At 40.1% G+C, this 56,810-nt stretch carries 62 protein-coding genes, 1 tRNA gene and 1 pseudogene (2 of these 64 cut by a window edge); 50 read left to right on the top strand and 14 right to left on the bottom strand.

Annotated elements, in window-relative coordinates; all coding sequences use genetic code 11:
- From GO593_RS00635 to GO593_RS00520, 23 genes are all read left to right on the top strand, one after another.
- Positions 1-175: the 3' portion of a hypothetical protein gene (locus tag GO593_RS00635; RefSeq protein WP_001984758.1), read on the top strand. 29 nt of this gene lie to the left of the window's left edge; the window shows 175 of its 204 coding nt (coding positions 30-204); the start codon falls outside the window, past its left edge; the stop codon is at positions 173-175.
- Entirely contained in the window at positions 126-401 is a 276-nt protein-coding gene (locus GO593_RS00630) for a DUF968 domain-containing protein (protein WP_001257964.1), read from the top strand. Before GO593_RS00635 ends, GO593_RS00630 begins: the two co-directional genes overlap by 50 nt.
- A gap of 1 nt (position 402) precedes the next feature.
- Positions 403-873 (top strand): recombination protein NinB, encoded by a 471-nt coding sequence (locus GO593_RS00625; protein WP_000433700.1) that lies wholly within the window; start codon positions 403-405, stop codon positions 871-873.
- A gap of 12 nt (positions 874-885) precedes the next feature.
- On the top strand, positions 886-1,503 hold the full coding sequence (locus tag GO593_RS00620; RefSeq protein WP_000828567.1) for a putative metallopeptidase: 618 nt from the start codon (positions 886-888) through the stop codon (positions 1,501-1,503).
- A 43-nt stretch (positions 1,504-1,546) separates the two neighbouring features.
- Positions 1,547-2,065, top strand: coding sequence for a DUF2280 domain-containing protein (locus tag GO593_RS00615; RefSeq protein ID WP_000212562.1), 519 nt, complete (start codon positions 1,547-1,549; stop codon positions 2,063-2,065).
- Complete coding sequence (locus tag GO593_RS00610) at positions 2,049-3,362, top strand: phage terminase large subunit family protein (protein ID WP_001053886.1); 1,314 nt, start codon at positions 2,049-2,051, stop codon at positions 3,360-3,362. Before GO593_RS00615 ends, GO593_RS00610 begins: the two co-directional genes overlap by 17 nt.
- A gap of 7 nt (positions 3,363-3,369) precedes the next feature.
- On the top strand, positions 3,370-4,773 hold the full coding sequence (locus GO593_RS00605) for a DUF4055 domain-containing protein (protein WP_000218941.1): 1,404 nt from the start codon (positions 3,370-3,372) through the stop codon (positions 4,771-4,773).
- Positions 4,739-5,824 (top strand): minor capsid protein, encoded by a 1,086-nt coding sequence (locus GO593_RS00600; RefSeq protein WP_000235338.1) that lies wholly within the window; start codon positions 4,739-4,741, stop codon positions 5,822-5,824. Before GO593_RS00605 ends, GO593_RS00600 begins: the two co-directional genes overlap by 35 nt.
- A 318-nt stretch (positions 5,825-6,142) precedes the next feature.
- Positions 6,143-6,949 (top strand): hypothetical protein, encoded by an 807-nt coding sequence (locus GO593_RS00590; protein ID WP_001288712.1) that lies wholly within the window; start codon positions 6,143-6,145, stop codon positions 6,947-6,949.
- Between the two features lie 12 nt (positions 6,950-6,961).
- Positions 6,962-8,116 (top strand): hypothetical protein, encoded by a 1,155-nt coding sequence (locus GO593_RS00585; protein ID WP_000024161.1) that lies wholly within the window; start codon positions 6,962-6,964, stop codon positions 8,114-8,116.
- 39 nt (positions 8,117-8,155) lie between these two features.
- The gene (locus GO593_RS00580; protein WP_000048012.1) at positions 8,156-8,569 is read left to right on the top strand and encodes a hypothetical protein; all 414 of its coding nucleotides are present in this window, start codon (positions 8,156-8,158) and stop codon (positions 8,567-8,569) included.
- Positions 8,570-8,572: 3 nt separating this feature from the next.
- Positions 8,573-8,965 (top strand): hypothetical protein, encoded by a 393-nt coding sequence (locus GO593_RS00575; RefSeq protein ID WP_000575197.1) that lies wholly within the window; start codon positions 8,573-8,575, stop codon positions 8,963-8,965.
- Between the two features lie 2 nt (positions 8,966-8,967).
- Positions 8,968-9,348, top strand: coding sequence for a hypothetical protein (locus tag GO593_RS00570; protein WP_001201764.1), 381 nt, complete (start codon positions 8,968-8,970; stop codon positions 9,346-9,348).
- Positions 9,348-9,629: a hypothetical protein gene (locus GO593_RS00565; protein ID WP_000609012.1), complete on the top strand. Its 282-nt coding sequence runs from the start codon at positions 9,348-9,350 to the stop codon at positions 9,627-9,629. Before GO593_RS00570 ends, GO593_RS00565 begins: the two co-directional genes overlap by 1 nt.
- Positions 9,604-10,026, top strand: a complete 423-nt coding sequence (locus GO593_RS00560; protein ID WP_000539829.1) for a hypothetical protein — start codon at positions 9,604-9,606, stop codon at positions 10,024-10,026. The genes GO593_RS00565 and GO593_RS00560 overlap by 26 nt, the downstream gene beginning before the upstream one ends.
- Position 10,027: 1 nt before the next feature.
- Positions 10,028-10,426, top strand: a complete 399-nt coding sequence (locus GO593_RS00555; protein WP_001251827.1) for a hypothetical protein — start codon at positions 10,028-10,030, stop codon at positions 10,424-10,426.
- 166 nt (positions 10,427-10,592) lie between these two features.
- A complete protein-coding gene (locus GO593_RS00550; RefSeq protein ID WP_000991781.1) occupies positions 10,593-11,075 on the top strand; it encodes a GIY-YIG nuclease family protein in 483 nt (160 codons plus the stop codon).
- Entirely contained in the window at positions 11,072-11,317 is a 246-nt protein-coding gene (locus tag GO593_RS00545; protein ID WP_001025903.1) for a hypothetical protein, read from the top strand. The genes GO593_RS00550 and GO593_RS00545 overlap by 4 nt, the downstream gene beginning before the upstream one ends.
- Entirely contained in the window at positions 11,310-11,582 is a 273-nt protein-coding gene (locus tag GO593_RS00540) for a hypothetical protein (RefSeq protein ID WP_001043655.1), read from the top strand. The genes GO593_RS00545 and GO593_RS00540 overlap by 8 nt, the downstream gene beginning before the upstream one ends.
- A 106-nt stretch (positions 11,583-11,688) precedes the next feature.
- On the top strand, positions 11,689-12,042 hold the full coding sequence (locus GO593_RS00535; protein WP_002134788.1) for a hypothetical protein: 354 nt from the start codon (positions 11,689-11,691) through the stop codon (positions 12,040-12,042).
- Positions 12,042-13,220, top strand: a complete 1,179-nt coding sequence (locus GO593_RS00530) for a phage tail fiber protein (protein WP_000002408.1) — start codon at positions 12,042-12,044, stop codon at positions 13,218-13,220. The genes GO593_RS00535 and GO593_RS00530 overlap by 1 nt, the downstream gene beginning before the upstream one ends.
- Before the next feature lie 52 nt (positions 13,221-13,272).
- Complete coding sequence (locus GO593_RS00525) at positions 13,273-14,190, top strand: phage tail tube protein (protein ID WP_002055478.1); 918 nt, start codon at positions 13,273-13,275, stop codon at positions 14,188-14,190.
- 70 nt (positions 14,191-14,260) lie between these two features.
- Complete coding sequence (locus tag GO593_RS00520) at positions 14,261-14,770, top strand: hypothetical protein (protein WP_025079739.1); 510 nt, start codon at positions 14,261-14,263, stop codon at positions 14,768-14,770.
- Positions 14,771-15,316: 546 nt separating this feature from the next.
- On the opposite strand, the gene GO593_RS00515 is transcribed toward GO593_RS00520, so the two are convergent.
- Positions 15,317-15,583 (bottom strand): Arc family DNA-binding protein, encoded by a 267-nt coding sequence (locus GO593_RS00515; RefSeq protein WP_001040173.1) that lies wholly within the window; start codon positions 15,581-15,583, stop codon positions 15,317-15,319.
- A gap of 122 nt (positions 15,584-15,705) precedes the next feature.
- Here GO593_RS00515 and GO593_RS00510 point away from each other — a divergent pair, with 122 nt between their 5' ends.
- The 14 genes and pseudogenes from GO593_RS00510 to GO593_RS19210 all read left to right on the top strand — a co-directional run bounded on the left by GO593_RS00510 (position 15,706) and on the right by GO593_RS19210 (position 29,818).
- Positions 15,706-15,867 carry a plasmid partition protein ParG gene (locus GO593_RS00510; RefSeq protein WP_031945361.1) on the top strand — a complete coding sequence of 54 codons (162 nt, stop codon included), beginning with the start codon at positions 15,706-15,708 and terminating at the stop codon, positions 15,865-15,867.
- Positions 15,868-15,946: 79 nt separating this feature from the next.
- Positions 15,947-16,333: a hypothetical protein gene (locus GO593_RS00505; protein ID WP_000932189.1), complete on the top strand. Its 387-nt coding sequence runs from the start codon at positions 15,947-15,949 to the stop codon at positions 16,331-16,333.
- Positions 16,330-16,869: pseudogene (locus GO593_RS19355) on the top strand (antA/AntB antirepressor family protein). The gene GO593_RS00505 and the pseudogene GO593_RS19355 overlap by 4 nt, the downstream one beginning before the upstream one ends.
- A 96-nt stretch (positions 16,870-16,965) precedes the next feature.
- The gene (locus GO593_RS00495) at positions 16,966-17,472 is read left to right on the top strand and encodes a DUF4468 domain-containing protein (protein WP_000720037.1); all 507 of its coding nucleotides are present in this window, start codon (positions 16,966-16,968) and stop codon (positions 17,470-17,472) included.
- 105 nt (positions 17,473-17,577) lie between these two features.
- Positions 17,578-22,491 carry a tape measure protein gene (locus GO593_RS00490; protein WP_000046539.1) on the top strand — a complete coding sequence of 1,638 codons (4,914 nt, stop codon included), beginning with the start codon at positions 17,578-17,580 and terminating at the stop codon, positions 22,489-22,491.
- 74 nt (positions 22,492-22,565) lie between these two features.
- Positions 22,566-23,318, top strand: coding sequence for a hypothetical protein (locus GO593_RS00485; RefSeq protein ID WP_000937383.1), 753 nt, complete (start codon positions 22,566-22,568; stop codon positions 23,316-23,318).
- Between the two features lie 3 nt (positions 23,319-23,321).
- Positions 23,322-23,714, top strand: coding sequence for a hypothetical protein (locus GO593_RS00480; RefSeq protein WP_000246069.1), 393 nt, complete (start codon positions 23,322-23,324; stop codon positions 23,712-23,714).
- A 64-nt stretch (positions 23,715-23,778) separates the two neighbouring features.
- A complete protein-coding gene (locus tag GO593_RS00475; protein ID WP_000277454.1) occupies positions 23,779-24,177 on the top strand; it encodes a hypothetical protein in 399 nt (132 codons plus the stop codon).
- A complete protein-coding gene (locus tag GO593_RS00470) occupies positions 24,177-24,683 on the top strand; it encodes a DUF1833 family protein (protein WP_000368364.1) in 507 nt (168 codons plus the stop codon). The genes GO593_RS00475 and GO593_RS00470 overlap by 1 nt, the downstream gene beginning before the upstream one ends.
- Complete coding sequence (locus GO593_RS00465; RefSeq protein WP_000835166.1) at positions 24,680-25,042, top strand: hypothetical protein; 363 nt, start codon at positions 24,680-24,682, stop codon at positions 25,040-25,042. The genes GO593_RS00470 and GO593_RS00465 overlap by 4 nt, the downstream gene beginning before the upstream one ends.
- Positions 25,035-28,481, top strand: coding sequence for a host specificity factor TipJ family phage tail protein (locus GO593_RS00460; protein ID WP_005143863.1), 3,447 nt, complete (start codon positions 25,035-25,037; stop codon positions 28,479-28,481). The genes GO593_RS00465 and GO593_RS00460 overlap by 8 nt, the downstream gene beginning before the upstream one ends.
- A 68-nt stretch (positions 28,482-28,549) precedes the next feature.
- Positions 28,550-28,945, top strand: coding sequence for a hypothetical protein (locus tag GO593_RS00455; RefSeq protein WP_000433915.1), 396 nt, complete (start codon positions 28,550-28,552; stop codon positions 28,943-28,945).
- Positions 28,942-29,496 (top strand): lysozyme, encoded by a 555-nt coding sequence (locus tag GO593_RS00450; RefSeq protein WP_000216716.1) that lies wholly within the window; start codon positions 28,942-28,944, stop codon positions 29,494-29,496. Before GO593_RS00455 ends, GO593_RS00450 begins: the two co-directional genes overlap by 4 nt.
- 124 nt (positions 29,497-29,620) lie before the next feature.
- Positions 29,621-29,818, top strand: coding sequence for a hypothetical protein (locus GO593_RS19210; protein WP_000084544.1), 198 nt, complete (start codon positions 29,621-29,623; stop codon positions 29,816-29,818).
- 74 nt (positions 29,819-29,892) lie between these two features.
- Here GO593_RS19210 and GO593_RS00445 read toward each other — a convergent pair.
- The 3 genes from GO593_RS00445 to GO593_RS00435 form a co-directional block, all read right to left on the bottom strand.
- Positions 29,893-29,969: transfer RNA gene (locus GO593_RS00445), tRNA-Arg, on the bottom strand.
- Positions 29,970-30,068: 99 nt separating this feature from the next.
- On the bottom strand, positions 30,069-30,704 hold the full coding sequence (locus GO593_RS00440) for a hypothetical protein (RefSeq protein WP_162622444.1): 636 nt from the start codon (positions 30,702-30,704) through the stop codon (positions 30,069-30,071).
- A 144-nt stretch (positions 30,705-30,848) separates the two neighbouring features.
- The gene (locus GO593_RS00435; RefSeq protein WP_001147934.1) at positions 30,849-31,535 is read right to left on the bottom strand and encodes a putative quorum-sensing-regulated virulence factor; all 687 of its coding nucleotides are present in this window, start codon (positions 31,533-31,535) and stop codon (positions 30,849-30,851) included.
- Positions 31,536-31,784: 249 nt separating this feature from the next.
- Here GO593_RS00435 and GO593_RS00430 point away from each other — a divergent pair, with 249 nt between their 5' ends.
- Entirely contained in the window at positions 31,785-33,014 is a 1,230-nt protein-coding gene (locus tag GO593_RS00430) for an alpha/beta hydrolase (RefSeq protein ID WP_000782594.1), read from the top strand.
- A 23-nt stretch (positions 33,015-33,037) separates the two neighbouring features.
- Here the strand turns inward: GO593_RS00430 and GO593_RS00425 are convergent, their stop codons facing one another.
- Complete coding sequence (locus GO593_RS00425; protein WP_001009255.1) at positions 33,038-33,199, bottom strand: hypothetical protein; 162 nt, start codon at positions 33,197-33,199, stop codon at positions 33,038-33,040.
- Between the two features lie 60 nt (positions 33,200-33,259).
- On the opposite strand from GO593_RS00425, the gene glyA reads away from it, so the two are divergent.
- Positions 33,260-34,513, top strand: a complete 1,254-nt coding sequence (gene glyA, locus GO593_RS00420) for a serine hydroxymethyltransferase (protein ID WP_000457893.1) — start codon at positions 33,260-33,262, stop codon at positions 34,511-34,513.
- A gap of 40 nt (positions 34,514-34,553) precedes the next feature.
- Here glyA and adeH read toward each other — a convergent pair whose 3' ends face one another.
- The 3 genes from adeH to adeF are packed head-to-tail and all read right to left on the bottom strand — an operon-like array spanning position 34,554 to position 40,421.
- Entirely contained in the window at positions 34,554-36,002 is a 1,449-nt protein-coding gene (gene adeH / locus GO593_RS00415) for a multidrug efflux RND transporter outer membrane subunit AdeH (RefSeq protein ID WP_000633123.1), read from the bottom strand.
- 12 nt (positions 36,003-36,014) lie between these two features.
- On the bottom strand, positions 36,015-39,194 hold the full coding sequence (adeG, locus tag GO593_RS00410; RefSeq protein ID WP_001027059.1) for a multidrug efflux RND transporter permease subunit AdeG: 3,180 nt from the start codon (positions 39,192-39,194) through the stop codon (positions 36,015-36,017).
- A gap of 6 nt (positions 39,195-39,200) precedes the next feature.
- Positions 39,201-40,421 carry a multidrug efflux RND transporter periplasmic adaptor subunit AdeF gene (adeF, locus tag GO593_RS00405; protein WP_000010647.1) on the bottom strand — a complete coding sequence of 407 codons (1,221 nt, stop codon included), beginning with the start codon at positions 40,419-40,421 and terminating at the stop codon, positions 39,201-39,203.
- 197 nt (positions 40,422-40,618) lie between these two features.
- On the opposite strand from adeF, the gene adeL reads away from it, so the two are divergent.
- The 5 genes from adeL (at position 40,619) to GO593_RS00380 (ending at position 44,887) form a co-directional block, all read left to right on the top strand.
- On the top strand, positions 40,619-41,650 hold the full coding sequence (adeL, locus tag GO593_RS00400) for a multidrug efflux transcriptional repressor AdeL (RefSeq protein ID WP_002000718.1): 1,032 nt from the start codon (positions 40,619-40,621) through the stop codon (positions 41,648-41,650).
- 174 nt (positions 41,651-41,824) lie between these two features.
- On the top strand, positions 41,825-42,610 hold the full coding sequence (locus GO593_RS00395) for an ABC transporter substrate-binding protein (RefSeq protein ID WP_000135838.1): 786 nt from the start codon (positions 41,825-41,827) through the stop codon (positions 42,608-42,610).
- 91 nt (positions 42,611-42,701) lie between these two features.
- Positions 42,702-43,391 carry an ABC transporter permease gene (locus GO593_RS00390; protein ID WP_000010368.1) on the top strand — a complete coding sequence of 230 codons (690 nt, stop codon included), beginning with the start codon at positions 42,702-42,704 and terminating at the stop codon, positions 43,389-43,391.
- A complete protein-coding gene (locus GO593_RS00385) occupies positions 43,388-44,101 on the top strand; it encodes an ABC transporter permease (RefSeq protein ID WP_000569995.1) in 714 nt (237 codons plus the stop codon). The genes GO593_RS00390 and GO593_RS00385 overlap by 4 nt, the downstream gene beginning before the upstream one ends.
- Positions 44,102-44,110: 9 nt before the next feature.
- Positions 44,111-44,887 (top strand): ABC transporter ATP-binding protein, encoded by a 777-nt coding sequence (locus GO593_RS00380; protein ID WP_000438622.1) that lies wholly within the window; start codon positions 44,111-44,113, stop codon positions 44,885-44,887.
- A gap of 71 nt (positions 44,888-44,958) precedes the next feature.
- Here GO593_RS00380 and abeS read toward each other — a convergent pair whose 3' ends face one another.
- From abeS to GO593_RS00360, 4 genes are all read right to left on the bottom strand, one after another.
- Positions 44,959-45,288, bottom strand: a complete 330-nt coding sequence (abeS, locus tag GO593_RS00375) for a multidrug efflux SMR transporter AbeS (RefSeq protein WP_000121132.1) — start codon at positions 45,286-45,288, stop codon at positions 44,959-44,961.
- Between the two features lie 236 nt (positions 45,289-45,524).
- Positions 45,525-45,788, bottom strand: coding sequence for a YfhL family 4Fe-4S dicluster ferredoxin (locus tag GO593_RS00370; protein WP_001196303.1), 264 nt, complete (start codon positions 45,786-45,788; stop codon positions 45,525-45,527).
- Positions 45,789-45,790: 2 nt separating this feature from the next.
- Positions 45,791-47,161: a prephenate-dependent tRNA uridine(34) hydroxylase TrhP gene (trhP, locus tag GO593_RS00365; RefSeq protein ID WP_000845854.1), complete on the bottom strand. Its 1,371-nt coding sequence runs from the start codon at positions 47,159-47,161 to the stop codon at positions 45,791-45,793.
- Positions 47,162-47,217: 56 nt separating this feature from the next.
- A complete protein-coding gene (locus GO593_RS00360; RefSeq protein ID WP_094081303.1) occupies positions 47,218-48,684 on the bottom strand; it encodes an aminotransferase-like domain-containing protein in 1,467 nt (488 codons plus the stop codon).
- Positions 48,685-48,913: 229 nt separating this feature from the next.
- Here GO593_RS00360 and GO593_RS00355 point away from each other — a divergent pair, with 229 nt between their 5' ends.
- The gene (locus GO593_RS00355) at positions 48,914-49,783 is read left to right on the top strand and encodes a PhzF family phenazine biosynthesis protein (protein WP_000117601.1); all 870 of its coding nucleotides are present in this window, start codon (positions 48,914-48,916) and stop codon (positions 49,781-49,783) included.
- Positions 49,784-49,837: 54 nt separating this feature from the next.
- Here the strand turns inward: GO593_RS00355 and GO593_RS00350 are convergent, their stop codons facing one another.
- Positions 49,838-50,617 carry a ferredoxin--NADP reductase gene (locus GO593_RS00350; protein WP_000718711.1) on the bottom strand — a complete coding sequence of 260 codons (780 nt, stop codon included), beginning with the start codon at positions 50,615-50,617 and terminating at the stop codon, positions 49,838-49,840.
- 104 nt (positions 50,618-50,721) lie between these two features.
- On the opposite strand from GO593_RS00350, the gene tsaA reads away from it, so the two are divergent.
- Positions 50,722-51,450, top strand: a complete 729-nt coding sequence (gene tsaA, locus GO593_RS00345; protein ID WP_001985377.1) for a tRNA (N6-threonylcarbamoyladenosine(37)-N6)-methyltransferase TrmO — start codon at positions 50,722-50,724, stop codon at positions 51,448-51,450.
- A 9-nt stretch (positions 51,451-51,459) separates the two neighbouring features.
- Here tsaA and GO593_RS00340 read toward each other — a convergent pair whose 3' ends face one another.
- Complete coding sequence (locus tag GO593_RS00340) at positions 51,460-52,728, bottom strand: MgtC/SapB family protein (protein WP_001052941.1); 1,269 nt, start codon at positions 52,726-52,728, stop codon at positions 51,460-51,462.
- Positions 52,729-53,015: 287 nt separating this feature from the next.
- Between GO593_RS00340 and GO593_RS00335 the strand changes: the two genes are divergently transcribed.
- The 4 genes from GO593_RS00335 to GO593_RS00320 all read left to right on the top strand — a co-directional run.
- Complete coding sequence (locus GO593_RS00335) at positions 53,016-54,773, top strand: GspE/PulE family protein (RefSeq protein WP_001020904.1); 1,758 nt, start codon at positions 53,016-53,018, stop codon at positions 54,771-54,773.
- Between the two features lie 81 nt (positions 54,774-54,854).
- Positions 54,855-55,214, top strand: a complete 360-nt coding sequence (locus GO593_RS00330; protein ID WP_000783088.1) for a NirD/YgiW/YdeI family stress tolerance protein — start codon at positions 54,855-54,857, stop codon at positions 55,212-55,214.
- Between the two features lie 107 nt (positions 55,215-55,321).
- The gene (locus GO593_RS00325; RefSeq protein WP_001221450.1) at positions 55,322-55,984 is read left to right on the top strand and encodes a response regulator transcription factor; all 663 of its coding nucleotides are present in this window, start codon (positions 55,322-55,324) and stop codon (positions 55,982-55,984) included.
- Positions 55,981-56,810 carry the 5' portion of a sensor histidine kinase gene (locus tag GO593_RS00320; protein WP_001257358.1) on the top strand. The gene runs 529 nt beyond the window's last position, so 830 of the gene's 1,359 nt are visible here — the first part of the coding sequence; its start codon is at positions 55,981-55,983; its stop codon lies beyond the right edge, outside the window. Before GO593_RS00325 ends, GO593_RS00320 begins: the two co-directional genes overlap by 4 nt.

Here is a 56,810-nt window from a genome sequence, read left to right as displayed (position 1 = left end):
AGAAATCTATAAACGTAATCTTAGCCGATTAGAAAACTATAACCATTTATTCAGCAGCCATACGTTTAAGACTGAATGCCAGCGTGAAGTAAATACTCTCAGAACCAGAATAGAGAATCTAGAAAATGCGTTCGACAAAGAGGCTAAACGAAATAAGAGCGTTACCATGCGTTAGATGCGGATATCCTCACTCACAAGCGGCTCATTCTAATTTCAGTGAACATGGTAAAGGCAAGGGGATTAAAGCAGATGATAAATACACAATACCTTTGTGCCATTCCTGCCATCAATGGTTTGACCAGTATCGAGGGATGGGACTTGTAGAATCTAAAGAATGGTTCGACAAGATGTTAGAAAAAACAGAGCGGATGCTTAATCTTAAAGATGATAAGGTGTTTTGAAATGGAACCTAGATTCGTCATCAAAAACCATTCTGACATCAACTATGTAATTGGCTATCTCAATACTAATCATGCAAAGGCAGCGAGTGAAGGGAAGCCTCTGGTTGTTACCATTAAGCCTCAAAGCACAAAGCGTTCTTTAAACCAAAATGCGTTGTATTGGGAATGGATGCAGGAAATCCAGAATAAGACAGGGCAGGATAAAGAAGACTGTCATTTTGAGTTTAAGAAGAAGTTCTTAATTCATATTTTAAGGCGTGATGATGAAGAATATGCCGAGATGTGCCATGCAATCACAATGCTTAAACAATCAGAATCAGAACAATATGAAGCAGTTGCTAATGGTGTAATTAGAGAAACTTCTACAACAAGATTAAGTACAAAACAGTTCTCTGAGTACATGGGGTTAATACAAGCGTATGCATCAAAAGAGTTGGGTGTTTTCCTTAGATCGCCTGATGATCCATATTAAAGGGTGGTAATTATGAAAAGACCTTATCCGCCTGAATGGGTATTAGAACTCAGTGAAGATATGTCCATGAACTTCTGCCCAGCTCCTGAAATTACTGATTGGCTTCATCAAGGGATATTAAATCCAGAAAGTAACCTATTTAATGAAGATCATGAGCACTTAATTGAGCACACAGGAGTTAAGTTTCTATGGGCTGAGTGCGGATTTGCTAAGCAAGGTAGAGATATTCATGGGCAAGCAGAGATAGTGGCATTTAGAGCTAGTGGCTGGCAAAAAGACCGACAAGAGGCTCAAATGATTAAATGGTTTGGTGAATTGCCAAAAGCACTAATTACTCTTGATGCTCGATATTGCACTGACTGTTCAGATGAAGACTTTATGGCGTTGGTTGAGCATGAGTTATATCACTTAGCTCACAAATATAGCTCAATGGGGCCTTGTTATGACGCAGACAATAATGCAGTCCTGCAAATGCGTGGGCACGACGTTGAAGAGTTTCACGGGGTTGTTAAGCGTTATGGTATGTCTCGAGATGTACAAACTATGGTGGAGCTTGCAAATGATGGTCCGACTATATCAAGGGCTAGTATTGCTCATGCATGTGGAACGTGTCTTTTGAAGTTGGCTTAATTAATCAACCACTTCTGATACGTAATGATACAAAGAGGTGGTTATGGCAACACTAAAAGAGCCTGTAAAAATCTTTATTGTCCAGTCTCTTGCTTGTCGTGACACCCCTCAAGAAGTAGCAGATGCCGTAAAACAAGAATTCGGCATTGAAATTGGACGACAACAAGTAGCTGCTTATGACCCTACAAAGGTTAGGGGGAAGGATCTAAGTCAAAAGTTTGTAGACCTTTTTAATAAAACTAGAGAAGAATTTGACAAGGGCGCTTTTGATATCCCTATCGTTAATAAATTTTATCGCCTTCGTGAAATCCAGAAGATGTACGAGAAGGCTGGTAAAAACGTTCAGCTAAGGCAGAGCTTAATTAAATTAGCAAGAGAAGAAAGCAAGTCAGATCAAAAAGATTCAATGTCTGAAAAAGCACAAATTGAACTTGAAATTAAGAAGCTTGAACTTGAAGAAATTAAACGCCGAGTTAATCCGCCTAAGGAAAAACCACCAGAAGAAGATTACCGCCTTGATCTAAAACCAGACGAGGAATTGCCGAATGAACCTATCCTTTAGTCCTGAAGGTGCAGTAGAACTTACACCAAAACAGGCAAATATTTATGTATGGGGCTGGCAACCTGAAGCACGTTTTAGAGATGCAGTGTGTGGGCGTCGATTTGGCAAAACATTCTTAGCAAAAGCGGAGATGCGAAGAGCTGCAAGACTGGCTCAAAAGTGGAATGTATCTGTAGAGGATGAAATCTGGTACGCAGCACCAACCTTTAAACAGGCTAAGCGCGTATTCTGGAAAAGATTAAAACAAGCAATTCCGCCTTCTTGGCGCTTTGGCAAGCCTAACGAAACTGAATGTACTATCACTTTAAAAACTGGTCATGTAATTCGTGTTGTGGGCTTGGACAACTATGATGACCTTCGTGGCTCTGGTTTATTTTTCTTAATTATTGATGAATGGGCTGACTGTAAATGGGCTGCATGGGAAGAAGTGCTTCGCCCAATGCTTTCAACTTGCAAATATACCGTTAATGGCGTGCAGCGGGTTGGTGGCAATGTTCTAAGGATTGGGACTCCAAAGGGGTATAACCACTGCTATGACACTTGGATGGATGGTCAAAATGGACGAGAGCCTGATCATAAGAGTTGGATCTATACATCATTGCAAGGTGGGAACATTCCAGAAAGCGAAATTGACGTAGCTCGTCGCAAGATGGACCCAAAGACCTTTCGCCAAGAATACGAAGCAAGCTTTGAGACTTATCAAGGTGTTATTTATTACTGCTTTGAGCGCACCTTTAACTGCACTGAAAAGGTTGTAAAAGAAGGTGACGTACTTCATATCGGCATGGACTTTAACGTGCAGAAAATGGCGGCAGTTGTCTACGTTCGAGATGGTGAAGAGCTTTATGCAGTAGGTGAGTTTAAGGACCTATTCGACACACCAGCGATGATTGAAGCAATTAAAGCTAAATATCAGGACCACGAAATTATCGTTTATCCAGATGCTTCTGGTGATAACCGCAAATCAAGTAATGCTAGTGAAACTGATATTGCACTACTTAAGAAAGCTGGGTTCAAGGTTCAAGTTAATAGTAGAAACCCTGCCGTGAAAGATCGTATCAACTCAATGAATAGCCGCTTATGCAACACAATGGGCGAAAGACGCCTATATGTGAACCTTAAGCAGTGTCCTGAGTTTGCAAGAAGTCTTGAACGACAAATCTATGATGATCACGGTCAGCCAGATAAAAAAGCAGGCTTTGACCATCTTAATGATGCTGGTACTTATCCAGTTGCTTATATGTTCCCATTAAACAAAAAGACAGTGGGAGAAACTTCAATTATTGGACTACTGTAGGTGAATTATGACAGTTAGTACTGTTCATCCGGATTATGCAAAGGCAATGCCGGATTGGGAATTTATGGATTATGCCTTGGGTGGGGAACGTTGTGTAAAAGAGCAGGGTGAAAAGCTTTTACCAAAGTCCCAAGGCATGATAATGGCTGAAGAAGTAGATCCAAAAAATAAATGCATCTATGAAGCATTCAAACAACGCGCAGAATATCCTGAGTGGGTGCGTGATTCTAAAAGAGCAATGATTGGTCTAGTGTCAAAACTTGAGCCAGATATCAATATTGTAGATTCACGGTTAAAACCATTGATTGAGCAGGCCACAACAGATGGGTTTGGCTTAAAGCAATTATTCCTTCGAGTAGTAGAGGCTCAGTTGTCTTATGCACGTTGCGCTTTGATGCTTGATTTCGACGATTCAGGTAAGCCATACATTGCGTTGTATTGGGCAAAAGACGGCATTAACTGGAAAGAAAAGACTGTTGCAGGGCGAACAGACTTGACGCTTTCAGTATTTAAAGAAGCTCACGATAATTCTGAAGATGAATTTGCTCACAATAAAGAGTGCTTTTACCGAGCTCTTGATATTATTGACGGCAAATACAGATCAAGATTATTTACTGATGATAATACAGTAATTGAAGAAACATATCCGGGCTTAGGTAATAAGACACTTTCGTTTATTCCTGTTGTTTACGTTGGCAGTATGAATAATACGCCTTCAATTGACGAAATGCCTTTAATGACAATGGCTAAGGCGGCTATTAAGTATTACCAGTTAAGTGCTGAATATTTCCAAGAGTTGCATTTAACTAGTCATCCTCAACCTTGGGTTTCAGGTGTTGATGAAGATAAGCCTTTGCGTGTGACGGGTCCAATGGCTGCATGGCAATTACCACAAGGTGGGCAATGCGGATATCTCGAAATTCAAGGTGTAGGAATAGAAGCTAAACGCACTGCAATGCGTGACCAAAAGAATGCAGCTTTAGAAGCTGGTGCTCGTGTAATGGACATTGGTGGTGCTGAATCAGGCGAAGCACGCAAAGCTCGTCAAGATGACCAGTATTCGACATTGTATGGAATGGTTATTACTGCTGCTGAAGCAATTGAGCAGGTCATTAAGTATGGCGCATTGTGGTTAGGGCTTAGTGATAAAGATTACCGTTTTAATGTTAAGCCTGACTTTGGCTCATTAGGTTTTGATGTAAATCTTGCTAAACAGCTCTATGAGGCTGTATTGGGGAATAAAATCTCAATGGAAACCTATTGGGATTATATTCGAACAGGAAAAATCCCGGATATTGAATATTCCCAAGAGTTAGAGCGCATTGAAACCGAAATGACTAACAGTCCAATGACTGGATATGTTGCAGGGGTGACTAATGGCAACTCAGATGTCACAACAGGCGCTACTTGATGCTCTAGTATCACATCAAGCTTATCTTTACCGACTGTCTTCAACTGAAATCAATAATCTCTTAACGCAATTCGATTCTCTCTCGAATGAGATGATCTCGAAGTTAAGAGACTTGTTGGATGACTTGAGCGATGCTGAAAAGACAGCATTAATGTCAGGACAATACACAACGCCTGCTTTGAAAGAAGTTAGGACATTAGTTCAGACTTGGCAGGCAAGTGTTGCATCAGGGTTGCTTGAGAGCTTCACAGTAAGCGCTACAACCTTAGCAGTATATGAAGCTACATATCAGGCTAAAACTCTCACTAATCGCAAAATAGAGCCAAACGGAAAGACGCTATTCAACAAGGCAAAGAAAACACCTTTAAGTGGTGGTGTACTGCTTGATTCTATTTTTGCGCGAATTGCTGATGAGACTCGTGTGAGAGTTGAGCAAACTATTCGAGATGGTTTATCTAAAGGCCAGACTAATCAGCAGATTGTTCAGCGAATTAAAGGCAAGAAAGCACTTAACTATCAAGACGGTTTGCTTGATCAGAGCAGAAACCAGATTTCTACCATGGTTCGCACTGCTCGAAGTCATGTGTCCAATGTGGCTTTGAATGAAACATATCAGTCCATTGGTGTTAAGTACGTAAAGTTCATTGCAACACTGGATAGCCGTACTTCTAAAATCTGTATGGGTTATTCAGACAGGGTTTACAAGAAGGATGAGCCTCATCCAGTGCCGCCACTTCACCCAAACTGTAGATCAATCCTGATTCCCGTTTCTGATGACTCAGGAAAAACCATTGGTATGCGGCCATTCAACAATAAAGTGAATGGTGAGGGTGAAATAGGCGTTGTGGATTCAAATACAACTTTCAAAGGTTGGTTTGATAAACAAGATGCAGCTTTTCAAAAGTCTTGGCTTGGGCCGACAAGATACAAACTATTCAAAGAGGGCAAATATTCTCTGGATAAGTTTATTGATCCGCTTACAGGTCAGCCATTCACACTTGCTGAACTCAAAAAGCTTGATGAAGAAATGTTTAAGAGGTTGGGATTATGAAAGTAATTAGTCGAGGTGTGCTGCCCGAGTTGCAGACCTATAGAGACTCATGTGGCAAGTGTTATTCAGTTATCGAATTTTAAAAGAATGAGTTGCGAGTCATGAGCGATAGAAACGAAACTATCTATGTGTTGAATTGCCCTGTATGTCGTAACGATATTTGGATTGCATCTCAAGCATTAAAGCCAGTTATTTATAGAAATATGTAAAACAACTTAATTCAAACCTTAGCAGCTTCGGCTGCTTTTTTATTGCCTGAAGCAAAGCCAAAGGCTCAAACAATTAAATCCGCAAGGCGGTATCTCTAGGAGATTTTAGATGTCTGAATTTTTAAAACGCCAATTAATGTCTTTACAAAATCAAGCTGGTGCAGATGGGGGTGAGGGTGGTTCTGGTGGGCAAGGCTCAACAACCATTAATTTTGAAGATCCTGCAATCAAAGCACAGTTAGACCAATACGTTGAACAACATGTTTCTGGACTTAAAGCTAAAAACAATGAGCTTCTTGGTAAGAATAGATCCTTATCTGATGAGTTGACCAATTTTAAAAGCCAATTTGAAGGTCTGGACATTGATGCAGTTAAAGGCTTGCTTCAAAAAGCTGGACAAGACGAAGAAACGAAATTGCTTGCTGAGGGCAAGATTGACGAAGTATTCGGAAAACGTACTGAGCGATTGAAAGCCGAACATCAAAAGTTATTTGATGCGGAAAAGGCGAGAGCTGACAAAGCGGAAGCATATGCAAATAAATTTAAGCAATCTGTAGTCAAAGGTCAAATTGCACAAGCATTTAGTGCTGCACAAGGACTACCAGAAGCGACAGACGACATTACAGCACTCGCTTTATCTAAGTTTTCCTTGGATGAAAACGGCAATGCTGTAGCGATCGATGCAAATGGTGACGTAATTATTGGTAAAGATGGCAAAACCCCACTTACTCCTAAAGAGTGGATTGAAGATATTCGTGAATCAAAACCTTACTTCTTTCCAAAACCTAATGGTGCAGGTGGTCAAGGCGGGAACAATTCAGGCAGCAAAAACACAATTAAACGTAGTGAGTTCGATGCAATGACCCCTACAGAAAAAGCTAACTATATCCGCAAAGGCGGCAATGTAATTGATTAATGGAGCTAATAAATGGCTAACACTTTAACTGGCCTTACGGTCACTATTTTTAATGCGCTTGATGTTGTTTCTCGTGAATTAACTGGTTTTATTCCAGCAGTTTCATCTGACATGACATATAACCGCGCTGCTAAAGGACAAACTGTAACTTCACCGGTGGCACCTGCGGCAACTGCAACAGATATTAATCCTGGTGTAACACCTCCTAATGATGGCGATCAAAACATTGGTAAGGTTGATATGACCATTACTAAAGCTCGTCGAGTTCCAGTTCGCTGGAATGGTGAAGAAAAGCTTGCACTTGATAATAACGGGGCATCTTACAACACAATTCTTCGCGATCAATTCGCTCAAGCTATGCGTACATTGGCAAATGAAGTTGAAGCGGATGTTGCAGGTTTAGCAATTGGCGCTTCTCGAGCAGTCGGTACAGCAGGCACTACGCCTTTTGCAACCAACTTGAAGGACAGTGCTCTAGCACTTAAAGCTCTTCAAGATAACGGTGCACCAAAAGGTGATTTGCAGTTAGTAATTGATACTACTGCGGGTGCTAACATGCGAACTCTTACGCAATTAACCAAAGCAAATGAAGCTAATGACGATTCGTTGTTACGTCGTGGTGTGCTTTTAGATGTGCATGGTTTTGCTATCCGTGAATCTGCACAGGTGGTAACTCCTGCATCTGGAACTGGTGCTAGTGCAACAACTAATGCCGCTGGTTATGCAATTGGAGCAACTTCAATCACACTTGCAAGTGCTGGTACTGGAACAATCGTTGCAGGTGATGTGATTACCTTCGCTGGTGACACTAATCAATATGTAGTTGTTGGTGGTGATACTGATGTTTCTAATGGTGGAACTATCACACTTGCAAAGCCGGGCTTGCGTAAAGCAATTCCAGCAGCTGCAACTGCAATTACTGTAGCGCCCACTTCAACTCGCAACTTGGCGTTTGCTCGATCTGCAATTGCCTTAGCGACTCGTATTCCTGCACTTCCAGAAGGTGGTGACTCTGCAGATGACCGTATGATCGTAACTGATCCTGTTAGTGGGTTATCTTTTGAAATCGCCATTTACCGCCAATACCGCCAAGTGCAATACGAAGTATCGCTTGCTTGGGGTTGTGCAATGGTTAAACCAGAGCATTCAATCATCTTGCTTGGTTAATGACTTGGGGCTTCGGCCCCATTCTTTTTGGAGAATAAAATGTCTAAGACAGTAAAAATTAAACCAAGCCATGAATCACAAGGCGAGTTCGTAATTATCTCTGTAGATCAATTCAATCCATCGGAACATGAGTTGATTGAAGGTGAATCACTACCAATTGATGAGAGTGAAGTTACTAATGATGCGCTTGTCCCTGTAGAGCAATTTGATGAATTGGCTAACAAACTGGTTATCTCAGAAGAACAGCTTTTGACTGCAAAAGAAGAATTAATGGCTTTCAAAAATGATGTGCCAGCTATGAAAGCACGAATTGCAGAGTTGCAAGGCGATGACACTCCAGTTGGCGCAACAAATGAAAATCAGAATCCATCAACAGAAAATACTGGCGATGCACAGGCAAGCGGTCCAAAAGCGCCTGCTAAAAACAACAAGCAATCAAAAGATCAGGAATAAGTCATGATTGAATACATTACCGTGGCAGATATCGATGCAAAACTTGGTAACGATTGGGCAGGCAGCGATAGTGCAAAAGCTCGCGCGGTAATGATTACCAATGTTTGGCTAACAAATCTTAAGTTACCAGATACAACAGATAATCAGCCCTTAAAAGATGCAATTCTATTGGCAGCAGTAGAGCTGATACCTGATACTGTGAATGGAAACCTTTATACAGAAGTTGAAACTGGTGTGTTGAGCGAGACAGTATCAGCACAATCGGGAACAAGCGTTTCTAACACATATTCAGCTACTCATAAAACATATACAGCGAGTGAAAACCTAGCCTTATCCATTTTAAAACCATGGCTAGATAAAGGATTCGGTAATGTAATTCTATTAGTGAAGATCTAATTATGAGAGCTAAAATTCAATCTAAATTAGGAAAGGCTTTTAGTACAAAGCTTGCGGATGCAGTAGATACTTTCACTTGTACCCGCAAACAATTAGTCAGCTCCAATCCTGCTACTGGTGAGGATACTTACACAGAATATGTATATAGCGGTCGTGGTGTCTTATTTGGAAGCTGGGCAAAAGATTTGGTCAAGCCTATAGATTACCGAGCAACAGACTCTAAAGCCGTGCTACTGCAAAATGAAGTGAAGGATTCAGCAGGAACTTTAGTTAAGCCAGATGTTAATGATATTTGGGTGATTGAAGGTGGCAATTATCGAGTTGTGAGTTATGGAAAAGATGCGGCAGATGCGACATGGGTTGCACAATTGAGGAAAGTCTAATGATTAACTTAGATGATGGGAACTTAATAAGTCAGGCTGTAAACCAAGAGGGCGTTTATCACGCTGAGGTTCGCAAATCCACTAATGGCCCAAAGAAGGTGCTGTTAGATGGAGAAGAATGCAAGTATGTGATCTTTGCTGATACTAACAAGGGCTATCTTATTCGACATAAGACAACCATTGACGGTCGAGCTGTTACAGTAGGGAATGAACCAGTATTTGAAATACTGTTTGGCAAAGTTGAGGTAACTTTTGATGGGATGGCAAACAAAACCAAGTGAATTTATCCAGACCGTTGAAGCCGACCTTACTAAAAAACAGAAAGATATTGTCATTGATGCATTGCAAGGTGTAGTTCTTCAAAGCCCAGTCGATACTGGAGCTTTTAGAGCATCCCACAGAGTCAGTATTAACCAGACCGACCAATCATTTAATGAAGCTGAGAAAGATAAAGGTGGTGGCTCAACCGTTAGTAAAGGCACAAGCGCCTTATCTCGCCTAGTTCCTTATTCAGTTGTCTACATTCAAACGAATGCGCCTTATGCAACTAAGATCGAGTATGGCGACTTTACAGACAAGCCTGAAACACCAAAGACAACAGGTGGCTATTCAAGACAAGCGCCACAAGGTGTTTACGGTTTAACCTTTAACTATATTGCTCAGAAATACGGTGGTTAAAATGGCAATGACTTTAGATCAAGCACGACAAGCCATTATCACTAGAGCAATGGCATTTACTGGAATTGAGCAAAATCGTATTCAATACCCTAATGGCCCATTGATTAGTATTCCTGTAGATGGACTTTGGTGTGACTTAAATATTCTATGGGGCAGTTCTATCATTGCTGGTGTAGGTGATACTCCTTGCACCAGAAGAACAGGGGTTATTTCAATTAATTGCCTTGCAAGACCTCAAACTAATGAGGCTGATATAACAAAGCTCGCTGATGCTTGGTTAGCTCATTTTGAATACTTTACGAGCGGACAGTTAGAAGTCTTACAAGGTCAAGTGCAGAACCTCGGCAGTAATGGGGATTTCATTCAGTACAACATTTCAATAAATTATCGCGTCAATTAACGAATTTAACTTTTAAACGAACCTGTCCTTAGTGGCAGGTTTTTTTATGCCTGAAATTCAGGCGAACACTGGCTAGAGCGACGGTTCGAAAGGAAGATGGTCATTCGACTACTCATTGCATCTTCTTGCCAGTGTCTTTTCTTAAATGGGTAGTCGGAGCATAACAATGAATGCGATTGTAAAGATTGAAACACCAGAGCAAGCTTATCAAGTGATAGAGCAGATGAAAGAGCAACTAAAAGATGTGAAGTGCTCATTGCTTGAAATGACATCAATGATTGGGGATATTGAAAAGCACGAGGGGGAATTCTTCTTTAATTTCTTAAAGTCATTGAGTGCGCAAGGCAAGAAGCAGGATGCTTGCATGATGAATACGTACGTTATGCAAGATGTGGATGCTGGAATTGTGAAAATCGGAAAATCAAAAAATGTCCAAGCCAGACTTTCTGCAATCACAAATATAAGTGGAAGAAGTTTAAAGATTATTGCAACCTTCCCTAAAGATATTGAGAAGCAACTGCACATCAAATACGCGGAATTTAGAGAAGTAGGTGAGTGGTTTTCTTTGCCACAATCTGAATTGGATGATCTAATCAATGAGGCACAACCAAGTCTTGATCTAAAAATTAAAGATGAGGATAACTCATGAATATCCAATACATTGTTGCTGAATGTCGCCCAAGTACAGATGAAGATGGTTATGCAGATGTAGTTATTAATGATGAAACTTATATTTTTACTAGCATAGAGCCTGTAGAAAGTATCAAGGAGGCAATATTGCTAACCATTGATATTAGCCGAATTAACCCAGATCACAAGCATATTGTTCTTCATCATGAAAGTCTGCAAAAGTTGCTAAATGGCATTCATGGTCAAGAGTTAAATGAATAAATCTTCCCCAAATCCAACGCCCTCAATTCGAGGGCTTTTTAATGTCAAAGAAAAAGGAAATCCAATGATCACAAGAATATTTGAAACTACTGAAGGTCATAGCGTTTCTATTGATGTTATGGAAGATGGCAAATGTAGTCATGATGAAGTTGAGTACTTAAAGATTGAAAGTTTGGGTGGGCCGCCTGTTTGGTTGTGTTCGAAATGTGGAAAGAAACTTAATGAAAAAGAGTTCTTAGAATTGCAACAAAAACACCTGAATTAACTGATACCAACCATATAAAGCTAAACCGCCGAAAGGCGGTTTTTTATGCCTAAATAATTTATGTACCACCTCATCGGTGGTTTTTTTATGTCTATAGGAATCACTTATGAGCAATTTTGTTTTTAAGCGTGGTGACACTTTCAACTTGAACTTGCAGCTGGTTGATATGGATGAAGCCCTGCAATATCCACCGGATGACGTGCGCCGTGCAATTGATCTAACAGGCTACACATTCACATCGCAAGTTAAATCGTTGGCGGATGGAGCAGTGGTAGCTACATTGACTTGTGCAGCATTAAGCCAGAGCACACAAAAGGGTTGGCTTAATGTGAAATCTGGAGCAAGCACAGCTGCTTGGCCTTTAGGTCTGTGCCAGATGGATATTAAGGCTGTCGTGAATGGAGTTACCCAGCATACAGATACTTTGATTTTCCAAGTGATTGATGGGGTAACAGCATAATGGCAAATCTTGTTTTTAAATTTAGTTGGGATCATCGGCCATTCCCATATAACGCCTCACAGGGCAAGCGGCAGTTTATGTTGCCATTTGCGTCAGGTATTCCCAATCTGGCACCCAACTTTTCTCAAGTAGTTGGTACTGCAGCTATCTCTCAAGGTGGAACGGGGGCAACTACAGCGGCTGGTGCACGAGCTAACCTAGGCGCAGCTGCAAGTGGGGTAAATAGTGATATTAGTGAGCTTAAGGGACTTACAACCCCTTTATCAATTTCTCAGGGAGGATTAGGAGCTGATAATGCACAGACAGCTAGAATGAATTTGGGGTTAGGAACTGCTGCTGTACTAGCGTCAACAACAAGTCAATATGATCCTACGCCGGGACGAGCACTAAGAGTCGGTGATTGGGGGATAGGGGCTGAAGGTTCTCGTGTATCTGATATGGTTGCTCCTCTTAATAATGGTTTTTTTCGAACAGATGACACTTTAACAAATGATACTGGTAATAGTATTGGTCCTTATGGTTTCTTTTTACACTGTACCCGACGCTCAATGGGTTTATATACAAATGGAAGTCATTCATTTCAGCTTGGGAAAGCTGCCTCATATTCTGCCCTGAAGTATCGATTTAATAATAGTGGTACTTGGTCTAATTGGTTTAATTTATTGACTGCACAAAATACTACAACTGATGGAAATGGTTTTATTAAAGCCGCTTCACCAGTCGTTAAGCTTTTCCAAAGTCATATTGAGCTAAATAACGATGCTGCCAAGCAACCGATCACTTTTGACAAATTAGGCACTGGTGACTATCTGATTAAGGGCTCTTTAGGCTTTGCACAGGAAGGTTGGTATATCGAAGTACCTAAGGATGCCAACGGTAATACGGTAGTAGCAGTTGAATATTCAACCTTAGAAAATGGTGATCTTTCTATTAAAACTTATAAACGTAAGTTTGATGTGGAAAAGGCAGCCATTGTAGCTGATCTCGAAAATCCACTTGATATTCCAGAAGGCCGCTGGATTGATATCCGTCTGCATGAAGAACCTGAACCAGAGCCTGAAGAGCCGTTGAGTGAAACACCAGTGGATTTCCAGCCGACTAACTTATCTCAGGCAGTTGCTGCAGCCATGAATGGCGTGGAACCGCCAGAAATCTCAGAAACAGACGAAACACTTTAATAACCCGCTTAAACAGCGGGTTTTTTATTGCCTAAATTTTGGAGAACCATAAATGAGTTCAGGCGCAAAAATTCGATTATATGCTTGTGAGGAAGCAGTTTTAGGAACAACTCCTGCAAATCCAGTCTGGTACACCGTTCGCCGTGTTACTGATAGTTTGACTGAAAATGTTACTACTGAAGATAGCAGTGAAGTAGTTGATTCACGTTTTCGCCAAGGCGCTGTTGTAACGGAAGCCGAAGTAACTGGTCAACTAGAGTTTGAATTATCACTAGGTACCTTTGACTTATTCTTAAATGTTCTCGCTTTCAATAACTGGGCTGCAAATGCTTTAAGTTTTGGTGGTGGAGTACGTAAGTCTCTTACCTTGGTAAAAGTCTTTGAAGATATTGGTCAAGTCTTTATTTATCGTGGTATTCAAGTGAATACAGGTGAAATGACGATCCAGACCACAGGCAAAATCACTGGTAACTTTGGTTTAGTAGGTAGCTCATTTACGCGACAGCAGGTTAATCCTGTTACAAATCCTATTCCAGCATCGACTCGCCCTCTGGTGAGTATGCCAAATGTTGAAAAGCTACTTATTAATGGTCAATCAATTCAGGGTAAAGCTTGTCTGCAGACACTTACCATCAACTTTAGTAATAATCTGGAAGCGATCCGTTGTATCGGTTCTGGTAAGTACACGCCTGAGTTTTACTTAGAGAAAATGATGGATATTGGCGTAAATGCTAATTTCATGTTTTCAGCAACATCTGCTTCTTGGATTGATGCTATTAAAACCCGTGATGTATTTACATTGACCTTCGATATTACAGATACCAAAGGCAGTAAGTACTCGTTTAACTTCCCGCAACTTGAAGTTAAGGAAGCAAATCACCCGGATGGTGGTGGCGATGACATCATTACAATAGATATCAATTTTGCCCAAGTGCGTACTAGTCCAACGATTATACGTGCTCTTGTGTAATCAACTTATTCAGTAACAAAGCTTATGGAATCCCATGGGCTTTTTTATTTCAAAAATTTCAGAGGTTGCTATGGCTTTAAAAGTCGGAATTATTAAAAGCTCAGATGTTGCTCAGTGGTGCACATTTGAAACTGAAGGTGGACAGGCAGAGTTTAAAATCCGGGGAATTGGTTATAAGCCCTTTCAAGTTGCACTAGAGAAGGCAGGAAACCAAATCACATCCAAAGGCTATGATGTGATGGTAAAAGATGAAAACGCCAAGCTCTACCATGAATTATTACTGGATGCATGTGCTGCTCACCTGATTGAAGATTGGAAAGGGATAGTTTTTTCTGAGGTTGTGGACGGCCAGCCAGTTGAATCGGAAAAGCCTTATACCCCTGAGAATGCCTCAAAGCTTCTCAATCAAGGTGACATTGGTATTTCAATCTGGTTATTCATTAAAGAGCAGGCCCAGAAGATTCAGGAAGAAGCCGACAAGGACAAGGCTTTAATTCTGGGAAAGTCATCGAGCTCTACAAATACCAAAAAACGTATGCGTCGAAAACGCCGCACGAAATCGAACAAATCAAGTTCTTAGGTGGTCGTATTCCTGATCCGCCAGAATATTCTTATGCGGCTGATTCCATTCTTTCGGCATTTAGCACTATTTGCAGATCCCGACGATATGAGCAGGGTATCCCTTTATCTTTAGATCAGCAGGCAATAAATGTCTATGCTGAGCATAATGAATTGCCAGTGGCTGCTCATATTTTTAATGACTGTATCTTTACACTCGACGATATGTTCTTGGATGAGGCACATAAGAAAGCGAGTAAAAAATAGAAATCTATATTGCATTTGGCAAAAATCAAAGATAAATTGATGTCTCATACTTCTCACTCTTTGAGTAAGGGCCGCCGGTCGAATGTCGGGCTTTTTTTGTTAAGTGGTAATTCACCTACAAAGGAAAGCATGATGAAGAACCTTACTCATGCAGAACCCTATTTCATCATGCGTGAAAAAAAGGAACTGCAAAAGAGACTTTTAGATAAGAACAATGAACTATTGGAATTGATGCAAAGAGTTGAAAAATACTTGATGAGGATAGAAAAATAGAGAGTTGTCTTTCTACAAAAAAGCCCGCCTAATCAGCGGGTTTATTTGTTTCTAGCTCTTCAATTCGTGCCATTAGTTTTTCAATTAAAACAGTTGCGCGATCTAAATTCTTATTGCTCATATCTATAAGCTTCATAACTTCAGTTGGGATTTTCTCATTTATATCAAGGCTTTCTTCAAGTCTTGCAACTATTTCAGCAGTTAAAGATCTTTCATTGTCTTTAGCCTTCTCTTCTAATAATTCTTTGAGCTTGCTAGGCATTCTAAAATTCACTTGAGAATAATCTTTAGCCATGGACCATATACCGCAAATTGACAATTAACTAATCATATATAGCAAAAGTGCTTTACACAATGAAGCAAGAGTGCTATAAAGTAAAAATGCTATATAGCAAAGGTGCTTTATTGGAGGTAAAAATGACAAGGCATGATAAGCAAATGAACGTTCGTATGGCACATGAAACAGTAAGTGAATTAAAGGAGGTAGCAAAGAAAAATCGTCGATCGGTAACGGCTCAGTTAAATCAAATCATAGAAGACTGGCTAAAAGAACAGAAACAACAGGATGCGAAAGCATGAAATTAACAGACAACAAAAAAGCCCCTGAATCTTGGCGGATGCGGAGCTTGATTGAAGTCATAACAGTGAGATATGAACTATGTTAAATATACCATTCGAATTTGATAAAGACAAGGTTCTAGATATTACCGATCTACTGCCAACCATTCCTATTGAGATTCTTGAGAAAGTAACAGATCAAAACGGTTCTGTTTCGGCAGATGAAGAAAATTTTCTAAAATCTGTAGGCCGTGCTGCGGAAAATGCAAACCTTCCAGTTTTAAAGGGATTAAGTGCTATTGGTGTGTTGCTTGCCAACGCAAATGAAGAAATACCGTTAGGAACATTTAATGATGTTGGCTGGTTAATACAATCGCTTAGCGAACAAGTTTTAGCTATAAGCCATATGCAAGGGTTCGCTGACTTACTTCTTGATGCAAGTAATAAGAACAAAATCTCTAAGGGCAATGGAGGGCTAATGTCATGAATATGCTTATTAACCAAGAAACTTTAATTCCAGTTGTTGATAGAGATATTGGCGGAGAGGTTCAGCCTTCTGTTGATGCACGTGAATTGCATAAGTGGCTTAAATCTGGGGAAATGTTTGCCACATGGATAAAAAAACGGATTAAGACCTATAAATTTATTGAAAATGAAGACTATATTAGTTTTTTGGTAAACCCCAAAAAACCTAATGGTGGGCGTTCTTCAAGAGAATACATATTAACTATTGATATGGCTAAAGAGCTGTCAATGGTTGAAAACAATGAACAAGGTCGGGTTGCAAGACGTTATTTTATTAACTGTGAAAAAGCATTGCGATAAACAGCATTTGGATTAATGAACCAATTCAACAGAGCTGTATTAGAGTTTGAGAAGTTTACTGAAATTGCTTCAAATGCTGGAAGAACATTATGTTTGGTTGGTAAGCAGTACAAACCTCAAGCATTAAGTAAGGTTGAGGAGCTGAAGCAAAAGATTACGCCTTTGCTCCCATTCGAAGAAGACGAGATGCAAGCTTAAAAGAATTAAGAACCCGCCAAGTGCGGGTTTTCTTCATGTGACATTTAGTAACCAGTTTGTTAAAGTTAGTACACTTTATAACAAACGGTGAAATTCATGAAAAAGATTATTTTTATTCTAGCTGCACTAGGAATTATTACAAGTCATGGGTGTATTACTATTCCTTCTCCAGAAGAAGTCCAAAGAAATGCTTATAAAGGATATTCTGAAGTGGTAGAACTGAATAGTATTCCTAAAGATCAAATATTTGAACTTTCAAAAATCTGGATTGCTAAATCTTTTAATTCTGCAAACAATGTCATTCAGTATGCGGATAAAAATACTGGAATAATCATAGGGAAAGGTAACTTTTCTCTTAAATGCCCTGACAATGTAAAAGGTATGAATTGCTTAGCTTATACATCAACTAAAGCAGAATTTACTTTGAAAATAGAGATAAAAGATGGCAAATCCAGATTGACCTTTAGTGATGTACACCAAGCTGTAAATAACTACCCATTTTATGACAATATTTCTAAACCTATTATTGATTCCCAGATTAAAGGGATAGTTAAGAACTATGGTCTTGATATCATAAATCAAAAGAATGATTCAAATTGGTAGTAATTTGCTAATAAATAAAAGGTTAAATACTCATACTTAATAGTTTTTAAATACCAAATAGCCCACTCATCGAGTGGGTTTTTTAATGCCTAGAGGAAAGTAAAGATGGCACAAGAATCCCGTTTGGTCATTGTTATTGATTCGCAAAATGCTGAACGTAATGCGCGTAATCTAGGCAATGAACTGGATAGCATTGAGCGTAAAGGTGATTATGCTTCTAAGTCTATGGATGGCTTATCTGTAGCTACGCGAGCACTAGCTGGGTATATGGCTGGGCTAGTAACAGTAAGTTCTGCCATTTCAAAGATGGATACATATACTGGACTACAAAATCGCCTTAAGCTGGTCACTAAAAATCAAGTTGAACTAAATAAAGCAACGGAAGACACTTTCCGAATTGCTCAAAAAACCTATTCAGCTTGGGATTCTGTATTACAGGTATATCAACGCTTTAGTGACAATGCTAAAACACTGAATTTAACTATGGATGACACTGCTCGACTAACTGAAACAGTATCAAAAGCAGTTGCGATCAGTGGTGCAAGTGCAGAAGCAGCTGATGCAGCTTTAGTTCAATTCGGGCAGGCTTTGGCAAGCGGTACATTACGTGGTGAAGAACTCAACTCAGTTATGGAACAAACACCAGCTCTAGCAAAGGCTATTGCTAAAGGTATGGGTATTACTGTAGGTGAATTACGTTCAGTAGCAGCTGAAGGAAAAATTACTTCACAGGAAATCGTGAAAGCACTTAGAAATGTCCAAGATGAAGTTGATGCTCTTTTTGCTAAAACTGACATTACAATTGGTCAATCATTAACTCTACTTAATAATGAAATTACTAAATTTGTAGGAGAGGCTGGTAAAGGAAGCGGAGCAGCACAGGCTTTATCAGGATCGATTCAGTTATTAGCAAATAATTTGAATTTAATTGCAGACAGTGCATTTGCCATAGGTATTGGCTTAATGACAAAAGCCGTTTTAACAAAAACGGTTGCTGTACAAGCGAGTATTGCTGCGTCAACCAAACAAGTGTTTGCCACAATTGCTGAACGTAATGCAAATATTGCAGCAGCAAAAGCTGAAGTGGAATCTGCGCTTGCCGAAGCACAAAGTACGCAGGTGACACTAACGAACATCAAAGCTACTCATGCTCAGATCATGGCAGAAATAGAACTCGAAAAAGTTCGTTTAAAAGCCCAAATCACTGAACAAGGTCGCACGGCTACCATCACACGAATGGCTCAGCTTGGACGATTACAAGCTCAAGTTGCGTTAGAGGTTGCTGCCGCAGAAACAGCTCAATCAGCATCATCTGCAAGATTATCAGCAGCCTTAACAGCGCAATCTGTTGCTACAAGTCGTTTAGCTTTGGCAAAGTCAGCGCTTATGGCGATTTTTAGCCCAATGGGTTTAGCAATTGCAGCAACAGCCGCATCTTTCTATTTACTAAGCAGCAGTTCGGATGAAGTCAAAGAGTCCCTTGCAACACAATCTGACTCGGTTAGTGATTTAACAGATAAGTACATAAAGTTAAATACTGTGCAAGCATTAACAGAGGGTGTGCGGTTACGCAAAGAGATTGAGCAGCAAAATGATGCAATTGATGATGCTAGTGGAGCTATCAAACGTTTTGCTTATATCCAAAAGGAATTATTTAAATTATCTGGCAATGATTATGAGGATTATCAAAATGCCATTAAGTCTATTGCTACAGGTGCAAGCGATGCAGGTGATCTCTTAAAAAAGATGATTTCATCTGGTCGTTTTAGTCAGAATCAAATTGATAAACTCATTGAGTTCTCTAGTGCAGTAGCAGAATCAAAAAATAAGATTGAGCAGGGTAATACTGCTCTAAAACTCTTAAATGCTACTTCTGGACAACATGTTGATGTAACGGCCGAATCAATTAAGCAATTAACAATTCAAACAAATTTAACAAAAGTAGCTACTCAAAACTTCACTGACATGAAAACACAAATGCTTGATTCATTACGGGCACAAGTAGAATTCATTCGGTTAAATGGTGGTAGCGAAGAACAAGTTAAATCGTTGAATAAGGTAATTCAGGCATATTCTTTAAATCAAATTTCAGCAACTGATGCTGTGAGTAAGTTCAACAGTACTGCCAAAGTTCCTGCTGAAAATATCAAGGGGTTACAGGATTATGCTACTAAAACGGATCAGTCTAAAATTGCGTTGAATCAGGCTAATGCTGAGCTGAAGAAACAAAACGACTTACGTAATGAGTACCTAAAACAACATCAAACTGTACTTGGTGCTCAACAAGGAGAAACAAATGAATTAAATAACCAAGTCGCTGCACAAGAAAAGTTAAATAAGTTACGAGACAACGCCAACAAAGATATTCTGAAAAATGATTTTCTTATAAAAAACACTAAGGCATTTGGTGGTGGCGAAAAGGGTCTTGATAAGGCGCGTGCGGCATCAGAGTTTTATACCGACAATAAAATTCCGATGACTAGAAGTTTAACTAGTCAGGAAGCTGCAATTTTTGAGGCTTGGTATAAGAAGCAGAAGGAAGCCAAGGACTTACAAGAAAGTATTACCGAATCTAGCAGAAAGCAAACAAAAGAGGTTGAAAAACAAACCAAAGAGTCTGCCAAACAAGCTGTTCTACTTGCTGGAAATGATGAGCGAGTGAGAAATATGCTACGAGTGTATCTGGCATTTCGAAATGCAGGTTTAGGCGATAAACAAGCTCGTGTAATGACAGCTCAAGTTGGGCGCGAGAATGATTTTAGAAATGAGGCAATGTTTGGTAGCCATAAGGATGAAAATAATGGTTATACAAATACTGGATTTATTTCTTGGCAAAAGACTCGCTCAACTAAACTCATGCAGTCCTTACAGGGACAAGGTGTTTTAGATAAAAATGGAAAAATCCAGCAAACCCAAGATGCTTTAGATGCGCAAGCTAAGTTTTTATTGCAAGAGGTTATGACTAATAAAAGTTATAGCAAGACTAAAAACGCCCTCCTCAATGACGATTTGGACTATCGAAGTTTAGAAAAAATCGTGGGGAAAAATTTTATCGGGTGGGATTATGAAGGGAAAAAGCTTGGCAAAGATAAAGCTTCACAGCATTTAGCCAAACAAGACTCTTATTACAATCAGCTCAATAAGATTTTAGGAGCTAGCCCTGATGCAGCATCAAAAGCGATTGGTGATCTTTCGAAATTCGAAGATGAAGCATATAAGGCACGTGCAAAAACTCTTGAGGAAATTAAGCAGCTCCAAGCAACATATGACTCAGAAACAGTTGCTAGAAGCAAAAAACGTGAGGAGGAAATCAACAAAGCAACCATTTTAGGTCAATCAAATTTAATCCCAAAAATTAATGAGCGTTATGATGCTGAAGATAAGTTAGCTCAGAAGCAATTTGATTTTGAAGTAAATGGTTATAAGTGGACTGAAGAACAAAAGCTTGATTACACATATGAAACTAATTCTTTGCGATTAGTTGCTGAAGGCAAACTCTCTGAAGATCAAAGAAAGGTTGCTTTAGATGGCCTGAAATTGCAAAAACAGCAAGAACTTGAGCTTATAGAGTTGGCTCGTAAAAAACAGTTACTTGAGGCGAAAAGCTCATACATGGGCGAGACTGAGCTAGCAGTAAGGCGGTATCAAGCCGAGTTAAAAGAGATTGAAAAAGTTAGAGATGCTAAACTAAAAGCTGGGTTGCTTAGCGCTAATAATATGGGGCAATTTCAGACTTTAGATAGCGCATCGGATAAGGTTTTTCAGAGCGGTTTTAATGCTTCACAACAAGTATTTCAACAAAATGACCCGCGAGGGTATGCTCAATGGGATTTGCAAAATCGGTATTCAACTGATGCAGGAGGGCTATTAAATACATATATAGACCAAATTAATGGTATTAATCTAATTGCTGATGAGGAACAGAGGAACTCGCAATTATTGGCAGCGCGAGAGCAATATTTACAATCCAGAAAAGCACTGGATGAAAAATATGCTCAAGATGAACGGGACCTGAATAGCTCACTTTTTGAAACCCAATTGGGGCAACTTGGTAGCTTAACAAGTCAGCTTAGTGGCTACTGGTCAAATATGACTGGAATTGTTAAAAATGCAGCAGGCGAGCAATCTGGTATATACAAGGGCATGTATATAGCACAGCAAGCATTCGCAATTGGCTCAGCCACAATTAGCGCGTTACAGGCGTATAACCAGATTCTAGCAAGTCCGTGGTATTTGGATGTAATTAGCAAATCAACAGCAGCCAACCTTGTGCTTGGGATGGGGATGGCGAATGTTGGTCTAATCGCTGGACAAACTATAGCCGGCTTCTCTGATGGCGGCTATACAGGAAATGGGCTTAAACATACTCCAGCAGGCATTGTGCACAAAGGAGAGGTGGTCTGGTCCCAAGAAGATATTAAACGCTGGGGCGGAGTTGGTTTAGTTGAGAAAATGCGTAAGAGTGCAAACCCTGAAGCTTTTCTCAATAACAATGCTTCAGCTGATAGTGTGATGCGCCGTGCAATGATGAGCTCCAGTGCCTTTATAGAAAGCCAAAAGCAATCGGACATCTTTAATCAACCGGTTCAAGATACTCAGATTATCTATAAAGGTAATAGAGACACACCTAAGTTAGCGTCTTTGGCAAGTTCTGACCTATTCCATGATGGTAAGGTCTACTTTTCATCAAATGGTTTAGTTCAGAATCGATCAAATCTTGAGGATGTTCAGGACTTTACTTTAGGAAGTACTTCACGCCCTCAAGCTGAGATTATGCCTTCAATTGAGCCAGCTTCACCGATAATCAATTTCAAAATTGAAGTGATTAATCAGGTGAGTGGGGCAACAGTTGAAGCTGAACAACTGGATGAGCAAACAGTCCGGATCATTGTTACAGATGAACTGGATAAGCAGCTTCCAAGAAAGGTACCGAAACTTGTAAGTGACCAAATCGCAAATCCAAACTCAACCATTAGTCGGTCTTTGACTGAGAATACGACAGCAAGACGGAATCGTTAATTTAAAAGCTACCTTTAGAGGTAGCTTTTTTAAATAAATTAGGACAAAATTTCAAAAAATTGGTGAATATTCTTATGCTTCCTCCAGTTCCTAAAACTAAGTCATCAGAAGTAACCGATATTATTAACTCTGCTGTTCTTACTGGATCGATAAGTGAATTTCAGTATTTTAGATGCAAACGGTTGCTTAATGATATTAAAGAAACTGAGCCACTAGATTGGTTTTTATTAAGCAACAGTATTATTGAAATGTATTTTGATAATCCTATTCTTGCGCATCAATACGCTCGAGAAGTACTGAAAATTAGCAATAGTGTATCAATTTTATCGAATCTTTATTTTGTTTTTCTTAGCTCAGTAGATTTTTCTAGTGCTAATGAAAATATTGATAAAATTATAAGTTTGTGTAGTAAACAAAATTTACCCTTAGAAAGTTTTATTCCTATTGACTTCAAACCTATAACTTATTTTCTAGATGGAATTTTAAATGATGATTTAAATTATTATAAAAGATTTAAAAAGGAAGACTTTAATGAATTTATTCAGTTTTTTGAAATTAAAAATAAACTAGAAATTGATTCTAGAGTCTTGAAACATATCGGTTCAATTCTTTTTAAATGTTTTAACTCAAGGAATGTTCGGTGTCGAAAATATGAATATAGTTTTATTGATGATGAATTTTTAATATTGCTTTATGTCGATAGAAGTTTTGATGAGATTGACGCTATGAATTCAGAAATATTTAGTAAATGCTATGATGAGGGTTTAATTGATGAACTGAATAAACTTTCATATTTTATTATTCCTTATGAAGTGGGCGTGGATTGAAAAATGGCTACTACAGATACACTAAATTACTGTTATGAGCTGTTAGGTAATTCTACAAAATATGATGAATGTCACAAAAGGAATATTATAGGGCGTGCTTATTACCATGCTTTTTATGAAGTCCGACATCATTTAGAACAACGACTATTATGGCCAGTAACAAAGACAAAATGTGGAGCTCATGAAAAAGTCTATAGCAGACTTAGTGGGTACCCTGCGGGTTCAACGTCTGAAATGATTCAGAAAAGAGCTGCGGAAATCAAAAATCGAATACAAAAATTAAAGAGGTTTAGAACAACAGCTGACTATCATCTTCATCTAACGATTTCAAATCAATTAATAAACTATATTTTACATGAATCTAGTCAGATATCTGAAGAAATATCAAGACTTTAGTTGTTAAAGATACTTTTATACCGACCCATTATGAGGTCGGTTTTTTATTACCTGAAGGAAAGTTATGTACAAGTTAAAGCTAAATCCTCAGACCAGCGGCTATGGCGTAACACCAGGTGATGATGTGAAACGTCAGCAGATGGAGGGAGGACGAGGACGCTATTACATCGATGTAAAACGGAATAGCCACATTGTTGATGTGAACTGGAATTTAAGTAAAACCGATTTCAATAAAATGATGGCGTTCTGGCGGGTCTACCAGAATAAACCAGCCTCATTTTATGCGGATCTGGTGATTGATCAGGGAACACGTCAGCAATACCTGTGTAACTTCATTCCGAACTCGTTCAAGACCAATGAGGTGAACGGCAACCTTTACCGGGTAAATGCACAACTCGAAGTTGTTCAAAACCAGCCTAACCTTGCTGCAGATATAGCATTAATTAAAGATTGGGAGGTCTGATGGATAACGAATACGCCGAATTCTTTTTCAATCGAAAAGTTGATATTTATCAACTGGAATGTATTGAACTCTCACACCCTTCTTTTATGAATACTTACCGGGTAGTCCGTAATGATGACCGAGGGGTGTATGTTCAGCACAATGAAGGTGAAGGGCAGGTGCTTTATGAATACCTGCCTATGACAATTCAAAGATCCGGAATGCTGGGCGATCTAGACCAGACTTTAACAGTCTCTATTTCAGGTCTTGGTGATATTTTGCCGGATGAGTTTGAACGGGTAATAGAAGGTCAATTTCCGGATGTAAAACCAACAGTTAATTATCGGCTTTATAGTTCAGATAATTTAAATACACCGATGCATTATCTGCTTGGCTTACAACTCGCCGGTGTTTCAATGAACCATAAAGCTGTGACGTTCAAAGCTGAATCTCCACGATTAAATACCGCTAAAACTGGAGATATCTTTGCACTAGACCGCTTTACTGGTCTCAAGGGGGCTATATGAAAAGTCATGATCATTTGCTTGATAGACAATATGACGAGGAAAACTACAACTGTGTTCATTTTGCTCATGAAGCTGCATTGGATCTATATGGAATAGACCGGGCGGAAGCACTTGAATTTTTTATGAAGCCTATTAAAGAAAAGGTATTTCTACCATCAAGGTTAAAACTTTTAAATCCACTGCCCATGCCCAAGGAAGGCTGCATAGTCGCCTTTCACTCGAGATACCGAAACAAGCCCCCACATGTGGGGCTTTTTCGTTTGGGCCGTGTTCTACATTTGATGGAAGGCGGAGTTACTTTTTTATCCGAAGAAGTGATCAAGGCAATGGGTTTTAGTCGGGTCAGTTACTATGATTAAGATTATTTATAAAAAAGATGCTTTGTCTGAAGAAAAGACGATTGAGCAGGCTCAAACCATCGGACAATGGCTTACTTCAAAATATGATTATATGCCTGAACATGTCCGTATTTTCCATACAACAAGTAATATGGATCATGCCGAAATTTCATTTGCGAATGAAGTCACGCCGAAAAATGCATATGAGTTAAAGCAGCTTGATTTCTTACCAGGTACTTTTATCGTAATTGAGAATCCTAAAGGTATTGAGCTTGGTGCAGCTGCATGGGCTGCTATTATCTCATTGGTTGTGGGGGTGGCAGTTGCATTATTAATGCCAGTACCTTCAATTACACAAACAAACCAAAATAACAACCAGTCTTCATCTGCAAATAACGAATTATCCAATCGTGAAAATAAAACTCGTGTAAATGGCCGGATTGCTGATAACTATGGAGCCGGGTGGAACACACCCGACCTAATCGCAGTGCCTTACAAAGTTTATGAAAATAACGTTGAAGTTGAACACGTTGTCGGTTGTATTGGTCGTGGTCACTATAAAATTAACGGTGCATATGACGGTGAAACCAATATTGTCGATATTGCCGGTGCATCGGTAGAAGTCTATCGACCAGGCGTTGATATTGTCTCGGGTGAGCCATATTTCTCGCTTGGTACCGAAATTACCACGCCGCCACTAACGGTTCAGCATCAAACTTCTGTTAATGGCCAAGTTTTACGTCCTGCTGATACACAATCTTTAGAAGGTACGAACTACCTTCATTTTGCATATCCAAACGAGATTCTTCGGGCAACGGCAAACAACACAGATTTAACCACTAAGTTTGTAAGTAATGACCGCGTAGAAATCACCAATGCCTCATTCACGTTTAATGGCCAGACTTTTGATTTAAATGGTACTTATAGCGTTCTATCGGTAGCTGATGACCGTATGACGTTATCAAATCCGGCGGCCGTTAATGCTAACTGGTTAAAGCTTAAAGAGTTAAATAACCAACAAACTGCAGCTTTGTCACCAAAGATCAGTTCAATAGGTGAAAAATGGATTGGTCCATTCATTCTGGACAATGTTGAACGTAGCCGGGTGCTGTGTAATTTTGTGGCCACCAATGGACTTTATACCGTTTCTTCAGGTGGGTATCAGGCCGCTGTTAATGTCACGATTGAAGTTGAAGTAACACCGGTAAATGAATCTGGTGCAGCGATTGGTAATCCGATGCTGAAGCAGATCATTTTGAAAGGTTCGGCAAAGTCACGTCAGACCGTTGGTGCAACACTTGATATGGTCACGTTTCAGGGGCGTTGTAGTGTCCGTGCACGCCGTTTAACTCCGACTCCGACAGTCACAACAGTTGTTGATGAAGTAAAGTGGCAGGCGCTTTACGGTGCTTATCCTTTACAAAGCACAGTGTATGAACATGAAACGGTTTTTCGTGCGCGTACTTATGCAACCACTGGAGCTTTATCTGTTAAGTCCCGCAAGATCAATTTTGATCTTCAGCGAATGTTGCCGACTTATAAAAACGGGGCAATGACAACAGAGCTATATCCAACGTCTAGCTTTGCTGATGCTTTGGTATCTATGGCACTCGATGACAAGATTGGCCGCCGTTCGATCGATGAGATTGATCTTGAAAACATCTATCGGACCTATAATGATGTAGTTGATTATTTTGGTACGCCGCTAGCGGCTGAGTTCTGTACTACCATTGATGATACGAATCTATCTTTTGAAGAGCTGGTTACCAATCTTTGTGATGCGGTGTTTTGTACTGCATATCGGCAAAACAATAAGCTCAAGCTTTATTTTGAACGGCCAACTGATAACTCGGTAATGCTGTTTAACTTCAGGAATATCATTCCGGATAGTTACAAGCATGACCTGACCTTTGGCGTGATGGATGACTACGACGGACTGATCTATGAATACACGGATCCGACCGACGATAGCCGTATCAATATCTATTTACCGGATAAAGGAGCCAAAAACCCAAAAGAGGTGAAATCTGTTGGTGTACGAAACAAGTGGCAAGCGCATTTCAATGCATACCGGATTTGGAACAAGATGCGCTTCCAGCGCAAATCCATTACCTTTGATGCGGCACCAGAATCAGAATTACTGGTTTTACGTGACCGGATTGCTGTAGCGGATTATCGCAATGGTATTCATCAAAGCGGTGAGGTGGTACAGCAAGAAGGTTTAGTCCTCACCTTAAGCCATGATGTAGATTTCATTGCAGGCAAGAGCTATGTGATTTATCTGCAAATGGCGGATGGCACAGTGGACCTGATTCCTGTTACACCGGGTTCAGCCAAAAATAAGGTGGTTTTAGGGCGGTTGCCGAACGGGGCCTTAAAGCTAAGTCCTGATGATTTTGTAAATACCATCTATACAGTAGTTAATGATGATACTAAAGGTTCATTGCCTTATCTGGTTGCAAAAAGAGAACCGGTTGACCAGTTCTCTAATACTATTACAGCAATTAATTACGATGAGCGCTATTACCTCAACGATAAAGACTTTATTGACGTGCCGGTTGATGATTCTCCAATTTACATTCGATATGACCAGCTGGATATTAATCTGGCGCGTTTATATCAGATGCAAAGAGGGGATTTGCCAACGACTGGCGAAATCAGTTTTGTAGTTGAATCTGGTGCACTAGTTTCTAGTTCGAGTTCTTATCGACCGGAAACCAGATTTGTCTATAAATTCGACTACAACTCCAGTCCGCCGAAACAGGAATTTATTGCCCCTGCAGCGACTGAACTACCCGCCATTGATACTGGTGAGTTCCCACCTGATCTGGTGGTGAATCTAACGATTAAAGGCTCAGTTGTTGGACGTGGTGGAGATGGCGGGTTGCCACATCTAGCTTACGGAGATTGGGAAAAAGATTCTGACTTCAATTTTACCAAAACCCGCCGTGATGGGTTTCAGGGAGCACCCGGTTTGTTGAACCGGCACAGCAAACTAAACCTGATTATCGATGGAGGGACGTTAGCTCGAGGCGGCTCAGGTGGTGGAGCAACACCAAGTGGTATTTACACTGGATCATCTTATGGGGTTCAGGGAATTCCCGGTGGTGCTGGAGCACCATTTGGTCGGGTAATGACTGGACAGCCGATTTCAAATGACTCACAAGATTATCGCCTCTATCTGGAGAGTTATTTATTGGTTATGAAAATCACTGATGCTGAAGCTTCGGTGCCCGGTAAAGGTTACCGAACCCAAAATGACCGTTATGGATCTCCATTATCGGGTGATGGCGGTGGATGGGGCGAACGTGGTACCAAGTCTACCAATGGTGGAACATGGAATTGGCAATACCATGGAACGACGGAAGGCCAGCCGGGGCCGGGTGGACCTGCAATTGTTGGGGTGGCACCTCTAACAACTCAATTGATTAACGGAGGGAAAATCTTACAAACCCTTTAAACCTTAAAAGAACTATGAGCACCCAATTGGGGTGCTTTTTTATTGTCTAAAAATATCTGGAGAGATTTATGGAACCAGTTTCCACAAGCGGTTTAACAGCAATTTTAAAATTTTATGGTGCAGCAATTATGGTGACTTTAGCGGTCGCTTTAGTGGCAGCAGTTGTATTAATGACTCGTATGCCACGCTCACCACAAGAGTGGGCAGTTGGTTTGATCTGTACGGTTGTATCAAGTTTGGCTGGCGGCTCATTCATTATTGTAAAGTGGGGACTTCATGAATGGGTTACTGATGTATGGGGGATGATCGCACTTGGTGGATTCTTCTTTGTTTGTGGATTACCCGGTTGGGCTTTGATTCGATGGGTTTTTAATTTCATTGATAAACAGGAAGGCAAAACAATTGTCGAAGTAATTAAAGAAATTAAGAAGGCTAAGAATGATATTACAGGTGGTGGACCATGACAGTTAAAAACTTCTTCGATGCTGCTCGTGTCATTGCAGGTGGCAAGCTTACACAAGCACAAGTAGATGATCTAAATAAGGTGGTCGATAAACTTGCACCTTCTGGCATGACTACAAGTGATGTTGGTGTAGATCTAATCTCAGGATTTGAAGGCACTCGATTCACAGCTTATGACGATGGTGTAGGAGTCTGGACCATTGGCACTGGCACCACAGTTTATCCAAATGGCGTGAAGGTCAAGAAGGGCGATACTTGTACAGCAGAACAAGCTAAGACTTACTTTAAGCACGACTTGGCTAAATTTGAAAAAACTGTAAATGAATCGGTGACTGTGCCGATAAATCAAAATCAATTTGATGCTTTGGTATCACTGACTTATAACATTGGCTCAGGTGCTTTTAAGGGTTCAACATTGCTTAAGTTGCTTAATAAAGGTGACTATCAAGGCGCTGCCGATCAATTCCTAGTTTGGAACAAAGCAGGTGGCAAAGTTATGAAGGGCCTAGTTCGTCGCCGAGAAGCTGAACTAGCACTCTTTTTAAAGAAGTAACTTATATGTGCAAACGTACCAAAGCTGCATCGATCATCACATTGCTGTGTTTAATCTTCTCAGGTTGCACAGCTCACACTATTAATAGTAATGTGAACATCTCGATTTGTGTAAGGGCTTTGTGATGTCGCAAGTCATGATCATGGTTTCGGAAGCGGGAAGGATGGAGAATACTTGCAATCTACCCGCTGATCTAGATAAGAACGGGAATGTTCTTAAAATCTATGACTACTCATTGAATGAGCTGACCATTAATTTAGATGGCACTGTGACTTACAATGGCAAAAGATGGACCTTTGATAAGAAGCAAAATTATCTCTAAACCTGTGGATAAATAGCGCATTACGCCAAATATGCGCCAAAATATAGTTAAGTTATTGATTTTATAAAATAGATTGGTGCGCTCGGCGGGGATCGAACCCACGACCCCAGGCTTCGGAAACCTGTACTCTATCCAACTGAGCTACGAGCGCATGTGTGGGGCACATCATAGGAAAAAAACACTTGCAGGTAAAGCACGAAATACGTACCAAGTGAATTTAATGCTTAATTAAACAGCAGCTTGTTATGTTTTAGTTCTTTTGCTGAATGAGCTGAATTGAATAATTAATAGAGTGAAGCGTATGTGCCAGCTCATGAGGGGGAATCCTTGACTCTTGCAAACTGGTAATCCATTGCATTTGGCACATTTTCAGTTCTTGAAGATTTTTAATTTGTTCTATTTTCTGAATAAGTGGTTTGGCCATAAGTCCACAGTATTGACTCAAGCTTTGCTTCATTAATTGTTGGATTTCTTCAAAAGTAAGTTGTTTAAATGGAACTACGGGTTGGATATTTTCAATATTTGAAGAATGGCATAATGATTCTAGAGAAACTTTAATTTCTCCAGTCAAATCGGCACTTTCATTTTCATCTATAGTGCTTTTTTGTTGCACTTTTACTTCTAAACCCGTGGTAGGTGATTCTGAGAGAGCTATTTGTTCAGTAAATTCTGAATCGTTTTCGCTAATAGGGGCAATAAGCTTTAAGTCAATAAGTTGTTGAATGAGTTCTGGTGGAGCAATGCGTTTTTTAAACTCCGTATTGAGACTTTGAAAATCTTCATGATCAATTAATAGAAGTAAACGTCTTTGTTTGGCATTTAAAGCAATATTACGTTGTTGAAGCGCGACTCTTCCCAAATTGGTTCGATAAAAACCAGCCATCATTTTTCCCCAATATAAAAATGAAGCAGCCTGTTTGATTTTTTCTATCAAACAGTACTGTTCTTAATAAAATATAAATGGGGCTAACGATAAAACTCAAAAATGACAATATGATGAAGAATTTATGAATATCATCTATTTAGGCCGTTAAAATGCACTTTCTAATGCTTTACGTAGGTAAACGTCCAGCTCGTCTTGGCGCAATAACCATTGAATATAGTCTTTAGGGAGTTCAGCAATAGCTGTACCTTTATGCTTGCCAAAGTTAATTGTTGTGGGAATACGTGCTTCTTCAGAAACACGGTACAACTCTTCAATGTCATGAATATTTAAATGATAGACAATATGCATCAAGATATTGGCAGTTAAAATAATATCCGCATCGGCACGGTGAGCACCTTTGAGTAATTCACGAGCTTTACTGCTGCCTTGAGAAATCATATAGATCAGTGCTGAGATATTATGCGCTTCTGCATCAGGCCAGGTTTTACGTGCTAAAGCTAGCGTACAAATTGGTTTGATATGAGAAACATCTACACCGCAACGCGCAATCGCGGCAATATCATAATCAATATTGTGGCCAATAATATAAGTTGTTGTGTCTGGCAATTTAAAAGTTTTATAGTGGGGCTGATTTTCTAAATCCGATTCTAATATATGGTGTACTGCCATAGCAGCGTAAGAGATAGGGGTCCCAACTTGATAAAGTTGATCAAACAATTTGCTTTTATCTAAGGTGAGCTTGCCTGCATTAATTTCAATTGGGGCATATGCAATTTCAATAGGCAAACCATTTAGTGTATGTGTTTCTGTATCTAAAATAATGGCTTGCATATCCGGCCCTTTAAACAATTACGAGTAATCAAGAATGTTAACAGTTGGCCTCGCACTTTAAAACCTGAAGTGAGGCGGAAAGTGGTGAGAACGACAATTTATATTAAAAATAGAATTTTTCAGGGATTGATTTTGTCGAATAGAACTTGCGGAAAATTAAGATTAGGCGTAATTGTTTTTAAGACATTAGAGAATGTTGATTAAAAAACTAAAGCACAACAAAAATGGAATTTAAGGGAAGATATACCAATGAAAATGAAACTATTAATGACGAGCGTTCTTAGTACGAGTTTATTTTTAGTCGCTTGTGGAGGTGGAAGTAGTGATGATGGCCCAGCTACTACTAATCCATCCGGAACTCCAACCAATAATATTCAAAATCCAGTTGTTAAAGTTGAAGCCTATACAAGTACTAACTTAGGATCAGTTGCCGCAGAAAGTAGTATTTTAACTTATAAAATGTTAGGTCAAAGTGGACAAGAAGTGCAGGCAACAAGTCTAGTGTTTACACCAAACACTCAACCACCAGTCGGCGGTTGGCCCATTGTAGTCTGGGCGCATGGCACTACGGGTGTGGCAGATGTATGTGCGCCAAGTAAAGCAGCTTTAGCAGACAGTACAAAAGATTTAATTAGTAAATTATTAGCAGCAGGTTATGTTGTTGTGGCACCTGATTATGAAGGTTTGGGTACCCCAGGTATACATCCTTTCTTAAATGTTAAAAGTGAGGCTTTTTCAATTACCGATGCAGTGGTTGCAACACGCAATTATTTATCGCAACGTAATTTATTAACTTCGAAAAAATGGGTCACTGTAGGTCATTCTCAAGGTGGGCATGCTGCATTAGGAGCTGCACAGTATGCGAGCCGTGCACAACTAGAATATAAAGGTACAGTAGCCGTAGCGCCTGCTTCTAATTTAGGTTTTATTTTAATAGCAGGCGAGCAGTCTGTTGCGAATGCAACTCTAGATAAAAAGATCTCAATGTATGCTCAACTTGACACTTATACAGCTTTAGTCACAGCTGGTATTCGCAACACACAACCCACTTTTGATTATCCACAAGTATTTACTCCACAAATTTCAAGTATTGCCCAACAAGCGGAAACAATTTGTTCTGGACCATTAGGACAGGCCTTTGGAGCGGGTATGACTCAGTATGTTACAGAACATAATGGAACACTTGACGGTTATACCCGCACACAGCCTAACTTTATGGCTGTACCGTTAGTTAAAACATTTTTAGATAAAGATTCGCAGCCGTTACAAGTAAAAGTTACGACACCAATCATTATCTATCAGGGTTTAGCAGATTCGACAGTACCTAAAGTAGCAACGGATATCTTGATATCTAATGCCACTGTCGTAGGTACTAAAATTAATAGTTATGTGACGGGTAACTGGGATCATGGGACGGCGATGAGTAGTAATGTAGATAATATTGTTGGAAATGTTCAGTCTTTACTGGTAGCTCAGTAGAGCTATTGATATTTAATACTTTTTTAATATTGTTGTAAGCTAAAATTAACGATGGATAAATTTAAAATATAAGCTTTAAACGAGCTTTTTAATTGATTTATAAACAATGGCTCATTTTTTATAAAACTTGAGCCATTTTTATTTAAAACTGAGCTAACTTCATTCTGTTTAATTATAAAGTTCATGCTACAATATGCCGCAATCTTAGCACGGCTTAAAAGCCCTAATTTATAGGACCCCCGCTAATGTTTGCCAATATTTCCATTTCTGAATTTGATCCAGAATTAGCTCAAGCAATTGCTTCTGAAGATGAGCGTCAAGAAGCACATATCGAGTTAATTGCATCTGAAAACTATTGCTCTCCTGCGGTAATGGAAGCGCAAGGATCAAAACTTACGAACAAATACGCAGAAGGTTATCCTGGCAAACGCTATTATGGCGGTTGCGAATTTGTAGATGTTATTGAGCAAATGGCGATTGACCGTGCTAAAGAACTTTTTGGTGCAGATTACGCAAACGTTCAACCACACGCTGGCTCACAAGCTAACTCTGCTGTTTATCTAGCGCTTCTTAACCCAGGCGATACAGTTTTAGGTATGAGCTTGGCTCACGGTGGTCACTTGACTCACGGTGCAAAAGTTAGCTTCTCTGGTAAAACGTATAACGCTGTTCAGTATGGTCTAAATGCTGAAACTGGTGAGATTGATTACGAAGAAGTTGAACGTTTAGCATTGGAACACAAGCCACGTATGATCGTTGCTGGTTTCTCTGCTTATAGCCGTGTTGTGGATTGGCAACGTTTCCGTGACATCGCGGACAAAGTTGGTGCTTACCTTTTTGTTGATATGGCTCACGTTGCTGGTCTTGTTGCTGCTGGTGTATATCCAAACCCAGTTCAAATTGCTGACGTAACAACAACGACGACTCACAAAACGCTTCGTGGTCCACGTTCTGGTTTAATCCTTGCGAAAGCGAATGAAGAAATCGAGAAAAAACTTCAATCAGCTGTATTCCCTGGTAACCAAGGCGGTCCATTAATGCATGCGATTGCTGCTAAAGCAATCTGCTTCAAAGAAGCAATGTCTGACGACTTTAAAGCTTACCAACAACAAGTTGTGAAAAATGCTCAAGCGATGGCTGAAGTATTCATCGCTCGTGGTTATGATGTTGTTTCTGGCGGTACAGACAACCACTTATTCTTGTTATCTTTAATCAAACAAGACGTAACTGGTAAAGATGCAGACGCTTGGTTAGGTGCTGCTCACATTACTGTGAACAAAAACTCAGTTCCAAATGACCCACGTTCTCCATTTGTGACTTCTGGTATCCGTATCGGTACTCCGGCAGTAACAACTCGTGGTTTTGGTGAAGCTGAAGTTCGTGAACTTGCTGGTTGGATCGCTGACGTGATTGATAGCAAAGGTGACGAAAAAGTTATTGCTGATGTGAAAGCAAAAGTTGAAGCTGTTTGTGCAAAATTCCCTGTATATGCAAAATAATTTGTGTATATAAAAAAAGCGCCGTAAGGCGCTTTTTTTATTAACTACTCCAACCGCCCCCTAAAGCACGGATTAAATTAATGCTTGCAATGATTTGGTTACCTTTCAGCTGAGCTGCTAATTGTTCTTGTTGCAAAATAGTGCGGTCAGAATCAATGACATCAAGATAGCTAATAGCACCTTCTCGATAACGTAAATGAGAAAGTTGATTGGCATGACGAGAAGAGGAGAGTGCTTGGTTTTGAGCCTGAATTTGCTGATCGAGAATTCTTTGATCAGATAAACCATTTTCAACTTCGCGAAATGCATTTAGTACAGTTTGTCTATAGTTGGCGACGCTTTCCTCATAAGCCGCTCTTGCTTGAGCAACGCCTGCTTTACGTTGTCCACCATCAAATAAAGGTAACGACAAAATAGTACCGGCGACAGGTCCTAGTAAAAAAGTCCGACTCGACCATTTGCCCAACTCGCTTAAACTTGAAGATTCATAACCTAAAGCTCCTGTAAGACTGAGTTTTGGGAAAAATGCTGCACGAGCAATTCCAATACGCGCATTATCTGCTGCCATTGCACGCTCTGCAGCCGCAATATCGGGTCGTCTTTCAAGTAAAGTTGACGGCAAACCGGCAGGGAGACGGATACTATTTGCAGTTAAAGGTTGAACTGCCAAGTTAAAGTCTGCTGGTGGTTTTCCTAATAAGACTGCAAGCGCATGTTCTGCACTGGCTCTGTTACGAGCAATATTTAGGGCAGTGGTTTGTGCGGTAGCAAGTTCGGTTTGTGCGCGAGAAACATCTAATTCACTGCCAAGTCCGTTTTTAAAACGAAGCTGCATTAAATCTCGTGTTTCACCTAGCAATTTGATTGTACGGTTATAAATTGCTTGTTCGGTATCAAGTTGACGTATCAGAAAATAACCTTGAGCTACATCCGCTTGTAGAGCTAAAAGTGCTGACTGATATAGAGCCTCTTGTTGCTGTAGATCCGCTGTTGCTGCGTTGACACTACTTGCTACACGACCAAATAAATCGAGCTCATATGAAACATTGGCTTGAGCGCGCCATAAGGTTTGAGCCGAAGTATGTGCATTGTCATCTAAACCGAGTGAAGCCGGAGACGGCTTTTGGCGAGTTGGCCCAAATCCGGCATCAATACTTGGTAAGCGTTCAGCTTGAGCTGCCGAACGTAATGCACGTGAAGCCTGAATATTTGCTGCCACCGCTTTTAGGTTCTGATTGCCTGCGATAGCTTGCTGTTCAAGTTCATTCAGTTGAGCATCATTGTAAATGCGCCACCATTCACCACGAGTTTGCTGATCGGCAGGTTGGGCAATCTTCCAGTTATTATCTTCAAGTTTGGGGTCAGATTCTTTGAATTTGACTGGCACTATAACTTTTGCAGGTTGATATTCTGGGGCCAATGAGCAGCCTGCAAGAAGCAGGCTTCCCATGAGTGAGGACAACAACCAGTTTTGTTTTGATGTAATCACCAAATGTCCTCCTTAATGATCGTGTGGGCTAGCTAATGGCGCTTCATGAACTGCCGCAGAATGCAGTTTATGTTTGCTGTTGAGGCTACGAATCAGAACGTAAAAGGCCGGGGTGAGGAATAAACCAAAGAATGTTACACCGATCATGCCGAAGAATACGGCAACACCCATCGCATGTCGCATTTCAGAACCTGCGCCAGTTGAAGTAACCAGTGGCACTACACCCATAATAAATGCAATAGAGGTCATTAAAATTGGGCGTAAACGTAGACGACTTGCTTCAACGGCTGCTTTAAAGGCAGTCGCGCCTTGCATTTCAAGTTCCCTCGCAAATTCGACAATCAAAATGGCATTTTTACAGGCTAGCCCGACCAGTACCATTAGACCGATTTGGGTAAAGATGTTGTTATCTCCAGCTGTCAACCATACACCTGTCAGAGCCGCTAAGATTCCCATTGGTACAATTAAGATAACTGCTAATGGTAGGGTTAAGCTTTCATATTGAGCAGCTAAAACCAAGAACACGAGTAATACGCTAATTGGGAATACCCAAAGTCCAGCATTACCAGCCAAGATTTTTTGGTAAGTTAAATCTGTCCATTCAAACTTGATACCACGCGGTAGAGTTTGTGCAGCAATACGTTCAACCGCAGCTTCTGCTTGGCTAGATGAATAACCTGGGGCAGGGCCGCCGTTAATATCTGCTGATGTGTAACCGTTATAACGAACGACCATTTCAGGACCATAGGTTTGAGTTACATTCACCAAAGAAGATAATGGCACCATTTGTCCGGCACTATTACGGGTTTTAAGCTGCAAAATATCTTCAGGGTTAGCACGGAAAGGCGCATCGGCTTGTGCACGAACCTGATAAACACGTCCAAAACGGTTAAAGTCGTTAACGTACTGAGAACCTAAATAAATCTGCATAGTGTTGAAAACATCTGTCACAGCAACGCCTTGCTGTTTAGCTTTTACACGGTCCAGATCTACATTCAGTTGAGGTACGTTAATTTGATAACTTGAGAACATTGGGCCAAGTTCAGGGGCTGATTGTGCTGCTTTCATAAAGTTTTGTGCAGCATCATTCAAGGCTGAATAGCCTAAGGCACCTCGGTCTTCAAGTTGCAGTTTAAAGCCGCCCATAGTACCTAAGCCCATCACTGGTGGTGGTGGGAAAACTGCGATATAGGCATCTTGAATAGCTGAATATTTCTGGTTGAGCGCACCTGCAATAGCATTTGCAGATAAGTCTTTAGCCTTACGTTCATCGAATGGCTTTAAGGTCACAAAGACAATACCGGCACTCGAGCTATTGGTGAAACCGTTAATTGATAGGCCGGGAAAGGCAACCGCACTTTCTACACCAGGTTGTTTAAGCGCAGTATCACTCATTTTACGGATGACTGCTTCGGTACGATCTAATGATGCGCCGTTTGGTAGCTGCGCAAAGCTAATTAAATATTGTTTGTCCTGCGCAGGAACGAAACCACCTGGAACAATATAGGAAATACCAACGGTTAAACCTAAGAGTGCTGCATAGACACCCATTGCAGAAGCTTTATGGGAAATGACACGGCTGACGCCTTGACTATAACGGTCTGAAGCACGTGAAAACACACGGTTAAACAGTGCAAAGAAACGTCCGAATACACGATTCATAATACGTGTTAAGGCATCCGGTTTAGCATCATGTCCTTTCAGTAACAGCGCTGCCAAAGCAGGAGATAGGGTAAGCGAGTTAAATGCCGAAATAACCGTTGAAATGGCAATGGTCATGGCAAATTGTTTATAGAATTGCCCTGTTAAGCCTGTCATAAAGGCAAGAGGTACGAATACTGCAACAAGTGTTAAAGCAATGGCAATAATCGGTCCACTGACTTCTCGCATGGCACGGTAAGTCGCCTCTCTTGGGTTTAAGCCTGCTTCAATATTCCTCTCGACATTTTCGACGACCACAATCGCGTCATCGACCACAATACCGATGGCAAGTACCATCCCGAACAGTGATAGCGCATTGATTGAGTAACCAAAAGCGAGCATGAGCGCGAATGTACCAATAATTGAAACCGGTACGGCAAGCAATGGAATGATTGAGGCGCGCCATGTTTGTAAGAATAAAATAACAACCACAACAACCAGTGCAATTGCTTCAAGTAAGGTATGAACGACCGCTTTAATACTGGCCCGTACGAATTGAGTCGGGTCATAAACAATGTCGTATTTAATTGAAGATGGAAAATCTTTTGAAAGCTCCTTCATTGTGCTACGCACTTGATCGGAAACTTGTAAAGCATTCGCACCCGGTGCTTGGAAAATTGGAATCGCGACCGCTTGTTTATTATCAAGCAATGAACGTAAGCCATATTGAGAGGCTGCAAGTTCAACACGAGCAACATCACCCAATCGGGTGACTGCACCGTCGGGAGCAGTTTTTAAAATAATATCTGCAAATTCTTGTTCAGTGGTTAAACGACCTTGAGCATTGACCGAAAGCTGTAAAGGTGAATTACTTGGTGATGCACCGATTGTACCCGCTGCAACCTGAATATTTTGTTCACGGATTGCATTCACAATTTCGGTCGCGGTGAGGTTACGCTGCGCTACTTTTTGCGGGTCGAGCCATACGCGCATCGCGTAGTCACCAGAACCAAATAAACCGACTTCACCTACACCTTGTAAACGTGCCAAACGGTCTTTTACGTTGAGCACCGCATAGTTACGTAAGTAGGTCATGTCATAGCGATTATCTGGTGAGGTCAGATGCACTACCATAGTTAAAGTAGGTGAGCTTTTTAGTGTGGTTACACCTAAGCGCTGTACATCTTCAGGTAAACGGGGCATGGCCTGAGATACACGGTTTTGAACCAATTGTTGGGCTTTGTCTGGGTCGATACCGAGCTTAAAGTTCACCGTAATGGTTAGGTTACCGTCGCTGTTTGCTTGAGATTGCATATACAGCATGTCTTCGACGCCGTTGATTGACTCTTCGAGCGGAGAAGCAACCGTTTCAGCAATCACTTTTGGGTTTGCACCCGGATATTGGGCACGTACCACCACAGATGGTGGAACAACCTCCGGATATTCAGAAATCGGTAACTGAAATACCGAAAGGAGACCGGCGAGTAAAATCAAGACTGATAGCACACCAGCAAAGATCGGCCGATCAATAAAAAATTTAGAAATATTCATATGTGATTAACCTTTTGCCGGAGTTGATGTTTTATCTGTTGGCTGAGGTTGAGGAGGAGTAGCGTTAGCAGTGATTTGTGAATTTGGCATAGGAACGAGATGCGGTGTAACAGGGTCACCCGGACGAATCCGTTGTAAACCATTCACTACAATACGATCACCCGCTTGTAATCCGCTATTTACGATTTGCAAGCCATCTTGTTGGGCACCGAGTTTTACTTCGCGATAAGCAGTTTGATTTTTCGCATCAACTACTACGACAAAACGTTTATCTTGGTCGACACCAACCGCGGTTGGACTAATCAGAATCGCTGGTCGAGGTTGGCCTCCACCTAAACGAATTCGTGCATATAGGCCTGGTAATAAAACACCGTTTGGATTGTCAAAAGTTGCGCGAACACGGATCGTACCTGAGGTTGTATTCAGGTTGTTATCGATTGAGTTGATTGTACCTTCGCGAGTAAAGCCTGTTTCATTGGCAAGTCCCATATAGACAGGTACTTGCGAAGAATTGCGCTGATTACTGATATATTTCAGGTAAGTTTGTTCATCAACATCGAAAGATGCGTATAGGCGTGATACAGACACTAAACTTGTTAAAACCTGTGCGCCGTTACCTGCAGAAACTACATTACCAACGGTGACTTCAGCTCGTGAAATCCGGCCGCTGACTGGTGCAGTAATACGGGTGTATTCCAGATTTAAACGTGCAGATTGGACAGCAGCTCTAGCGGCTTGCAGGTTAGCATTCGCTGAACGTGCATCATTTTCGGCTAAATCCAGTTCTTGGCGAGAAACAGCATTACTCTGAATGAGACGTTGAATACGCGAAAGATTGCTTGCGGTATATGTTACCTGTGCTTCAGCTGAAGCAAGCTGGGCTTTTGCACGGTTCAGTTCTGCTTCAAAAGGACGAGGGTCGATTGTGAAAAGTAAATCACCTTTTTTAACGAGGCTTCCATCTTTGAAATGTACGGCAATAAGTTTTCCTGAAACTTGAGGTCGAATATCAACTTGATCAATTGCTTCTAAACGACCGGAATATTCTTGCCAATCGGTAATGGTTTTGCTTACTACTGAGGCTACATCAACAGTAGCAGCTTGTTGGGCAGCGGTTGGTGCAGCTTTTGCATCGGCATTTTCATGTAACAACATAAAACTGCCACCGGTTGCTAAAATAGCGACAAAGATGGCAGACAGTGCAAACTGTTTGCGGGAAAATGACATGAGGTGCTCCTAGTTATTTGGATACCTGTTTTCAGACTTTTAGTTATGGTCCGTATGGGAGAAACAGGGTTTATGGAATGGACGGAGCATAAAAGTTTGTCAATCACGAATAAATATATTAAATTTGATAACACTATTCGTATTTTTATAACAATTGATGTGTTTGCACTAGAAAATGCATTAATAGGAGTGTGCGTGTGGATCTATTTCATGCCATGAGAGTATTCAACAAAGTTGTTGAAACAAATAGTTTCAGTTTAGCAGCTGATAGTTTGGGTTTACCGCGTGCTTCTGTGACTACAACCATTCAGGCTTTAGAGAAGCATTTACAAGTTCGATTGCTTAATCGGACAACACGAAAAATTAGTCTCACACCGGATGGCGCCGTATATTATGATCGGACAGCCCGTATTTTAGCGGATGTTGCCGATATTGAATCTTCTTTTCATGATGCAGAGCGGGGGCCAAGAGGTCAGCTTCGTATTGATGTGCCTGTATCGATTGGACGTTTAATTTTAATTCCAAGGCTCCGCGATTTTCATGCACGCTATCCTGATATTGATTTAGTGATTGGTCTGAACGACCGACCTGTAGACTTGGTTGGAGAAGCGGTTGATTGTGCAATTCGGGTGGGTGAATTAAAAGATTCAAGCTTAATTGCGCGTCGTATCGGAACTTTCCAGTGTGCAACAGCTGCTTCACCGATTTATTTAGAAAAATATGGCGAACCTACCTCAATTGAAGATTTGCAAAAAAATCATAAAGCGATTCACTTCTTTTCAAGCCGTACCGGACGCAACTTCGATTGGGACTTTGTGGTTGATGATTTAATTAAAAGTGTGTCAGTACGTGGACGTGTTTCGGTAAATGACGGTGATGCTTATATCGACTTGGCTTTGCAAGGTTTTGGTATAATTCAAGGCCCACGTTATATGCTCACCAATCATTTAGAATCAGGTTTGTTAAAAGAGGTATTGCCTCAGTGGACGCCAGCACCGATGCCGATTTCAGCAGTTTATCTTCAAAATCGTCATTTATCGCTTAAAGTAAAAGTGTTTGTAGATTGGGTCGCTGAACTTTTTGCAGGCTGTCCATTACTTGGCGGTACAGCTTTACCTTTCGATCAGAAATGTGAATTTGCCTGTGATAAAGAAACTGGTCATGAATATACAATTCGTACTTTGGTCGAGCAGCATAATATTGCTGAAGCTTATACGCTCAAAACTTAATCTTAAAATTTGATTGATTTTTCAACATTTAATCCGTTAATACAGATCATTGCTTAGACATCTTCATAAATCCTTAACTTATGGTATAGAAATTGCTGTTATTTCAGCAGATGAGTAAGTTCGAAATACTCAAGTTTTTATCACCTTATTTGTGTTCTAAGGAGAAGCTTCAAGATGGCAAGCTTTATGAAAAAAATATTCGTTTCAACAACCTTAGTTCTGGCTGCTGTTGCGACGAATGTCCAAGCAAAGGATTGGAAGGTGATTCGTTTTGGTACTGAGTCGTCTTATGCGCCGTTTGAATATAAAACACCGGATGGCAAGTTAACTGGTTTTGATGTTGATTTGGGTAATGCTATTTGTGCAAAACTCAAAGCTAAATGTGTTTGGGTTGAAAACTCTTTTGACGGGATGATTCCCGCACTTAAAGCGAAAAAATTTGATGGCATTCTTTCATCAATGACTGTTACTGATGAACGTGCAAAACAAATTTTATTTAGTAGCAAAATCTACAACACGCCAACGCGTATGGTTGCAAAAAAAGGTTCGCCGTTATTACCAACACCTACTTCATTAAAAGGTAAACGTGTCGGTGTACAGCAGGGCACAATTCAAGAAACTTACGCTAAAACTTATTGGGCTCCAAAAGGTGTGAGTGTTGTTCCTTATCCAACTCAAGATTTGATTTACCAAGACATGATGTCTGGTCGTTTGGATGCAACTTTACAAGATGCAATCATGGTTGATGGCGCTTTCTTGAAACAACCAAAAGGCAAAAACTTCGCTTTTGCTGGTGGCAATGTGGTTGATGTCAAAACATTGGGTGTAGGTGCGGCTATCGGTTTACGTAAAGAAGATGCAGACTTGAAAGCGAATATTGACAAGGCACTCGCTGCAATCATTGCGGATGGCACATACAAGAAACTCGAGAAAAAATACTTCTCTTTTAGCATTTACTAATGATGTGAAAAATGTCGGCTGAGTGCCGACATTTTTAAATCTATTCTCATCTCATCAATATTAGATATTGTTTTTAAGGAGAAGATGAGTCATGTCTTTTTCTGGCTATGGGCCACTCCTTCTTAGCGGAACATGGATGACCATACAGCTTGCGCTGTTATCACTCTTGCTTTCTGTCATTATTGGCTTAATTGGTGCGAGTTCAAAACTCTCTAATATTAAAGCCTTACGTTATATTGCAACCGCCTATACCACGCTCATCCGTAGTGTGCCTGACTTAGTGATTATGCTGTTGTTATTTTATAGCTTGCAGTTGGGCTTAAACCAAATTACTGAAGCACTGCAAATGGACCAAATTGATATCAACCCATTTGTGGCTGGTGTGATTACCTTAGCGTTCATTTATGGTGCATATTTTACCGAGACCTTTCGTGGTGCATTTCAATCAGTTCCAAGGGGACAAATTGAAGCAGCAATGGCCTATGGGATGACGCCGTGGCAGGTTTTTCACCGTGTATTATTCCCTCAAATGATGCGTTTTGCATTGCCCGGCATTGGTAACAACTGGCAAGTTTTGATTAAGGCGACCGCACTGGTTTCCATTATTGGTCTAACTGATATCGTAAAAATTACGCAAGATGCGGGTAGAAGTACCATGCAACTGTTTTTTTTTAGCATCGTCGCTGCTGCCATTTATTTGGCAATTACCACAGTGTCGAACCTGATCTTAATATGGCTTGAACGTCATTATTCTGCTGGTGTGAGGAAGGGACAATTATGATTGAAATCCTTCAACAATATTGGCAGTCATACCTTTGGACCGATGGCCTACAAATGACCGGTGTGGCGATGACTGCCTGGTTATTAGTGCTTTCTATTGGTATTGGATTTGTGCTTGCTGTGCCTTTGTCACTTGCACGAGTATCAGAAAATATCTGGTTGCGTGGTCCAGTTTGGTTGTTTACCTATGTTTTTCGTGGCACACCACTGTATATCCAACTACTGATTATTTACTCGGGTATTTATAGCTTTGATTATGTCCACGAGCATCAGACACTCGATGCATTCTTTCGAGAGGGCATAAATTGCACCATTTTGGCATTCGCGCTCAATACTGGTGCATATACCACTGAAATCTTCGCTGGAGCAATTCGTTCTATTCCACATGGTGAGATTGAAGCTGCCCAAGCTTTTGGTATGTCAAAATGGAAACTCTACACACGTATTATCATTCCGTCGATGTTACGCCGTGCTTTACCGTTTTACGGAAATGAAGTCATTTTAATGTTGCATGCCACAACCATTGCATTTACAGCAACAGTTCCCGACATTTTAAAAATTGCGCGTGATGTGAATGCGGCAACCTATGACACTTTCAGTGCTTTTGGAATTGCTGCATTGTTATATGCAGTGTTGGCATTTATTTTGATTTGGATATTTCGTAAGTTGGAAAAACGTTGGTTGGCATTTTTAAAGCCATCGAATCATTAGGAGACATAAATGGAACAGGTTGCAAAACTAGTGATTCGCGATTTACATAAGACATTCGGCGATCATGAGGTACTTAAAGGAATATCACTTGATGCAAATGCCGGTGATGTAATTAGTATTATTGGTTCATCTGGTTCAGGTAAAAGTACCTTGCTGCGTTGTATCAACTTTTTAGAACAACCGAGCAATGGCACGATTAAGCTCAATGGTGAAAAATTACGCACGGTCTTTGATAAAAAAGGCAATTTAAAAGTGGTTGAATCAAAGCAACTACAAAAAATGCGTACCCAGCTGATGATGGTATTTCAGCACTTTAATTTATGGTCTCACATGACAGTAATGGAAAATGTCATTGAAGGGCCAATCCATGTACTTGGAGTAAAGCGTTCTGAAGCGGAAGAACGTGCGCGCAAATATCTACGTAAAGTGGGATTACCTGAAAGTGTTGAAAGTAAATATCCGGCATTTTTATCTGGTGGTCAGCAACAACGTGTAGCGATTGCTCGTGCTTTGGCTATGGAACCGGAAGTGATGTTGTTTGATGAACCAACCAGTGCGCTTGACCCAGAGTTGGTAGGTGAAGTACTAAAAGTAATGCAGGGCTTGGCTGAAGAAGGACGTACCATGGTTGTAGTGACACATGAAATGGGTTTCGCGCGTCATGTATCTAATCAGGTGATTTTTTTGCATCAAGGGAAAATTGAGGAACAGGGCCATCCTGATGAAGTACTCAATAACCCGAAAAGTGAACGTTTAAAGCAATTTTTGACAGGCAGTTTAAAATAAGCTGCTGACACCGAGTATGATAAAATTTTTTAAAAGGCTTCTCAGCATACTCGGTTGCTTTTTATTATATTTTATAGATGGGTGTTTTTAGAAAACACATTAATGATCACAATGCCTGCAATCATTAAAACTAAACCAATGCAGGCAGCCAAGTCTAAATGCTGTTTGTAAAATATCCAGCCAATTGCAGAAATTAAAATAATACCTGCGCCTGACCAAATGGCATAGGCAATCCCGATCGGAATTGTTTTGAGCGTAAGAGATAATAAATAAAAAGCAACTGCATAACCCACAACCGTAATAATAGACGGAATTGGAACAGTAAAACCTTGAGATGCTTTTAATGCTGAAGTTGCAATAACTTCACAAGCAATCGCAATTGCTAAATAAAGATAAGACATGGGAAGCTGCGCCAGAAAGGGTTTTAATCAATCTACATGAGATGTTGATATAGTTTGACCTGTTTTAACGATTGTTCAATTTTTTTGGTACAAAAGTACCAGTAAATGGAACTAAACTGATAAATTGATTTTATCACTAGCAATATGCTCTAGACCATTTCTTCATTTATTTAATAGCTGGTCAGCATAGTCATAAAAAGAGGATCAGCGATTTTAACTTGATCCTCTAAATGGTTTTAAGAAGAGAATGAGCCGATTAAATTCAGGCCTTTAAATTTCTCTAATAATTGTTCTTTGTTTTCAATATGTGCAGGGTCTTGTTTAATGCAATCGATTGGACAAACCTCCTTACATGTTGGTGCAGCATAAAAGCCTACGCACTCCGTACAACGAAGCGGATCGATTTCATAAACTTTGCTCCCTTCAAAAATAGCTGTATTGGGGCATTCCGGTAAGCACATATCACAATTGATGCAGTCACTCGTAATTAAAAGTGCCATATTTAACTCGCTGAATAAGCCAATGTAGATGCAGTAATACTTTCTTTTGCATGCGGCAAGTTGCGTATGAGTAGGGCATAACTGATATCAACCTCTTGTGAGAGTGGAATCTCAACAAAATGCCCCGAACCTTTAGCATCTGTAATTGGGTTACCTTTTAAATCGCGCATTTCGGTTAAGTTAAAGGTGATATTGCCTTGAGGCGTCATCAGTTCAAGTGAGTCGCCCACCACAAAACGGTTTTTAACTTCAATCCGAATATAATTACCGTGACGTTCTACAACCTCTCCACAAAATTGTTGGTAGTCGAAATGTGATGATCCATCAGCATAGTTTTGATATTCGCTATGTACATGCCGTCTTAAAAAGCCTTCGGTATAACCGCGATTTGCCAACCCTTCGAGTTGGGTCATTAAGCTTGGGTCAAAAGGTTTACCTGCTAATGCATCATCAATGGCTTTTCGATAAATTTGAGCAGTACGGGCACAGTAAAAATAGGATTTAGTACGGCCTTCAATTTTCAGTGAGGCGATGCCCATTTTTGTTAAACGGTCTACATGTTGTACTGCACGTAAATCTTTGGAGTTCATAAAATAGGTGCCGTGTTCATCTTCTTCGGCAGCAAACATTTCTTCATCATTACGTTGTACGAGTAAAGTTTGAACCGAGGTTGTTTCTGATTGTCCTGATGAGCAGCAAGACTTTTCTGGTGTATTTAGCTGAGTGACTGGAATTACATCGCCGTTTAAATCTTCTTGGGCTTCATGCAGTTTATAGTCCCAACGGCAAGCATTGGTACAAGCACCTTGGTTGGCATCACGTTTGTTCATATAACCAGAAAGTAGGCAACGGCCTGAGTAGGCCATGCATAGTGCGCCATGTACAAAAACTTCGAGTTCAATATCTGGGACGTGTTGCTGGATTTCTTCGATTTCTTCTAATGATAACTCACGAGATAAAATGACACGGCTTAAACCGTAATCTTTCCAAAATTTAACAGTGGCCCAATTAATAGCGTTGGCTTGAACCGACAAATGAATTTGCATATCAGGAAAATGCTCACGCACCATCATAATTAAGCCTGGGTCAGACATAATAAGAGCGTCTGGTTGCATAGCTACAATCGGCTCAAGATCACGAATAAAGTTTTTTAATTTGCTGTTATGGGGCTGAATATTCACCACAACATAAAACTTTTTACCCAAAGCATGCGCTTCATCAATTCCGATTTTTAAATTGTCATGGTCAAAAGCATTATTACGTACACGTAAGCTATAACGTGGTTGTCCTGCATATACGGCATCTGCACCATAGGCAAATGCATAGCGCATGTTTTTAAGTGAACCTGCGGGAGAGAGAAGTTCGGTTTTCATAAAATAAAAGGCATAAAAAATATATGGTTTTATTTTATTAACTCTATATTTTTGATTCAACCTACTGAATTAGTAGGGATTTGATCTATATCTTTTTGTACAGGTAGCATATTTTTTGCTAACTCTCCTAAACGCATCAAAGCATTTAACATTTTAGGATTTAACTCAAAACAAGCTGCAATACGTAAACAATGACTAAAACGTTTATCAGCCGAGCACAAAATTCCTGGCATACATAAGATTTTTTCATCCATGGCCTGATGAAACAGTTCTAGGGTATCAATTGATTCGGGTAGCTCTAACCATAAAATAAATCCCGCTTGTGGACGACTGACTCGAGTACCGACTGGAAAATAACGACAAATATAAGATTTGATGGTGTCAATTTGTTGTTGATAGCGTTTTTTGAGCTGACGTAAATGTAGATCATATCCGCCATTTTCTAAAAAAAGTCCTAACGTTTCTGTGAGTAAAGCTGGCTCGGCAACAGTAGTTGTAAATTTAAGCTGCTGGGCAATATTACGGAAGCGTCCAGCTTCTAGCCAACCAATTCGATAGTCGGGTGCCACAGTTTTTGTGTAGCTGCCACAAACCAAAACCCATCCATTTTGGTCAAATGCCTTAATGTTGGGTAGTAGAGGTTCGATGAGTTGTAATTCGGCATACATCGCATCTTCAATAACAGGAATTTGGAATTGATTAGCGAGCTCTGCTAAACGACGTCGGTTGTTTTCGGGCATGCTAAAACCAAGAGGATTATGTCCTGTTGGAATAGTTAATATGGCTTGTACGCTTTGAGATTTTAAGAGTTCTTCAAGTGCGTCTAGACACATCCCTGTATGCGGCGAAGTCGGTACTTCTACAATTTTTCGTCCTAAATTCTGAAGAAGTGGATATAAGTTATGAAAAGTAGGGATCTCAAGCGCTATGCTGTCACCTGCTTGGGTGGTTGCCATAATCGCGAGACTTAAAGCCTCCATAGTGCCATGAGTCAGCACAATGTCATCTGCGGATAGAAACATGCCAAGCTGTAAACTTCGCCTCGCAATTTGAGTACGTAAACGTATAGAGCCGGGCGGTAAAGTATAGCTTTTAAAAATATCCGGCTGTGTTCGTAAAACCTGAGCAGTTAAACGTTTTAAACGTTCAATCGGGTAGAAGTTTTCACCAGATGGGCAAGCTAGGGCCAAATTGACATAGTCGGGGTCCATCTGCTTTTTAACAATTTGCGCGAGAAAACAGCTAATTCCTGAAAGGGGCACTTTTTCTTCACTGATATAACGCTCCTCAAGATCTGGCAAGTTTGATGGTGCATGGCAAACATAGTAGCCAGACTGGGGGCGAACAGAAATTAAACCTTGGTCTTCAAGCTTCCGATAAGCTTCTTTTACGGTGTTAATACTAACTTGATAATGTTGGGCACAGTCTCGAATTGATGGCAACCGAGAACCGACAGGTTGCCTGCCATTCTGAATTTGAAGAGTAAGGTCATCACTCACTTTTTTATATTTGTACATGTCAATTTATTAAAAAGCAAAAGCAATGGATACACTTTATAGTGATCTCATATTTATCTCAAATATTGTGATTAATTTAGTTTAATGCTTTTAATGGAGGATTTAGTTTTAAGAACTGTGTCTATTATTTTTCATATTAACTGATACTGTGACCATTAAAAATAAAACAGTAAGATCAAAAAATGGTGAGGATTTAAAGCCATATTTTAAATTATAAAATCAGTAGGAGTGGTCTATGTCTGTTGTTGCATTTAAACAAGTTGATGTTTTTACTTCACAAGCATTTAAAGGTAATCCTGTTGCAGTCATTATGGACGCCAGTACTTTAACGTCTGAGCAGATGCAAGCCATTGCGAACTGGACCAATCTTTCTGAAACCACATTTGTATTGCCAGCCACTGATTCACAAGCTGACTATCAGGTTCGAATCTTTACTCCACAAAGTGAGTTGCCGTTTGCAGGACATCCTACCATTGGTACAGCCTATGCTTTGCTTGAGGCAGGCCTAGTTAAAGCGAAAGAAGGTCAGCTGGTACAGCAGTGCGCTGCTGGTTTGGTGACGCTGACCGTGAATGACTCAAATCATATTTCCTTTGAGTTACCTAAACCTAAAATTACACCATTAGATGCACTGCAAACTGAGAAGTTGGCCGAGATTTTAAAATGTAAAATCAATACTCAATGGAATGCCGCATTGGTGGATGTTGGAGCCCGCTGGGTTGTATTGCAAGCTGTTAATGCTAAGGCTGTTTTGGCAAGTCAGCCTGATCTAAATGCTTTAAAGCAATTTAGTTTAGATATGAAAGTAACAGGCTCTACAATTTATGGGTTTTATGAAGAAAGTAATGAGCAAAAGCGCATAGAAGTTCGTTCATTTGCTCCGGCATATGGAGTTTACGAAGATCCTGTTTGTGGTAGCGGTAATGGTAGCGTAGCATCTTTCATTCGTTACCATGGTATTTTGCCTGCGCAAAATGATGTGGTGCTTTCTTCTCAGGGGCAAGCTTTAGGGCGTGAAGGACAGCTTCAACTTGAATTACATCAAGATAAAATTTTAGTGGGTGGAGCTGCTGTTACTTGTATCGACGGTACGATTAAGTTGTAAAAACAGAAATAAAAAACCGAGGACTTTGCCTCGGTTTTTTAATTAGAAAAAGTCTTATTTTTCTACGAACGCACGTTCAATGACATAGTCGCCCATTTCACCCATACGAGGTGATTCAACTAAACCGTGTTGGTCAAGTAACGCAGCAACATCTTTCAAGAATGCAGGGCTACCACAAAGCATTGCGCGGTCAGTTTCACGGTTGAAACGTGGTAAACCAATTTTTTCAAATAAAGCACCAGTTTCAATTGCAGTTGTTACACGGCCTTGAGTATGGAAAGGTTCACGAGTAACGGTAGGGTAGTAAACAAGTTTGTCTTTAATACCTAATTCTTCAAAGAACTCATTGTTTGGTAATTCGTTCAAGATTAGGTCTTGATAAGCTAATTCAGAAATATAACGTGTACCATGAACCACGATTACTTTTTCAAAGCGTTCGTAAGTTTCTGGGTCACGAATAATTGACAAGAATGGAGCAAGACCAGTACCAGAAGATAATAGATACAAGTTTTTACCAGGTAAAAGGTCATCATGAACCAATGTACCTGTTGGTTTTTTAGAAACTAAAATTTCGTCGCCAACTTGTACTTTTTGCAAAATCGAAGTTAAAGGACCGTCTTGTACTTTAATCGAGAAGAATTCTAACTCTTCTTCGTAGTTCGCACTTGCAATCGAATATGCACGCATTAACGGTTTGCCATTCACTTCAAGTCCGATCATCACGAACTGACCATTTTTAAAACGTAAGCTAGCGTCGCGTGTAGTTTTAAAACTGAAAAGGGTGTCATTCCAGTGGTGCACATGAGTAATGCGTTCAACGTTAAAAGCAGCCATTAAAGGTCTCGATCACGATTAAAAGAAAACAGGTTGCTATTCTAATCTAATTTCATTCCCGATAAACTGAATATATTTAATTGTGTTTATAAGAAAAAGTGATGATGAATTCTGTCACCCTCCCAATAGTCGGGCACATGTGCTCACCTTTTCGAGAAAAATTTGGTATTCCACGGCAGCCTAATTTGGTCAATATCGAGTCTTATATCGAAATGGTAGAACCTTATAATGACTTATTGGCTTTTGAGGGAATCGAACAATTTAGTCATCTCTGGCTCATCTGGCAGTTTCATGACAATAAAAATCAGGAGACTGCAACTAAATTTCGGCCTCAAGTTCGCCCACCACGTCTAGGGGGCAATGAAAAAATTGGTGTGTTTGCAACACGTAGTATGTATCGTCCAGCACCTATAGGCTTATCTGTAGTACGTTTAAACAAGGTTGAAAAAGTCGGTAAATCATTAAGAGTTTATGTTACTGGCAGTGATTTATTAAATGGCACGCCAATTTTAGATATTAAGCCTTATATTCAATATTCAGATGCAATTGTTGATGCTCAAAGTGGTTATGCGCAGGCCGAACCAGAACGAAAATCGGTCTTATGGTCTGAAAATGCATTGTCTACCCAGCAGTCTCTTTTTAAAAATAAAGAAATTAATGCACAATATCTTGATGAATTAGAACAAGTATTGTCATTAGATCCTAGACCTGCCTATCAAGAAGACCCTGAACGAGTCTATAAAATGAAATTTTCGAATTTTGATATTCATTTTAAAGTTAATGGCAATGTCATTACAGTTGTTGATATGGTGAAAGACACATCGCTCGTTTAATAAAGCTATTTAGAACCAATGTATGTTCATCCATAGCAAGCCAATAAATATTGTCATATGCAAAATTTGGGCAGGTATGAAAGCAAGGGCATAATGCAGTCCACCAGAAATGGCAGAGTTAATGCTCTTGGCAATTGCATGAACAGCAAAGCCACCCATGAACGCGATTAATAACGACGTCTGAGAGTTATTTGGTTCACCTTGTACAATCACTGCTGCAATAGCGGCATGTATTTCGAACAAAGAGGCAAGTAGTGTCCCTGCGATTAAGCCTGCATTACCTAAATATAGGCTTAGACCATAAACCCCTGCCTGAATGAGCGTAAGTGTCCCAGCAATAATAATCGCTTCTTTTAAGCTGAACATTCTGGTATCGAGTTCAGATGAAGTCGTACCGGGTTCTGCCTTACGTAATAAGATGAAAGCCCATACCGCTAAAAAAGCCAATGCAATGAGCGTTGGAAATATAATGAGTTTGAACCACGCCAAACTTATACCGATGACAATAATTAAGGTTTGTACCAATGTGGAAACACATGACATTAACGCTGCACCTGCATTTGTTTTGGCATTCGCGCGACCAGAGCGTACTTCTAAGCCTAGACTCGCGATGGTGGCGGTACTTGAAACAAAACCCGAAGCTAAAGAAGAAAGTAATAAGGCATTTTTAGAGGATAAAAGCCGCTTTGCAATATGTGCGAGGGCTTGTACAAATAAAATCAACGTCAGTAACTTTAAAATCACATGAGGGTTTAGAACGGGTCCCCAAAAAGGTTTATTGGGAACTAAGGGTAAAGCAATTAGAAGTAGAGCAAGTAAAAAAATCCCGTCGCGCAATTCCGATTCGGTAATCCATTGACTGGCAATGCCGTGCATTGATTGTTTTGCTAATAAAATAATCGTCATGATGACGGCGAGTCCCGCAGCTAACGAAATATTCCAGATACAAAGTGCCCCAATAAAGTAAGTCATAATAAAGGCAAGTTCTGTAGTGACACCGGGGTCATTTGGCTGATTTTTAAGAGATACGATACTGATCGCGCCTATAAGTAGAGCGCCTACAATCCCGATTGCGGGACCAAATAAAAAACAAATTGCTCCAAGTAGGGAACTAATTGCAAAAGAACGAAAACCTGCGAAAGTTTTATATTCGTGTTTTAACTTACTTCGTTCGCGCTCCAGACCTACCAATAAGCCGCAGCCTAATGCAGCCGCAATGGTGGTAATAAACTCTTCAAAAGATACGATTTGTAATGACATTGTCATTGGAAGATTCATAATACTTCCTCTTTGGTTTATTGTTATATGTAGATGTCAGCCATTTAAAAATCATGTATTCCATTTCAGTTTATGCTTTTTCTTGTATTGAGCCTAGTCTCTTTTTTAATCAAACTATCACAATAAGCATCTTTATAAATATGATCTATGACACAAAAAAATACTAAGTTGAGAATTGGATTAATTATTTGAAGTTCAAAGATATTTAAAAGCTAAACTTGGGTTTTTTAGACGGGCTAAATCTAAAACTTCTCTGATATATTATAAAAATATATTGGGGAAAACACATGAATATACATGTAGAAATAGACACACATTGGTGTCTAGAACAACTATTACAAGAAGGCCGTATCACTGAACGAGATAAGTTACTTGTACAAACCACAAATAGGCAAAAAGATCAGTTGAAATGGCATCCATTACAGTGGATTGCGCATTTTAATCTAAAAGACCAACACCATGTACAAGCACATTTAAGTTTAAACCGTCTGTGCCAATGGTTTGCAGATCGGGCGCAATTACCTTTATTTGTGATTGATCCTTTAAAGGCAGATGTGAGTGCTTTAACTCAAGTCATGTCGCAAGAGTTTGCGATCCGTAATCATATTTTAGCTGTAGAAGTCCATGCGGACCGAATTGTGATAGGAACAGACCAGCCTTTTCAAACAGACTGGCTAAATAATTTAGAGAAGAGTTTAGCACCCAAAAAAATTGAACGGGTATTTCTCAACCCCGAGCAATTACAACGTTATTTACGAGAATATTATCAAGTCAGCCGAGCAGTAAACTCAGCTCAAAAAGATGCGGCTCATGACCGTGATAACAAAGGTGTAGAGGCGCTTTTACAACTTGGTGATAGCCAAAACCCTGATGCCAATGATCAGCATATTGTGAAATTGGTCGACTGGATATTGCAATTTGCATTTGAACAGAGCGCCAGTGACATTCACATGGAACCGCGTAAAGACAATGGCAAAGTTCGGTTCCGTATCGATGGTGTTTTACATACCATTTATAATATGCCTTCAAATACTCTGACCGCCGTGATTTCTCGGATTAAAATTTTAGGGCGGCTAAATGTAGCAGAAAAGCGTAAACCGCAAGATGGTCGTTTAAAAACACGTACGCCGAAAGGACAAGAAACCGAGCTACGTTTATCTACCTTACCAACAGCGTTTGGTGAAAAACTGGTTATGCGTATTTTTGATCCAGATGTGTTAGTACGTTCCTTTCAGCAATTGGGTTTTGACCAGTCTTTATTACAACAATGGCAGCGTATTACACAAAATAGTCACGGCATTATTTTAGTTACGGGGCCAACAGGTTCTGGTAAAACTACAACGCTATATTCTTCTTTAAAACAGCTTGCAACCGAGCAGGTTAATGTCTGTACCATTGAAGATCCGATTGAAATGCTAGAGCCTAGTTTTAACCAAATGCAGGTCAATCATGCAATTGAACTGGGCTTTGCAGATGGTGTACGTGCGCTTATGCGACAAGACCCAGACATTATTATGATTGGGGAAATTCGTGACGAAGATACTGCGAATATGGCCATTCAAGCTGCACTCACAGGCCATTTGGTATTATCAACTTTACATACCAATGATGCGCCGTCTAGTTTGACCCGTTTACATGATTTAGGTGTACAACCATTTTTAACAGCCGCGACTATTTTAGGTGTATTAGCGCAGCGCTTAGTGCGTAAGCTTTGCCCGCACTGCAAACAACAAACTCATATTAATGAAGATGAATGGCAGCACCTAACATTTGACTACATTATGGAAATGCCTGAAAAAGTTTATCGGGCAGTAGGTTGTGAAGAGTGCCGGCATACGGGTTATAAAGGTCGAATCGGCATTTATGAGTTTATGCCAGTTAGTCTTGAGCTTAAGCATCTTATTAGCAGTCATGCGACATTAAATGAATTAAGAAGCCAAACTAAAAAAGAAAGTGTAGAGCCTTTAAGAATTGTAGGAGCTCGCAAAGTTATTGAAGGTTTGACCACCTTGGAAGAGGTGCTGCGGGTTGTTCCATTAAATTAAATTTTTCTTAAGATTCACCTCATCTACCGATGATGTAATTGTTTTATTCCAAGGGTAAACCAAATAACAGAGGGTAATTTTATGAAAATGCTTAAAGTAATTTTGATGACTGCGGGTATGGCAACTGCGGGTGTGGTTGTAGCAAATACACCTGTGAATCAGGCAGCTATTGCTCCAGCGACAGTTACTACAGTGAAACAAGCTTTAGCATCAAAAGATAATACACCTGTAAAATTACATGGTCAGGTCGTAAAATCTTTAGGTGATGAAAAATATCAATTCCGCGATAAGAGCGGTAACATTACAATTGATGTAGATGATGAGCTTTGGCAAGGACGTCCTGTTTCAGCCAATAAAAATGTGACTTTAATTGGTGAAGTAGACATAGATTATAAGCCTTTAAAACGTGTAGAAATTGATGTGGATCAGGTCCAGTTCTAATAAATTAATTTCTACATTTATTCCTTTTAGCCGCATTTAAATCATGCGGCTTTGCTTTTTTTATAAAGACTTGGCAACATCTAATCAGGATATAATAGGAAAAACAGATGAGAATTTTGCTTGCAGAAGATGATCGCTCTCAAGCTGAAAGTATTCAATCATGGTTAGAATTAGACGGTTATCAAGTAGACTGGGTAGAACGTGGTGATTATGCCCTTACAGCAATTGAGCAGCATGATTATGACTGTATTTTGCTTGATCGGGGCTTGCCCCAACTGGCTGGTGAAAAAGTTTTAACAACCATCCGCCACAAACAAAAAAACGTTCCCGTGATTTTTATTACCGCACGCGACAGTATTCATGACCGAGTAGAAGGGCTTGATTTAGGTGCAAATGATTATTTGGTTAAACCATTTAGCCTAGAAGAATTATCGGCTCGCATCCGCGCTCAATTACGTAAACAAACTCTGAGTCAGCAATCGATTTTAACGTGGGGTGATTTGCAACTTGATACACAAGCGAAAGTTGTATTATCTGCTGGTAAGACTATCGATTTAACAGCAAAAGAATTTCAAATATTACGTAAACTTATGGTTCATCCTGAGCATATTATTACCCGTGATCAATTAGAAGAAGCACTTTATGCATGGGGCGAGGAAATCGAGAGTAACGCAATCGAAGTATTTATTTATCAACTTCGAAAGAAAATCGGAAGCAGTAGTATTAAAACCATACGGGGGCTCGGCTACCGTATGGGAGACTTAAAATGAGATCAAATCGTTCATCCTTGCAGTCACAATTGGTTAAAACCACCATGTGGAGCAGTATTGTGGTGGGGCTACTGGCATTAAGTTTACTCACCATATTTTCGATTTATCATAACATGTCAGTACAAGATGAAATCATGGATGAAATTTCAGATACCTTACTGGTTTCTGACCTTTCTAAACACTCGATGAAGCAGTTTGACGAGCTGAGTGATGAATTTGATATTCAATATGAGTTATTAGATACAGGGCAGGTGCTTACCCATTCTCATACCTATCAGCATGAACTTTTTGAAAAAGGTAACTTATCAGAAGGTTTTTCATATTTTTGGTTTGATGGCCAGTTATGGCGTAGTCTGGCAGCACAACAAGAAGATTCTCAGCTACAAGTTGAAGTTTTTCAGCCCATTAGTACACGTATTGAAGAAGTATTAAAAGCACTTGCTGGATATAGTGGCCTTATGGTGCTGTTCTGGTTACTACAGTGGGTTATTGTAAGTTGGCGTACCGAGCAACAATTGGCTGCGCTGAATTTACTCTCTAAACGTATTGCTCAAAAAACTGCCTCAAACTTAGAGCCAATTCAAGAACCAGATATTATTACAGAAATTCAGCCTGTGATTGATGCTTTAAATCAGCTACTTGCAAGGCTACAAAGGGCACTGGTTGCTGAACAGCGTTTTACTGCAGATGCTTCACATGAACTACGTTCACCTTTATCAGCCATACAAATGCGTCTTCAGGTGTTGCAACGGAAATATCAGCATATTCCAGAGCTTGATCATGATTTTGAGCGTATTCAAGAAGACGTTTCAAGAAGTACAAAAAT

It is taken from the genome of Acinetobacter baumannii (assembly GCF_009759685.1).
Classification (GTDB): domain Bacteria; phylum Pseudomonadota; class Gammaproteobacteria; order Pseudomonadales; family Moraxellaceae; genus Acinetobacter; species Acinetobacter baumannii.
The sequence above is the reverse complement of the archived record's forward strand: the minus strand, read 5'-3'. Positions and strand labels throughout refer to the sequence as shown.

Excerpts from the sequence above, each read along its gene's own strand:
- GO593_RS00450 (WP_000216716.1), top strand. The coding sequence starts at position 28,942 with ATGACAGTTAAAAACTTCTTCGATGCTGCTCGTGTCATTGCAGGTGGC.
- tsaA (WP_001985377.1), top strand. The coding sequence starts at position 50,722 with ATGAATTCTGTCACCCTCCCAATAGTCGGGCACATGTGCTCACCTTTT.
- GO593_RS00330 (WP_000783088.1), top strand. The coding sequence starts at position 54,855 with ATGAAAATGCTTAAAGTAATTTTGATGACTGCGGGTATGGCAACTGCG.
- GO593_RS00630 (WP_001257964.1), top strand. The coding sequence starts at position 126 with ATGCGTTCGACAAAGAGGCTAAACGAAATAAGAGCGTTACCATGCGTT.
- GO593_RS00435 (WP_001147934.1), bottom strand. The coding sequence starts at position 31,535 with ATGCAAGCCATTATTTTAGATACAGAAACACATACACTAAATGGTTTG.
- GO593_RS00350 (WP_000718711.1), bottom strand. The coding sequence starts at position 50,617 with ATGGCTGCTTTTAACGTTGAACGCATTACTCATGTGCACCACTGGAAT.
- GO593_RS00460 (WP_005143863.1), top strand. The coding sequence starts at position 25,035 with ATGATTAAGATTATTTATAAAAAAGATGCTTTGTCTGAAGAAAAGACG.
- GO593_RS00610 (WP_001053886.1), top strand. The coding sequence starts at position 2,049 with ATGAACCTATCCTTTAGTCCTGAAGGTGCAGTAGAACTTACACCAAAA.
- adeF (WP_000010647.1), bottom strand. The coding sequence starts at position 40,421 with ATGTCATTTTCCCGCAAACAGTTTGCACTGTCTGCCATCTTTGTCGCT.
- GO593_RS00600 (WP_000235338.1), top strand. The coding sequence starts at position 4,739 with ATGGCAACTCAGATGTCACAACAGGCGCTACTTGATGCTCTAGTATCA.
- GO593_RS00510 (WP_031945361.1), top strand. The coding sequence starts at position 15,706 with ATGACAAGGCATGATAAGCAAATGAACGTTCGTATGGCACATGAAACA.
- GO593_RS19210 (WP_000084544.1), top strand. The coding sequence starts at position 29,621 with ATGTCGCAAGTCATGATCATGGTTTCGGAAGCGGGAAGGATGGAGAAT.
- GO593_RS00620 (WP_000828567.1), top strand. The coding sequence starts at position 886 with ATGAAAAGACCTTATCCGCCTGAATGGGTATTAGAACTCAGTGAAGAT.
- GO593_RS00370 (WP_001196303.1), bottom strand. The coding sequence starts at position 45,788 with ATGGCACTTTTAATTACGAGTGACTGCATCAATTGTGATATGTGCTTA.
- GO593_RS00560 (WP_000539829.1), top strand. The coding sequence starts at position 9,604 with ATGGGATGGCAAACAAAACCAAGTGAATTTATCCAGACCGTTGAAGCC.
- GO593_RS00325 (WP_001221450.1), top strand. The coding sequence starts at position 55,322 with ATGAGAATTTTGCTTGCAGAAGATGATCGCTCTCAAGCTGAAAGTATT.
- GO593_RS00555 (WP_001251827.1), top strand. The coding sequence starts at position 10,028 with ATGGCAATGACTTTAGATCAAGCACGACAAGCCATTATCACTAGAGCA.
- GO593_RS00430 (WP_000782594.1), top strand. The coding sequence starts at position 31,785 with ATGAAAATGAAACTATTAATGACGAGCGTTCTTAGTACGAGTTTATTT.
- GO593_RS00525 (WP_002055478.1), top strand. The coding sequence starts at position 13,273 with ATGAGTTCAGGCGCAAAAATTCGATTATATGCTTGTGAGGAAGCAGTT.
- GO593_RS00580 (WP_000048012.1), top strand. The coding sequence starts at position 8,156 with ATGTCTAAGACAGTAAAAATTAAACCAAGCCATGAATCACAAGGCGAG.
- trhP (WP_000845854.1), bottom strand. The coding sequence starts at position 47,161 with ATGAAAACCGAACTTCTCTCTCCCGCAGGTTCACTTAAAAACATGCGC.
- GO593_RS00515 (WP_001040173.1), bottom strand. The coding sequence starts at position 15,583 with ATGGCTAAAGATTATTCTCAAGTGAATTTTAGAATGCCTAGCAAGCTC.
- GO593_RS00495 (WP_000720037.1), top strand. The coding sequence starts at position 16,966 with ATGAAAAAGATTATTTTTATTCTAGCTGCACTAGGAATTATTACAAGT.
- GO593_RS00545 (WP_001025903.1), top strand. The coding sequence starts at position 11,072 with ATGAATATCCAATACATTGTTGCTGAATGTCGCCCAAGTACAGATGAA.
- GO593_RS00425 (WP_001009255.1), bottom strand. The coding sequence starts at position 33,199 with ATGAACTTTATAATTAAACAGAATGAAGTTAGCTCAGTTTTAAATAAA.
- GO593_RS00530 (WP_000002408.1), top strand. The coding sequence starts at position 12,042 with ATGGCAAATCTTGTTTTTAAATTTAGTTGGGATCATCGGCCATTCCCA.
- GO593_RS00335 (WP_001020904.1), top strand. The coding sequence starts at position 53,016 with ATGAATATACATGTAGAAATAGACACACATTGGTGTCTAGAACAACTA.
- GO593_RS00565 (WP_000609012.1), top strand. The coding sequence starts at position 9,348 with ATGATTAACTTAGATGATGGGAACTTAATAAGTCAGGCTGTAAACCAA.
- GO593_RS00625 (WP_000433700.1), top strand. The coding sequence starts at position 403 with ATGGAACCTAGATTCGTCATCAAAAACCATTCTGACATCAACTATGTA.
- abeS (WP_000121132.1), bottom strand. The coding sequence starts at position 45,288 with ATGTCTTATCTTTATTTAGCAATTGCGATTGCTTGTGAAGTTATTGCA.
- GO593_RS00585 (WP_000024161.1), top strand. The coding sequence starts at position 6,962 with ATGGCTAACACTTTAACTGGCCTTACGGTCACTATTTTTAATGCGCTT.
- GO593_RS00570 (WP_001201764.1), top strand. The coding sequence starts at position 8,968 with ATGAGAGCTAAAATTCAATCTAAATTAGGAAAGGCTTTTAGTACAAAG.
- GO593_RS00390 (WP_000010368.1), top strand. The coding sequence starts at position 42,702 with ATGTCTTTTTCTGGCTATGGGCCACTCCTTCTTAGCGGAACATGGATG.
- GO593_RS00540 (WP_001043655.1), top strand. The coding sequence starts at position 11,310 with ATGAATAAATCTTCCCCAAATCCAACGCCCTCAATTCGAGGGCTTTTT.
- GO593_RS00440 (WP_162622444.1), bottom strand. The coding sequence starts at position 30,704 with ATGATGGCTGGTTTTTATCGAACCAATTTGGGAAGAGTCGCGCTTCAA.
- adeG (WP_001027059.1), bottom strand. The coding sequence starts at position 39,194 with ATGAATATTTCTAAATTTTTTATTGATCGGCCGATCTTTGCTGGTGTG.
- GO593_RS00465 (WP_000835166.1), top strand. The coding sequence starts at position 24,680 with ATGAAAAGTCATGATCATTTGCTTGATAGACAATATGACGAGGAAAAC.
- GO593_RS00340 (WP_001052941.1), bottom strand. The coding sequence starts at position 52,728 with ATGAATCTTCCAATGACAATGTCATTACAAATCGTATCTTTTGAAGAG.
- GO593_RS00470 (WP_000368364.1), top strand. The coding sequence starts at position 24,177 with ATGGATAACGAATACGCCGAATTCTTTTTCAATCGAAAAGTTGATATT.
- GO593_RS00475 (WP_000277454.1), top strand. The coding sequence starts at position 23,779 with ATGTACAAGTTAAAGCTAAATCCTCAGACCAGCGGCTATGGCGTAACA.
- GO593_RS00605 (WP_000218941.1), top strand. The coding sequence starts at position 3,370 with ATGACAGTTAGTACTGTTCATCCGGATTATGCAAAGGCAATGCCGGAT.
- GO593_RS00385 (WP_000569995.1), top strand. The coding sequence starts at position 43,388 with ATGATTGAAATCCTTCAACAATATTGGCAGTCATACCTTTGGACCGAT.
- GO593_RS00615 (WP_000212562.1), top strand. The coding sequence starts at position 1,547 with ATGGCAACACTAAAAGAGCCTGTAAAAATCTTTATTGTCCAGTCTCTT.
- GO593_RS00395 (WP_000135838.1), top strand. The coding sequence starts at position 41,825 with ATGGCAAGCTTTATGAAAAAAATATTCGTTTCAACAACCTTAGTTCTG.
- GO593_RS00535 (WP_002134788.1), top strand. The coding sequence starts at position 11,689 with ATGAGCAATTTTGTTTTTAAGCGTGGTGACACTTTCAACTTGAACTTG.
- GO593_RS00485 (WP_000937383.1), top strand. The coding sequence starts at position 22,566 with ATGCTTCCTCCAGTTCCTAAAACTAAGTCATCAGAAGTAACCGATATT.
- GO593_RS00380 (WP_000438622.1), top strand. The coding sequence starts at position 44,111 with ATGGAACAGGTTGCAAAACTAGTGATTCGCGATTTACATAAGACATTC.
- GO593_RS00490 (WP_000046539.1), top strand. The coding sequence starts at position 17,578 with ATGGCACAAGAATCCCGTTTGGTCATTGTTATTGATTCGCAAAATGCT.
- GO593_RS00505 (WP_000932189.1), top strand. The coding sequence starts at position 15,947 with ATGTTAAATATACCATTCGAATTTGATAAAGACAAGGTTCTAGATATT.
- GO593_RS00480 (WP_000246069.1), top strand. The coding sequence starts at position 23,322 with ATGGCTACTACAGATACACTAAATTACTGTTATGAGCTGTTAGGTAAT.
- GO593_RS00455 (WP_000433915.1), top strand. The coding sequence starts at position 28,550 with ATGGAACCAGTTTCCACAAGCGGTTTAACAGCAATTTTAAAATTTTAT.
- GO593_RS00355 (WP_000117601.1), top strand. The coding sequence starts at position 48,914 with ATGTCTGTTGTTGCATTTAAACAAGTTGATGTTTTTACTTCACAAGCA.
- glyA (WP_000457893.1), top strand. The coding sequence starts at position 33,260 with ATGTTTGCCAATATTTCCATTTCTGAATTTGATCCAGAATTAGCTCAA.
- GO593_RS00575 (WP_000575197.1), top strand. The coding sequence starts at position 8,573 with ATGATTGAATACATTACCGTGGCAGATATCGATGCAAAACTTGGTAAC.
- GO593_RS00590 (WP_001288712.1), top strand. The coding sequence starts at position 6,143 with ATGTCTGAATTTTTAAAACGCCAATTAATGTCTTTACAAAATCAAGCT.
- GO593_RS00550 (WP_000991781.1), top strand. The coding sequence starts at position 10,593 with ATGAATGCGATTGTAAAGATTGAAACACCAGAGCAAGCTTATCAAGTG.
- GO593_RS00520 (WP_025079739.1), top strand. The coding sequence starts at position 14,261 with ATGGCTTTAAAAGTCGGAATTATTAAAAGCTCAGATGTTGCTCAGTGG.